This is a genomic window from Deinococcus seoulensis (genome assembly GCF_014648115.1).
Classification (GTDB): Bacteria; Deinococcota; Deinococci; order Deinococcales; family Deinococcaceae; genus Deinococcus; species Deinococcus seoulensis.
In genome coordinates, this window is the sequence record NZ_BMQM01000022.1 from 1 (window position 1) to 54,951 (window position 54,951).

Below are 54,951 nucleotides of genomic sequence, written 5' to 3' on the forward strand. Positions count from 1 at the left end.
GGTCCTGACCGGCCTGATGCGCTGACCCGGTACTCGGCCCTTCGGTCGACCGCTAATCACAGACATCCTCAAATACCAGCCGCCCCACCCTCCCGTTGGAGAAGTGGGACGGCTTCCCTCTTGCACCCGCTCCAAATGCGGGCAGTGCAGATGGCAATCGCCAGCTCGTGATCCTCAGCCGTAGTTGGGTCCTCATTGAGCTACTGGAACGCCTTTTCCGGTATGGCAGGTGTCAGGCAACTGGCCCGGCCACTGGCGCAAATCCTGCGCCAGCCAGCAATGCTGCACCCGCCATAGCCACGCCCACAGATCGGGTACGCTGTCCCACCTTCTACCGCTCCGGGCGGGCGACGACTCGCCATCTCCCCCGTCCCCTCGCTCCTCCTTTCGGGTCAATCTTTCTTAGGCTGGGGGGGGTATTCTGGGGGGCGTGAAGCTGTCTTCGTCCACCCCCATACCCTCCTGAAGCCCACCGCCACCCGCGCGGACATCGTGAACTTGTGCGCCGAGGCGAGTGAAAACTCGTTCTTCGCGGTGTGTCTGAATCCGGTGTTCATTCCGCTGGCGAAGGCGGAGTTGGCGGGGTCGGACGTGAAGGTGGCGACCGTGTGTGGGTTCCCGCTGGGTGCGGTCAGCAGCGAGCAGAAGGCCGTGGAGGCGCGTCTGAGTGTGGAGGCGGGTACGGACGAGGTGGAGAGGGTGGTTCACATCGGCGCGGCGCTTGAGCGGGACTGGGAGGCGGTGGAGGCAGATGTGCGTGCGGTGCGCCGTGCGATTCCGGACGCCGCGCTGAAGGTGATTACCCTGACGTGCTTCCTGTTGGGTGGGCAGAAGCGGGAGGCGACGGCGGCATCGGTGCGGGCCGGGGCGGAGTTCATGAAGACAAGTACGGGCTTCGGCACGGGCGGCGCGACGCTGGACGACGTGCGCCGTCTCCGTGGCACTGAAGTCTGTTTCATGAATGGCCTGTCTGCGCGCTGGGTTGTTGTTGGGAGTCTCCGGGTCAGGGGAATGCTGTCTGCTGTCTTCCGGTATGGTGCCCTGCCCGACAGCGGTGGCGCTGGCCTCTGCACTAGCATGGGGGGGTGAACGTGATCAAAACCGCTCTCTCGCTCATTGCGGGCCTCTCGGCTGCCCTGATCGCCTACAGCGCCTTTTTCGTGCGGGGTGATCTGGGTGGTGTCATGGCGTACCTGCGGGCGCGTGGGGCGCTGCGCCGCCTGCGTGAAAGCGGCACGCCCGAGCAGGTCGCGCAGGGGCAGGCGCAGTTGCAGGCGCTGGGGCAGCAGGTGGGCGACCCGGCCCTGGCCGCGCAACTGATCCCGGTCGCCCTGCTGATCGGGTTGCTGGTGGGTGCGCTGGTGTGGTGGGCGTTCTCGCGCCGTCAGTCGGGCACGCCCCGCACGGACATTCAGGAGCGCATGGTGTACCGTCTCGCGCACCGCAAGGGTGGGCGGTTCACGCTGGATGACCTGCGCGCCGCCAGTCCCCTGACCGATGAGCAGGCCCGCGCTGTCACGGCCCGCCTGCTGGACCTGGGCCGCCTGACCCGTGACGGCGACACTTTCCGTCTGCCCTGAATGACCGGCACGCACCTGCCCCGAGGAACCACCCCATGACCGACACGCCCGATACCCTCGCGGACCTGCTGGACCGCGCCAACCACGACCCCGAGACTGGCCTGCGCGCCGCGCTGGACAGCGTGCAGGGTCAGCCCCACCCGCGTGTGGCGGCCATCGCCGCGCACCTGAGCGCCGCCAAACGCGACCTGTGGACGCGGATTGCCGCTGCCACGGGCACGCCCGCCCCCCCGGACGACGCGGGCCTGTCCCGCCTGGGTGACTGGGAGGTGGGCGCCGCGCAGGCCCTTCCGGTCCACACGCTGAATCTCACGGTGCCCACGGCCGACCCGGACGCGGCGGGTGGTGAGCCGCCCATGACCGTCGCCGCCCTGATCCGCCTGAATGTCAACCTGACTGGCAGCCGCGCCGCGCAGATCCGCCGGCTGGCGCAGCAGCCCCGCCTGACCTGACATGCCCGCCGACCGGCCCTTCCTGACCGACCCCACCCCGGACGGCACGCACGGGAACGGCGCCGTGCCGCCTGCCCTGTTCGATCTGGCGGTCAACCGCGCCGCCGCTGCCCTGCGCGGCCTGCGACCCGCCCAGCCGGACGCCGCGCTGGCTGCGTGGCATGCCCGCACCCGTTTTGCCCGGCGCGTGCCGCTGGACGCCGTGAAGGTCGCCCTGGCCGCGAAACCTGCCGGAGAGTGCCACTGGGCGGGCGGTGAGGCGGGCGGCTGGCAGCCGGGCCGCGCCCCGTTCCCGTAGGTGGCAGGAGTGGCGCTCCGGCGGTCTATGCCTCGCCGCTGACCGACGCCGCCACGGTCCGGGCGGCCACCTCGACCGCGCGGGTCAGTTCCGCCTGCGGGAGGTACGGCACCGCTTTCGCCTCGGCCAGGGCGACTCCGGCGCTGGCGGGCAGGTGCAGGAACCCGCACGGCACGTCCGGGCGGCCCAGGGCGCGCAGGGTGTGCAGCGCGTGGTACATGACTGCGTTGCACACGAACGTTCCGGCCGTGTCGCTCAGCTGACCGGGAATACCCGCCGCGTGCCACGCGGCCAGCACGGCCCGCAGCGGCAGGGTGCTCAGGTACGCGTCCGGGCCGCCTGCCTGGACCGGGGCGTCCCGGTGCTGCTGCCCGGCATTGTCGGGAATGCGGAAATCCATCACGTTCACGGCCACGCGTTCCAGCGTCACCTGCGGGCGCCCGCTCGCCAGTCCGGTCAGCAGGACGGCCGCCGGGCGCCGGGTATCCAGCAGTTCGGTCAGGTGCGCGCAGGCGGCGTGCGGTTCGACCGGCAGCAGCGCCGACACGACCCGCAGGTTGCCCGCCTGCGTGCCGTCCAGCGCCTGGGCCGCCTCGGCACTCGGGTTGACGGGATGCGTGTGGAACGGCTCGAAGCCGGTCAGGAGCAGCGTATTCACGCCCCGCAGGGTAGCGCGGCGGCCGTCCCTGGACGGGGTACGCTGGCGGTATGCGCCTGCTGCCTGCCCTGCCGCTCCTGGCGGCCCTGCTGACCCCGTCCGCCCTGGCCGCCACGACCACGCAGTACGCCGTGCTGCGGGGCGTGCAGGTGCAGGGCCGCGTCGCCACCCTGACCCTGGATTACGTGGACGTGTTCTCGGACACCGACGCCGACGCCCGCCGCGTCGTGGCGCTCGGTGACTACCCGTCCGCGCAGGCGTACTTCGAGGCGAACCCGAGTGGGATGTACTTCCGGAACGTGAACCCCCTGCTGCGGACCCTGAAGACCGACGCCCGCACCGTGTTCGCCCTCTCGTGCCTGGACCGCCCGGACGGCGTGCAGACTGTGCCGCTGGAGACGTTCGTGTCCGCCTGGAAGGGCTTTGCGCCGCAGGGCTGCTGGCCGTTCAGCGAGCGGGTCGTGGCGCTGCACCTGAACGGCACCCGCGTCCTGCGGGCCGAGCAGGTGTACTTCCCGTGACGCCGTCCTGAAACGAACACCGCAGTTCCGCCGGGCCGCGCGGCCTATGCTCGGGCGTATGCCTGAACTGCCGGAAGTGGAAACCACGCGCCGCAAGATCGAGCCGCTGCTGCGCGGCCGGACGATCCTGCACGTCGAGCACGACGCGCCGCACAAGTACCGCGACACGCACCTCGCCGTCGGGCGCCGCGTGACGGGCCTGTCACGGCGCGGGAAGTACCTGATGCTGAACCTCGCCCCGCACGACGGTGACGGGCCGCACGACCTGGAGTTCATCGTGCACCTGGGCATGACCGGCGGGTTCCGGCTGGAGGGCGGGCGGCACACGCGCGTGACGATCCGCACGGACGGCGGCGACCTGTTCTTCGACGATCCCCGGCGCTTCGGGAAGATGGCGGTCGTGCGGCCCGGCGAGTACGCGGGCATGCCGACCCTGGCCGCCATGGGGCCGGAGCCGCTCTCGGAGGACTTCCGCGAGGAAGGGTTCGCGGCGCTGGCCGCGCAGGCGGGAGCCGTGAAACCCTGGTTGCTGTCGCAGAAACCCGTGAGTGGCGTGGGGAACATCTACGCCGACGAGAGCCTGTGGCAGGCGGGCCTCCACCCGGCCCAGACGCACCTGACGCGCGAGGAGGCCGGGCGGCTATACGCGGCGGTCCGGGACGTGATGGGCCGCGCGGTCGAGGCGGGCGGCAGCAGCCTGGGCAGCGGCGCCGGCAACTACCGGCAGCACGACGGCCTGTCCGGGCTGTTCCAGCATTCGCACGCCGTGTACGGGCGCGGCGGCGAGCCCTGCCCGCGCTGCGGGACCACCATCGAGAAGACCGTGCTGGCCCAGCGGGGCACGCACCACTGCCCGCAGTGCCAGCCGCTGCGCCGCCCGGAAGACCGGGCAGAGGGAGGCCGCGCATGACCGACCTGACCGGACTGAGCCTGACCGGACTGAGACTGTCGTACACCCGCGCCGAACTGCGCCGCGCCGACCTGCACCCCGCTCCCCTGGAGCAGTTCCGGGGCTGGCTACAGGAGGCCATCGACGCGGGCCTGCGCGAACCGTACGCGCTGAGCCTCGCCACCGCCGACGCGGCCGGGCGGCCGGGCGTGCGCACCGTGCTGCTGCGTGGTGCGGACGAACGCGGCCTGACCTTCTACACCAACTACGAATCCCACAAGGGCCGCGATCTGGGTGCCAACCCGCAGGCGGAACTGCTGTTCCACTGGGCCGAACACGAACGACAGGTGCGCGCCTACGGCCCCGTGACCCGCGTGCCGGACGCCGAGAGCGACGCGTACTTTCACGCCCGCCCGCGCGAGTCGCAGCTGGCCGCGCACGCCAGCGACCCGCAGAGCGCGCCCATCCGGGACCGCGCCGCACTCGACGCGACCTTCGCGGCGCTGCATGCCCGTTACCCGGACGGCACCGTGATTCCCCGCCCCACCTTCTGGGGAGGCTACCGGGTGCAGGTGCAGGAGTGGGAGTTCTGGCAGGGCCGCGAGAGCCGCCTGCACGACCGCTTCCGGTACGCCCACCGGGACGGCGACTGGCAGATCGACCGGCTCGCACCCTGAACCCCGGTCCGTATGATTACGGACTCCGATTGAATGGACTGCAAAGGCCATTCAATCCGAGCGGATGCGAGTAGGAGCAAATCGGGTTCCGGACGTGGAGTTGACAGATCGGTGGTGTCCCGATCTGTTAACGAAATAAACGGAATCCGTATGACTGGCCCGCGCGCGCCCCTGCCGCTGGGCCGCAGGCCGGACACGCCCGCTGGGGGCATCCGCACGGAGGGGGAAAAATTCACATCCAGTCTCATAAAATGACCGCATGGCCCTGAGCGTCGTGGAATCCAGTGTGCGCTCCCGCGTGGGGCCGCCGGAACACGGCGCGGACCTGCTGCTGGCCTCCGCGCACCACGTCGCCCTGATCGCCGGGTTCAGTTTCGGCACGAGCGCCGGGGCCACCCAGCCGCGCGGCATGCCGCCCGCCCGTTTCGCCGCGACGGTCGGCATGGCGGGCCTGCGCGACCTGCCGCCCGACGCCACGCTGCGCGAGGCCACCGACCACCTGAGCGCCTCGCTGAGCAGCGCCCTGCGGCACGCCGTGATGGGCGGCGAACGCCTGCAGGTGGGCTTCGCATTCGCGGCGATCAGCAACGCCCGCCGCGAGGTCTGGCAGGTCGGGCCAGTCGCCGCGCTGTGGGACGACCCCGGCCTGGACGGCGCGCAGGGCGGCCTGAGCGCTGCCCTGCCGTCCCTGGTGGCGGCCGGGCAGGCCCGCGCGCTGGTCATTCAGGCGCTGCTGGCGCAGGGGTCCGGGCAGCTCACGCAGGGGCAGTTGCAGGCCAGCGACCCGGCGCAGGCGATCATCGCGCCGCTGCTGGTCGCGCACGCCTCGCTGGCCAACTCGACCGGCCCGCTCGGGTACGGCCTGATCAACGGCGATTCCGTCCCGGACGAGCACCTGCGCGTGCACCGCCTGCCGCCCGGCCCGCGCGAGATCAGTCTCGCCACCGCCGGGTACCCGGCCATCCTGAACACCCTGGCCGCCACGGAACGCCGCCTTCAGGACCTGCTGCGCAGCGACCCCCTGCTGATCACCCGTTTCCCGTACGTGCGCCCCCACCGCCCGGACCACGAGGGGTACGCCGACCGCGCCTACGCCCGCGTGCGCGTCTGGTGATCCCGCGCGGGTGCCGGTGCCGGACCGCACTCTGTAGCCAGCCTCGCCATCTTCATGAGACGGGCGGTGCATGCTGACCCGCGTGAGCAACCTTTACACCGCAGAAGCAACCGCCACCGGAGGCCGCGCCGGCACCACCAAGAGCAGCGACGGCCGCCTGGACCTGAACCTCAGCGTGCCCGCCGGCATCGGCGGCGACGACGGCCCCGGCACGAACCCCGAGCAGCTGTTCGCCGCCGGGTACGCCGCGTGCTTCCAGGGTGCCCTGGGTGTCGCCGCGCGCCGCGCCAAGATCGAACTGAGTGACGACAGCACCGTCACCGCCCGCGTGGGCCTCCAGAAGTCCGGGCTGGCCTTCGCGCTCGACGTGGAACTCGAGGGGCACTTCCCGAACCTGAGTGACGAGCAGGCCCTGGCCCTCATGAAGGCCGCGCACGAGGTCTGCCCGTACAGCGTCGCCACGCGCGGCAACGTGGACGTCCGCATCAGCGTCCGCTGACCCGCACCCCCCCCCACCACGCCTGCGCTCCGCTCCGTCCAGCCCGGACGGCGGCGGGGCGCAGGTCCGTTCGGGCCATGCACGTGAAACCAGTGCAGGTGGGGTCGGTTCAGGCGGGGCTGGTGCTGGTCTGCTCGCGGTTTTCCAGGTAGGTGTCGTCGGCGTCCTCGCCCAGCAGGTCGCGGCGTTCCTCGGGGGTCAGGGCGACCATCACGCGGCGCAGCACCACGTCCACGGCCTGCTCGGCACTCTCGTCGAGGGTCAGCCCGTCGAGCAGCGGCACGTCATACGCGGCGGCCAGTGTCTCCAGTTCGTCCTGCATGGCCCGGATCTCATGGAAGTACCGCATGTACCGGTGCAGGGGGCGGCTGGCGCCGGTCTCGTCGTTGCGGCTCTCGAAGTGCCGCTGGTGCTCCTCGGCGTCGGGCAGCGTGACCAGCATCGGCACGACCAGCGCCCCGCTGAACGACCCGGCTTGCAGGTACCCCGGCACCAGATGCACGCCCTCCAGCACCAGACTGGTGCCCTCCTGCACGCTGCGCTGCACGACGGCGCTCAGGCCCACGCTGACCTGCTGCACCTGATCCCGGAACCCGGCGATCAGCGTCTCGCGGCTGGGATGATCGGGGCGCGGCGCGCCGGGCGGCAGCAGGGCCTCCCAGGCGCTGAAGGTGCTGGCGTGCAGCGTGGGAATCAGGGCGGGGGAGACCATGGCCCGCATGACCTCCCGGATGGAATCGGTACTGACCACGCGGGTGATGCCCAGCCGGTACGCGATCTCGGCCGCCAGGAAGCTCTTGCCGGTGCCGCTCACGCCGCCCAGCAGCACGATCACCGGGCGCGGCGGCCGCCGGATCACGCGCAGCAGGCGGTAGCGGGCGCTGACGTCCGGGCCGACCTCGTCCCGCAGCAGCGCCTCGACCTTCTCGCGGATCGCGGCGCGGCGCACCACGCGGTCCTCGCTGCCCCGCAGGTCCCGCTGCGTGACGCGCGCCACCTTGCGCGCCACGTCCGGCGGCACGCCCGCCGCCAGCATGGACTGCACCAGAATCCCCTTACTGAACGGCCCCGGCACCTCGCTGCCGCCGCTGATGACGCCCAGCTTGCCCCGGTTGTGTTGCAGGTAGCGGTAGGTGAGGCGCAGGTGCTCGCCGTAGTGTTCGGCCAGGGCGTCCTCGGTCAGGCGGTCGATGGCCTCGGCACTCAGGGTCCGCACGCCCTGGCGGCGCAGGTTCACGTCCACGCTGCTGGCGGTCGCGTAGGCGTCCTTGCCGGACAGCCCGGCGTCTTCCAGGGTGCGGGCCAGCACGCCCCGGCTGAACGGCAGGTCGCCCTTGCGGGCCGTGACGATGATGTCCACGAACGCCGGGGTCTGCCGCGCCGCCTCCTGCGCCGTTTCGGGTCCGGCCAGATCATGGGCGACCTCGACCATCAGCGCCTGCAATTCGGCGGGACTGACCAGCGTGCGCCGCGCCAGCCGCAGTTGCTGCTCGATGCGGCGCGCGGCGGCGGCCGCCACGCCCGCGTCGGCCCCGGCGTTCACCAGCGACTCGACCAGCAGGCCCCGGCTGAACGGGAAGGCGTGCCGGGCCGTGCCGATCCGCAGTTCCGGCTGACTCACACGGGCTCCGGCCGGGCGGACGCCAGTGGCGGCGGGGCGGATGCCGGGCGGGCAGTGGACACCCCGGTGCCTGGGCGGGGCGTGAACGAAACCGACGGCGTCCGTATCACGCGCCCCCCCGGTCAGGTGAGGCCCGGTCGGGTGGGGGGTCGCCGCGCAGGGAAGGGTGAAGACGGGTCATGCGCCGCAGTGTAACGTTCCGCCCCGGCCGGCGCGGCGCGTCTTCCGTGCGGGCGGTCAGTGGCGGGGCGGGTCGCGTTTGACGGCTCCTTCCAGCAGCAGGCTCAGGGCCAGCCGCATCTCCTCCTGCAGGGGGCGCTCGGTGCCGTAGGCGCTCCAGCGCAGCGCGACCATCAGGTACGTGTCGGCGATCAGGTTGCTGATGCGTTGCAGGCTCAGGTCGGTGCGCATCATGCCCGCTTGGTGCATGGGCCGCAGGATCAGCTCGATCACCTTGCTCAGCGGCAGCGCCTGGTACGCCGTGCGGGCGCGTTCCGGGTTGGGGTTCATGACCTCGTAGGCCAGCGGGGGGAACAGGTCGCGTTCGCGGGTGTTCTCGTCGGCCAGGCGGTCCCAGATCTCGTACAGCACCGTCAGGGGGGCGGCGCCGTCGTGCAGGCGGGCCTCGGCGTGGTCGCGCAGGCGGTTCATGACCTCGCTGCCGTAATCGAGCAGCACCGCTTCCTTGTACGGGTAGTAGTTGAAGAACGTGCCGCGCGACACGTTACTGGCCTTGGCGATGTCGGTGGCGGTGGTCGTCTGGAAGCCACCCCGCTTGAACAGGTCAATAGCGACGGTATAGATGCGGGCGCGGCGGCGCTCCTTCTGGCGTTCGCGCAGCGAGGTTGAATCCATGATCCGCACAGGATACTGCCACGGGTTCAAAATTACACCCCGTCCAATCTGATGCTGCCAATCTGGTGCAGCCGGACCCGGTGCCCGCCGCGCCCGGCAGAACGCGTCCGCCGGGGGGAGGCCCGGCACCCGCCCCCCACGTGCGGTACGCTGGGCCGCATGAGCGTGATCCTCGGCATCGACATCGGCGGCAGCGGCATCAAGGGCGCGCCAGTGGACACCCGCACCGGCAAACTCGCCGGAGAACGCTGGCGCATCCCCACCCCCGAGGGCGCCGCGCCGGACGACGTGAAGAAGGTCGTGGCCGAACTTGTCGTGCACTTCGGGCTGCCGGGCGCGGTCGGCGTGACCTTCCCCGGCATCGTGCAGCGCGGCCGCACCCTGTCCGCCGCGAACGTTCACCCGGACTGGGTTGGCCTGGACGCCGACGCCCTGTTCAGCGAGGCGACCGGCCACGAGGTCCACCTGATCAACGACGCCGACGCCGCCGGACTGGCCGAGGCGCGCTTCGGGGCCGGGCAGGGCGTGCAGGGCACCGTGATGGTCCTGACCTTCGGCACCGGCATCGGCAGCGCCCTGATCCACAACGGCGTGCTGATCCCCAACACCGAACTCGGGCACCTGTGGCTGCGCGACAAGCACGCCGAGAGCTGGGCGTCCGACCGCGCCCGCGAACTGGACGACCTGAACTGGAAACAGTGGAGCAAACGCGCCAGCACCTACCTGCAACACCTGGAACTGCTGTTCAGCCCGGACCTGTTCATCATCGGCGGCGGCGTCAGCAAGAAAGCCGACAAGTGGCAGGACCACCTGAACGTCGAACGCAGCCGCGTCGTGCCCGCCACCCTCCTGAACGAGGCCGGGATCATCGGGGCCGCCATGATGGCCGCCCGTCACGCAGAACCGGCCGCCGGGACGCCCGCCTCACCGGCACCGGCCCCTGAAGGCCAGCCCACCCCCCGCCAGACCTCGACCCGCAAGACTTCGGCCCGCAAGGCCCCTGCCCGCAAGAAAGCCTGAACCGTCCAGGGGCGTCAGCCGGGAACCCGCAGTGGCGTGCCCCCGTACCGGGCAGCATGGGATTCCTGAAAAAGATGATGGCCGCCATCGGTGTGGGCGGCGCGAAGGTCGACGCCCGCGTGAACAACCCCAGCCTGCGGGCCGGGGACACCCTGACCGGCGTGCTGGCCGTGCAGGGCGGCAGCGTCGAGCAGCGCATCGAACGCATCAACCTGGGGCTCGCCACCCGCTACCGGCACGACGACACCCACGTCACGCACCAGCTGACCCGGCAGGCGGTCGTGCCGGCCTTCGACCTGCGGGCCGGCGAGACCCGCGAGTTCCCGTTCAGCCTGCCCGTCCCGCTCGACACGCCGCTGTCGCTGCCCGGCACGCAGGTGTGGCTCGCCACGGACGCCGACATCGCCGGGGCGGCCGACCCTGGCGATCAGGATCACCTGCAGATCCTGCCCAGCCGCGAGGCGGAAACGCTGATCCTGGCCGCGCAGCGCCTGGGCTTCAGTCTGAGCGGCAGCGAGATCGAACACCACCATGGCCGTATCGCGCAGGAACTCGCCTTCCGCCCGCCGCACGGGCAGTACCGCATCGCCGAGGTCGAGATGATGCTGTTCCACACGGGCGGCGGCCTGGACGTGATCCTGGAGGTGGACCGCCGCGCGACCGGCGTGGCCAGCCTGTTCACCAGCGAGTTCGAGCAGCGCGGCCGCTGGAACCTGGGCGCGCATACGCTGGCGCAGGGACCGGACGCCGTGGCCCGCGAACTGGAGGCCCGCATCCGCGCCCTGCTGTGATGGCCCTGCTGTAACGGCCCTGCTGTAACGGCCCTGTTGTACCCCCCTTGATGGCAGCCCCCGCGCCGCGCGGCGTAGCATGCCGCCCATGACCGACCACGCCGACCCGCTCGCTCCCCGCCTGCTCACCTGCGACGTGCTGTTCACCGGCATGGGGGGCGCGCAGTCGCCGGGCGGCGTGGTCGTGGTGGGCGGCACGGTCGCCGCGACGGGTGACCCGGCCGCGCTGCGCGCCTCGTACCCGCACGCGCGTGAGGAAGCGGTGGGCGGTGTGATCGCGCCGCCGCCCGTGAACGCCCACACGCACCTGGACATGAGCCGCTACGAGTTCACGGCCCTGCCGTACTTCCGCTGGATTCCGGAGGTGGTCGTCCCGCAACGCGAGAAACGCAGCGTGGAGGCCGCCCTGCACGGCGCGGACACGCTGCGCGACCTGGGGACGGGCGGCGTGGGCGACATCGTGTACATGCACGCCCCGGAGGTCATGGACGCCCTGCTGGCCCGCGAGGACCTGAGCGGCGTCCTGTACTACGAGGCGCTGGGCACCTTCCCCGACAGGGCGGACGACATCTTCCGCACCATCCGCGAGCGCCTTGAACGCTGGCGCCGCCTGGAACGCCCCGGCGGGCCGCGCGTGGGCCTGTCCCCTCACACGCCGCACACCGTCAGCCACCGCCTGATGCGGCTGCTGTGCGAGTACGCCGCCGGCGAGGGCCTGCCCATTCAGATCCACGTGGCCGAGCACCCCGCCGAGCACGACCTGTACACGCGCGGCGGTGGCCCCATCTGGGACAACCGGCTGGCACCCTTCTACCCCGACACCTTCGCGGAGGTGATCGGGCGGGAACCGGAACCCGGCCTGACACCCGTGCGCTACCTGGACGAACTGGGCGTGCTGAACGCGAAACCCACCCTGATCCACATGGTGAACGTCACCCCGGACGACATCGCCCGCGTGGCCCGCGCGGGCAGCGCCGTCGTCACCTGCCCGCGCAGCAACCACCACCTGGAATGCGGCGTGTTCCCCTGGGCGGCCTTCGCGGCGGCCGGGGTGGAGATCGCGCTGGGCACCGACTCCGTCGCCAGTGGCGGCTCGCTGGACGTGCGCGAGGACGTGGCGTTCGCCCGCACGCTGTACCCCACCCTGGACCCGCGAGTGATCGTGCGCGCCGCCGTGAAAGGCGGCCACCGCGTGCTGGGCAGCCGCGCGCCGTTCATCCGCCGGGGCGAGGCCTGGAACGAGGCGTATCTCTGGCGCTGACGGGCGCACCCGGAGCGCAACGGAAACGGCCCGGACTCGCGCTGAATCCGGGCCGTTCCTAGCAGCCGAGCCCTGTACGGATTCCGTCTGTTTCGTTGACAGATCGGAACACCACCGATCTGCCAACTCCACGTCCGGAACCCGTTTTACTCCTACTCGCTCCGCTCGGATTGAATAGCTTTACAAGCCATTCAATCCGAGTCCGTATTACTGGCTGACGTTCGCCTCGCAGGTGCCGTTCACGACGGTCTTTCCGCCGCGCTGCATGGTCAGGCGACCCTGGAACGGCAGGGCCAGCGGTGTGCTCACGTCGCAGATGTAGGTGTTGGTGTCCTCGGCGATCCAGGTGAAGCTCAGGGTGCGGGCGTCCGGGCGGTACAGCGCCATGCCGAACCCTGCGCGGGCGTCCTGCTGGGCGCTCAGGCGGTCGCGTTCGCTGACGCTGGCCTTGCCTGCCGGGACGGTCACGAGGTCCGGAATGCCGATGGTGGCCGTCACGGTGCGCCCGTCGATGGGACCGCTGACCGTCCAGGTCTGCCCGACGACCAGTGGCCCGGCACTCAGGGGTGCGGGGCCGTCCTGGTCGCGGGCGGCCAGCATGGCGGACACCGGAGCGCAGGAGGCCAGCAGGGAGGACAGGATCAGGACGGCGGGCAGCAGGACGCGGGAGTTCATGCTGCGAGCATACGGGTCTGGTCCGGGCGGCAGTTGAATGGTTTGTGAACACCGTTCACGCCGGGCGTCCCGGTGTGTCCGTCCAGGCCGCCGGGGCGACAGGCCCCATGACCGGAGTCCGTGGCAGCCGCGCCTGAAGCGGACATTCATGGTGTCTGAGCGTTTGCGGCTCAAGTTGCTTATGCGCGCCTCACTGAAATCCGAACGTGTGCGGGGCGCGCCGCGCGTTATACTCGCTTGTCATGTTCCGTGTCCTGAACAAATTATTCGATAACAACCAGCGCGACGTGGCGCAGATCGTGAAGACGGTCGTGCAACCCGTGAACGCCCTGGAAGAAGAAACCATGAAAGTGGAAGATCTCGCCGCAGCCTTCATGGACCTGCGCCGCCGCGTTCAGGAGGGCGGCGAGACCCTCGATGACGTGGTCGTTCCCGCCTTCGCGCTGATCCGCGAGGCGGGCCGCCGCTCCATCGGCAAACGCCACTACGACGTGCAGCTGATCGGCGGGTACGCCCTGCACAAGGGCCGCATCGCGGAGATGCGCACCGGCGAGGGCAAGACCCTGGTCGCCACGCTGGCCCTCGCCCTGAACGCGCTGGAAGGACGCGGCGCGCACCTCGTGACCTCCAACGACTACCTCGCGCGGGTCGGCATGGAAGAAATGAGCCTGCTGTACCGCACGCTGGGCCTGACCGTCGGCCTTGCCAGCCGCGAACTGCAACCCGCGCAGAAGCAGGCCGCGTACGCCTGCGACATCACGTACGTCACGAACAGCGAACTGGGCTTCGACTACCTGCGCGACAACATGGCCCAGAGCCGCGAGGCCCTCGCCCTGCGCGCCGAGCACCCCCTGAACTTCGCCATCGTGGACGAGGTGGACTCCATCCTGATCGACGAGGCCCGCACGCCCCTGATCATCAGCGGACAGGCCGAGAAGGCCACCGACCTGTACTACGTGTACGCCAAACTGATCCGCCGCCTCCAGAAAGGCGAACCCGCCGAACCCGGCGTACGCACCGAACCGACCGGCGACTACACCATCGACGAGAAGAGCAAACAGGTGCACCTGACCGAGGGCGGCATCAGCAAGATCGAGCGCCTGCTGAGCCTCGGGGACCTGTACAGCCCCGAGAACATGGACAAGGCCCACATGATCACCCAGGCCATCCGCGCCCGCGAACTGTACCAGCGCGAGAAGGACTACATCGTGAACGCCGAGGGCGAGGTCGTCATCGTCGACGAGTTCACGGGCCGCTCCATGCCCGGCCGCCGCTACGGCGAGGGCCTGCACCAGGCCATCGAGGCCAAGGAAGGCGTGAAGATCGAGAACGAGAACCAGACGCTCGCGACCATCACGTACCAGAACTTCTTCCGCCTGTACAACAAATTCTCCGGCATGACCGGCACCGCCAAGACCGAGGAGAAGGAATTCCTCGACATCTACGGCAGCGACGTGCTGGTCATCCCCACCAACAAGGCCATCCTGCGTAAGGACGCCGAGGACCTCGTGTACCGCACCCGCCTGGGCAAGTACAACGCCGTCGTGCAGGAAGTCGTGGAACTCCACGCGACCGGCCGCCCCGTCCTGATCGGCACGGCCAGCATCGTCACCAGCGAACAGCTCAGCGGCCTCCTCACGCAGGCCGGCGTGAAACACAGCGTCCTGAACGCCAAGTTCGAGGCGCAGGAAGCCAGCATCATCGCGCAGGCCGGCCGCTCGGGCACCGTCACCATCGCCACCAACATGGCCGGGCGCGGCACCGACATCATGCTCGGCGGGAACGCCGAATTCATCCTGGGTGAAGCCATCGAGCAGAACTTCGGCATCAGCCGCTTCACCCCCGAAGCCGAAGCCTTCATCAAGGCCGTCAGCCGCCAGGACGAGAACGCCGTGCAGGCCGGCATGCTGATCCCCGGCATGACTGAGGAGTTCGCCCGGCAGGCCCTGCAGGTGCAGGCCGACATTCTCGCCGACCGGCAGAAGGTCAAGGACATCGGCGGGCTGCACATCATCGGCACGGAACGCCACGAGAGCCGCCGCATCGACAACCAGCTGCGCGGCCGCGCCGGACGCCAGGGCGACCCCGGCAGCAGCCGCTTCTACGTGTCGTTCGAGGACGACCTGATGCGCCTGTTCGCCAACGACCGCGTGATCGCCATGATGGACCGCCTCGGCATGGACGACAGCCAGCCCATCGAGGCGAAAATGGTCACCGGCGCCATCGAGAAAGCGCAGGCGCGCGTCGAGGACCGCAACTTCAGCACCCGTAAACAACTGCTGGAATTCGACAACGTTATGAGCAAGCAGCGCGACACCATCTACGCCCAGCGCCGCGAGGTGCTGCTCGGGCCGGACAGCGACGTCGAGGAAAGCACCGAGGGCATGATCGCCGACTACGTCGACATGCAACTCGCCACGCACCTGCCCGCCGAGGCCAGCCACGACGAATGGGACACCGAAGCCCTGAAAGCCGCCATGCTGGACGCCATTCCGCAACTGGAAACCTTCGACTTCGAGGCGCTGCGCAGCATGAGCCCGGCCGACGCGCAGGACACCATGCTCAAGGCCGTCGCCGACGCGCACGACGCCCGCCGCGACGAACTGGGCAACACCATGCTCATCAGCCTCGCCCGCTACGTGCTGCTCCAGACCGTCGACCAGCACTGGAAAGAGCACCTGCACAACATGGACGTCCTGCGCCAGGGCATCGGCCTGCGCGGCTACGGACAGCGCGACCCGTTCACCGAATACAAGTTCGAAGCGACCAACATGTTCAACGAGATGATCGACAACCTGAAAACGGACGTCACCAAGTTCATCTTCCGAATGCAGTTCGGTCAGACCGGGTAATCCGGGCTCGGTACCCGCAGGCATACAGAGCAGAGGCAGGGGCAGAGGCGGCACGCTCCTGCCTCTGCCCCTGCCTCTGTCCTTCATGGCGCACTTCATGGCTCATACGGACTCCGATTGAATGGCTTATAAAGCTGTTCAATCCGAGCGGAGCGAGTGAGAGTCGAAGCGGGTTCCGGACGTGGAGTTGACAACCCGGCGCCCTTCCGGGGTGTCAACGAAATAAACGGAATCCGTATCACTTCAGGGTGGGGGCCACGCGCACTGGCGGGGTCGTTCGAGGTCGTTCAAGGTGTGTCCATGAACGGTGCAGGGGTTCCTCATGCACGGGTTCTAGCCTGTCCTTACCCACAATTCAGACCGACCGGGTGAAGTCGGTGAGGGACCACCCCGCCTCCGTGCGGGGTTTTGACTGTGCCCCCACAGCGTCAGGGTGGGCCGGGCGCCGGGCCGGTCGGGCGCAGATGGACGTTCGCTCAGGGTTCCCTGTAGTGGCGCTGAAGATTAACTTCAGCTGCTTTTAGAGGTCCGTCATGCCGTTGTATGAGTGCGCGGCGCACACTACCCGTATGAACCTGCTCCTGATCATGGCGGCCCTGACACTCCTGATCATGCTGGGTGCTTTCGTTGCGCTCACGCGTGACGACCGCGCCCTGCTGACCGAGCAGGACGACCTGCCCGAGGACCTGCGGCCGCTGCCGCGCGCCTACAACCGACGCGTGGCCGCCCCGGCTGCTGCTGAGCACGAGCAGCATTACCCGCAGGCTGCCGACTGATACGGATTCCGTCTGTTTTGCTGACGATACGGATTCGCTGGTAACCCGGAACATCGCCGGGTTGTCATCCCCACGTCCGGAACCCGTTTTTCTCCTCCTCCAACCCGCCCCGCTGCCTGCCCGAAGGCACCGGAGGGCACGGCGTGCTGACGGCTCGCGGCGAGTGCCTGTGCGGCGCCTCCCGGCATTACGCCCACAGTAGAATGCGGGCTATGACCTCCGTTTCTCCCGACACCCTGGTGCTGATCGACGGGCACGCCCTGGCGTTCCGGTCGTACTTCGCCCTGCCGCCCCTCACCAACCGGCAGGGCGAGAGCACGCACGCCATCCTGGGCTTCCTGCGCCTGACGCTGCGCCTGGCACGGCAGCGCAGCAACCAGGTGATCGTGGTGTTCGACCCGCCCGTCAAGACGTTCCGGCACGAGCAGTTCGAGGGGTACAAGGCCGGGCGCGCCGAGATGCCCGCCGACCTGCCCGGCCAGATCAACCGCATCCGCGAGATCGTGGACGCCATCGGCCTGCCCCGACTGGAGGAACCCGGGTACGAGGCCGACGACGTGATCGCCAGCCTGACACGCAAGGCCGAGGGCACCGGCATGCAGGTGCGGATCGTGACCAGTGACCGCGACGCATACCAGCTGCTGGACGACCACGTGCGCGTCATCACGAACGACTTCCGCCTGATCGGCCCGGACGAGGTGCTGGAAAAGTACGGCGTGACCGTCCGGCAGTGGGTGGATTACCGCGCGCTGACCGGCGACGCCAGCGACAACATCCCCGGCGCGAAGGGCATCGGCCCGAAAACCGCGTCGAAGCTCCTTCAGGAGTACGGCACGCTGGAGGGTATCTACGCCGCCGCGAAGGCCGGAACCCTGAAACCCGACGGGACGCGCCAGAAACTGCTGGACTCAGAGGAGAACGTGCAGTTCAGCCACGGACTGTCATGCATGGTCACGGACCTGCCGCTGGACGTGGAACTGGGCACCGGGCGACTGCCGGGCGACCCGGCCCGCCTGGAAGTGCTGCTGGATGAACTGAACCTGATGAGCGTCAAGCGTGACGTGGCCGCCCTGGACGCCGCCGACGCCGCGACGGACCTGCCGGACAGCGTGCACGACGCCGCCCACCAGACCGCGCCGCACGACGAACCCACCGCCGACCCCCTCCCGGACCTGAGTACCGAGACGGCCCCCTGGCAGGCGCCCACCGGGACGGTCATCTGGGGCTACGCCCTGTCCCGCGAGGACGACCTGACCGCCGCCCTGACCGACGCCGCCACCTTCGAGGCGACCGGCGACCCCGCCGCCGGGGAGTACAGCGGTCTGCTGCGCACCGCGCCCACCCACGAACCCCCCCAGTGGAAGAAAGCCGAGGTGTACGCCCCGCCCGGCAGCCTGTTCGACAACCCCGACACGCCCGCCGCGCCCCTGACGAAGACGCAGCAGAAAGCCGCCGAGAAAGCCCTGAAAGACCAGGAGAAAGCGGCCGCGAAACTCCGCGCGCAGTACCCCGCCACCGTCAGCGAGACCGAATTCGCCGCCCAGCCGACCGTGACGGCTGCCGCCGCCAAGGCCCTCGCCACGCACCTGCGCGTGCGGGGCCTGAATACCGAACCCGGCGACGACCCCCTGCTCATGGCGTACCTGCTCGACCCCGCCAACACCACCATGCACGCCGTCGCGCAGCGGTACCTGAACACCCCGTGGCCCGACGACGCTGCCGGTCGCGCCGCCGCCACCGCCCAGCTGCTGCACCTGCTGCCGCCCCTGCTCGACGACACCCGCCGCGCCCTGTACGACGACATGGAAAAACCCCTGTCCGGCGTGCTGACCCGCATGGAAGTCCGGGGCGTGCAACTGGACAGCGAGTACCTGCGCGGCCTGTCCGCCGCCACCGCCGCCCGCCTCCAGATCCTCGAAACGCAGATCCACTCGCTCGCCGGCCGCGAATTCCAGATCCGCAGCCGCGACCAGCTCGAAGCGGTCCTGTACGACGAACTCGGCCTCGCCAGCGGCAAGAAAACCAAACTGACCGGCAAACGCAGCACCGCCGTCGCCGCCCTCGAACCCCTCCGGGACGAGCACCCCATCATCCCCGCCCTGCTGGAATACCGCGAACTGGAAAAACTACGCGGCACGTACCTCGAACCCCTCCCCAACCTCGTGAACCCCACCACCGGCCGCCTGCACACCACCTTCGCGCAGGCCGCCGTCGCCACCGGGCGCCTGAGCAGCCTCAACCCCAACCTCCAGAACATCCCCATCCGCAGCGACGCCGGCCGCGAGATCCGCAAGGGCTTCATCGCCGCGCCCGGCATGTGCCTGATCAGCGCCGACTACTCACAGATCGAACTGCGCCTCCTGGCACACATCGCCGACGACCCCCTGATGCAGCAGGCCTTCCAGGAGGGCGCCGACATTCACCGCCGCACCGCCGCGCAGGTCCTCGGGCTCGACGAGGCCACCATCACCCCCAACCAGCGCCGCGCCGCCAAGACCGTGAACTTTGGTGTGCTGTACGGCATGAGCGCGCACCGCCTCAGCGGCGACCTCGGCATTCCCTACGCCGACGCCGCCGGATTCATCGAAACTTACTTCAACACCTACCCCGGCATCCGCGGGTACATCGACCACACCCTCGAATTCGGCCGCCAGAACGGGTACGTTGAAACCCTGTACGGCCGCCGCCGCTACGTCCCGGAACTCGTCGCCACCAACCGCACCCTGCGCGAGGCCGGTGAACGCCTCGCGTACAACATGCCCATCCAGGGTACCGCCGCCGACATCATCAAACTCGCCATGATCAGACTCGACCGGGAACTCCAGGGCACCGGCGCGCACCTCCTGCTGCAAGTGCACGACGAACTGCTGATCGAAGCGCCCGAAGAGAAAGCCGAAGAGATCAGCCGCCTCGTGAAAACCATCATGGAAGGCGCCGCCAGCCTCAAGGTGCCACTGGCCGTCGAGGCTGGCACCGGCCCCAACTGGTACGACACGAAGTAAGGGGTTTGGGTTGCCCTCCGACCCCAGAGCAGGGATGCTGTCGGATAGGATGGACAACCTCACGGAAGATGTACTTCAGGCACTGAACGCCCGTCACGCGAAGTTCGAGGATTGCCTGATCAGACGCGTCACACTTGCCTTCACCGCAACCCCGCAGTGGAGGCAGGTCACCGTGGAGATCGAAGCGAAGGACAACCGTGCAGCAGACGGCTGGGGTCAGGTGCTGTTCGAATTTCATGGAGTGGAACTGTTCCACCTTCTTGAAGACCGAACGACGAATGTCGTGCTTGGCGGAATCGAATGGACGCTCACCGCACTGGGCTGGAAGGCGGACTTCAGCCCCGTTCATTCCGAGGGGAGCCTTTCGACCTTCATCATCGAAGCACAGGAGGTCTGGTTCAGGAGCACACCCGACGGTGAACCTGTTCAAATAGCTCCATGACCATCAAGGCTGTCTTCTGGGATATCGGCGGGGTGCTCCTCACGAACGGCTGGGACCGCGAGCAACGCGCGGACGTTCTCTCACGCTTCGGGCTGGACCTGACCGAATTTACCGAGCGGCACAAACTGGCCGCGCCGGAACTCGAACTGGGCCGCATGACCCTCGACGAGTACCTGTCGCAGACGGTGTTCTACGCCCCGCGTGACTTTACCCGCGAGGATTTCCGCGCCGCCATGGAAGCCGAGAGCCGCCCCCACGACGACGCGCTGGCCCTCGCCCGCGACCTGAGCGGCCGGTACCGCATGTACGCCCTGAACAACGAAGGGCACGACCTGAACGAGTGCCGCATCCGCAATTTTGGCCTGCACGAGTTCCTGCTGGCCTTCTTCAGTTCCTGCTACCTGGGCGTCATGAAACCCAACCCCGCCATCTACCGCCTGGGATTGAACCTCGCCAGCCTCAGGCCTGAGGAGACCGTCATGATCGACGACCGCGCCCAGAACGCCGAGGCGGCCCGCTCGGTCGGCATGCACGCCGTGCGGTACGAGAACGCCGCGCAGCTCCGGGAGGAACTGGCGGCGCTCGGTGTGAAGTAGGGGAGGGTGTGACCCCAGCCCTTACTGCGTCAGGAAGGCCTTGACGGCGCCGAGGCTGCCGGTGTCGAGCAGGACCTTGCCGCTGGGGCGGTGCAGCAGGGCGGGCGTGCGGGCCAGGACGTGTGCTTCGGCGAGCTGCGCGAAGGCGTCGGGTTGTTCCTGACGGTGCAGGACCTCGATGCGGTCGTCGAAGGCGCCGCGCAGGGGAAGGGCCAGCATGCGCTTCAGGGTCTCGCACTGCGGACACTGGTCCTGTGTGAACAGCACGAACGGCCGGGTCTGATCGGTGTCAGTCATGCGCGACCGCCGTGCGTTCGGGCCAGAGTTCCGCGAAGTCCTCGTCGGCCAGGGGTTCCACGTTCAGTTTGGCGTAACTGCTGCCCTTGGCGCTGAAGAAGTCGTGCGTGGTCCCGCGTGTGCGGATGCCGTTCAGGACGACCGGGTTGATGTCCTCGTCCGGGAAGCGGCGTTCCAGGGCAAGGTTATCGGCCAGCACGTTGAAGTTGAAGCGGATGAAGCGCCCCACGTCCTCGGTCAGGCCCACCCCGGCGTACAGGGTGTCGGTGTACGCCAGTTCGTTGCGGTACAGGGTGTCCAGCGCGCCGTCGAACCACGCCAGGGCCTCGGCCTGCTGCGCGTCGCTCAGGGCCTCGAAGCGTTCCTGGGCCAGCAGCGCCACGTACACGCCGTGCACGGCCTCGTCGAGGATGATCAGGTTGAAGATCTCACCGGCCGACACCATGCGGCCCTGCCCGGCCATCAACAGCGGGTAGTAGAAGCCGCTGTAGAACAACGCCGTCTCCAGCATGCACGACACGACCATCTTGCGCCACAGCCCGAAGTCGCTGGTGTCCGGGTCGGCGAACACGTCCTGAATGAACGCGATCTTGAACTGAAGCTGCGGCTGTGATTCCACCCACGCGAACACGGCGCGTTCCTCGGTGGTGGACAGGAACGTCTTGTTCATCAGGCTGTAGGAGCGCGCGTGAATGTCTTCCATCATGCCCTGGAATTGCAGGGTCGCCTTGCGGATGTGCCCCGGCACCAGCCCCCGCAGGGCGGGCATGCCGACCTCGCCCTGCAGGGTGTCCAGGGCATTCAGGCCGGCCGAGGCGTGCATGTACGTCCAGCGTTCGGCTTCGGTCAGGGACTTCCAGACGATGGCGTCGTTCGACAGCGGAATCTCTTCCGGGAACCACAGTTGCGAGGTGTACTTCTCGTAGAACGTGACCGAGAAGCTGTCCTCGGGTTCGCTCCAGTTCGTGGCAGTAAAGGGGGTTCGGGTCATGGGAGTCTCACAGGGGGGGTGGGGGTGGGGTTCGGTGTGGGGGCGCGGCGTTCCGTTCCACGGACGGGAGGACGGCACTCCCGTCCATTCCACTGCACGCCGCTGCCGGGTCGGTCTCTCGCTCCGCTCGGGGCCTGCGGCCCGCCGTCAGACAGCGCAGCTGAGGCACTCGTCGATGCTGACCTTACGCAGCCGGGTGTAGTACAGCGTTTTCAGCCCCTTGGCGTAGGCGTACAGGTAGTAGCGTTGCAGGGTGCGGGTGGTGGCGCTGCTGGGAATGAACAGCGTGCAGCTGATGCCCTGGTCCACGTGCTTCTGCGCGGCGGCGACCGTGTCGATCACGCGGCGCTGGTCCATGTCGTACGCTTCCTCGTAGAACCACTCGGTCAGTTCGCTTAAGTGCGGCATGGGGTAGATGGTGCGGGCCTTGTTGCTGGTGCGGGTCTCGACGCGCTCCGTGATGGGCATGATGCTGGCCGACGCGTTGCTGACGTAACTGATGCTGCCGGTCGGGGCGATCGCCATGACGAACGAGTGCGCCAGCCCGTGCGTCCGGATGTCGGCTACGAGCTGCGCCCAGTCCTCGCGGGTGGGCAGCTTGTGACCCTCGAACAGTGCGGCGACCTCGGGGGTGCGGGGCGCGAAGTCCTGCGCGAGGTACTGCGCGAAATGCTCGCCGCTCTGGTAGCGGCTGCCCTCGAAGCCCCGGAACACGAAGCCCGTGTCGCGCGCGATCTCCATGCTGGCGCGCCGGGCGTGGTAGTGGACGGCCGCGAAGTACACGTCCACGAACTCCAGCGCCTCGGGGCTGCCGTACGCGATCTCGTTCTTCGCCAGGAACGAGTGCAGGCCCATGGCGCCCAGGCCGATGCTGCGCATCTCCTCGTTCGCGCGGCGCACGGCGGGCACCTCCGTGATGCTGGTGGAGCGGGCCACGTCGTCCAGCATGCGCACGGCGGCGCGTACCACGCGGCCCAGGTCGCCACTGGCGACGCTCTGCTCGATCACCAGCGACGCGAGGTTGCAGCTCACGTCCAGCCCCACCTGATCCTTCCCCTCCTGCCCGTAGGCGTGGAAGGTGCTGGGCAGCGTGGGTTGCAGGATCTCGCTGCACAGGTTGCTCATCTTGATCGTCCCGACGTTCGGGATGGGGTTCACGGCGTTCGCGTTGCCCTCGAACAGCAGGTACGGGTACCCGCTCTCGCCCTGCGTGACCGCGATCTCCTCCATGACACGCCGCGCCGACACGCGCTTCTTGCGGATGTCCGGGTTCGCGACCAGCGCGTCGTACTCGCGGGTCCAGTCGATGCTCGTGAACTCGCGCCCCGTCGCCTGGAACAGCGAGTGCGGGTAGAACTGGTAGATGTCCTCACCGGCCCGGACCTTCTGCATGAACACGTCCGGCACGGTCGCCCCGACCGACAGGGTCTTCAGGCGCGCGTCCTCGTCCGTGGCGATCTTCTTGGCGCTCAGGGTATCCAGGAAGTCGGCGTGCATGACGCTCAGGTAGATCGCCCCCGCGCCCGGACGCTGCCCGGCCTGATCGGCGTACCGCAGCATGTTGTCCAGCATCTTCGCCACGCCCATCACGCCCTTCGTGACGTTCTGAATGCCGCGCAGGCTCTCGCCGCGCGCGCGCAGGTTACTGACCTCCACGCCAATCCCGCCGCCGCCCTTGCTGAGTTCCGCCACGAACGACAGCGTCTTCGTGATGGAATCCAGGTTGTCCGTGCAGTCCTGCAAGAGGAAGCAGCTGACCAGCCGCCCCGTGTTCGCCTTCCCGGAGTTCATCAGGGTGGGCGTGGCAGGCGTGAACGTCTGGTTCACCAGATGATGCACGAGTTCCAGCGCCTCCTCGACGCTGCTGCTGCGCGCCAGGGCCGTCACGCTCAGGCGGTCCTCGAAACGCTCCAGCCACTGCTTGCGGTCCGGGGTCATGGTCGCGTACTCGCTGTAGAACTTGAACGCCCCCATGAACGACCGGAACCGGAAGTCGTAACTGTACGCCCGCTGGAACACGGCCTTCACGTCACGCGGGTGGTACCGCGCGAACACCGCCGGGTCCCACACGCCCTTCTCGGTCATGTACGCGACCTTCTCGGCCAGCGTCGGGAACGTCACGGTATTCGGGTTCACCTTCTCCGTGAAGTACGCCCGCAGCGCCTGCGCGTCATGGCTCGTATCGATGTGCGTGCCCGAAAGCACCCGGTTGTTCAGTTCAATCCAGCGTTCCATACGTTTCCCCTTTCCCTCCGGCCAGCAGGTGCGAGCGCACCCAGCGCGTGACCTGCTCACGGTCCGAGACCGTGCCACCCTTGTTCAGACGCGCCACCAGCGGCACCCGGAACTCAGAGGCGATCCGGTCACCCGCCCGCCCGAAATTCTCTCCCCAGTGGTAACTGCCGCTGGACACCACGCCCCGCAGCCCCCCCGCGTGCGACCGCAGGAACGCCGCCGTGCTGGCCGGAACCTCGCCCTGCCCGAACGTGTACGTCAGCAGCAGGAACGGTTCACCCGGCGCGGGCGGCGCGTCCCGCACGGACCCCACCGGCACACCCCCCGCCTCCCGCGACACCGCCAGCGCAAAGCGGCGCACGTTCCCGGTCAGGGAATCGAACACCAGCCTCACGTCGCGCCGCCCACCAGCGGCGGCACCGGCACCGGCCGCCCATCCTCACCCAGCGCCACCAGCGTGAACGTCCCCGCGCACGCCAGTTCCCGCTCCTCGGAATACATGTCCTCACGGAACACGTCCACCTGCACCGTCATGCTCGTCCGCCCCGCCCGCACGACCCGCGCCACGAGTTCCACCAGCGACCCCTGCGGAATCGGGTTACGGAACTCCATGGCATTCAGGTGCCGGGTCACGACCTTCCGGCGGCAGTGCCGGGTCGCGGCAATGAACGCCGCCGAATCCATCAGCGACAACGCCTCGCCACCGAACAGCGTTCCGTGATGGTTCGTCAGGCCAGGAAAGACGACGTGCGTCACGCGCGTCTCACGCGGCGGCACGGGCGGAACGGCACCCAGCGCGGCCAGGGTCACGCCCGGCCCCCACGGAGCACGACCGACCGGGAAGACCAGCAGAACGACAGCGGACCAGTCCGCAGGAATGAAACCCATGTACGCATAAGAGACCGCCTTGTTCCCCTGCCGCGGGGGACCGTGAGATGGGCGTTTCTTCGCTGGGCGAGCGTTCGGACTGAGGACCGTGGCGCGACCGTACCGGACTGAACCCCCGCTGTGGGAGGCGTGACCGGATTTCCCTCTGTTCCCGCGAAGTGCTGCTAGGTGGTAGTGCTGCCGGGTGGCAACGACAGCGCGGAGTCTACATGTAGTACGTGGTCAGGTCAAACGCACCTGCACATGCAAGATCTTGACTCTGCCCGCCTCGCGTGTCCCGCACTGAAAGACCCCCGTGACGACCCGCGCGGCATGATGCCCCGGTGACGTTCCCCGCCCGCCCACTGCTGACCCTCCTGTGCGCCGCCCTGTTGCCAGCCGGTCTGGCCGCGTCACCGGCCGCGCAACCCCCGGCGCGGCCCTCCGCTCAGGCCGCCGCGACGGTGCCCGGCTACGTGCTTCAGGGCATGCCGCTCGTCCGGCAGACGTACAACGCCTGCGGCCCCGCCAGCATCACGCAGGTCCTCGCGTACTTCGGCGTGCAGGTCAGCATGGCCGACGTGAGCCGCCAGACCCGCCCCAGCGAACGCTCGTACATGACGGCGCAGGCCATCGTGAACTACGCCCCCAGGGTCGGCATGCAGGCCCGGCTGTTCACGGGCGGGAACCTGAACACCGTCCGGAACGCCATCCGCGCCGGGCTGCCCATCATCGCGCTGCAATCGCACATCACGGACTCCGGCACCGTCATCCCGCACTGGCGGGTACTGGTCGGGTACAACGACGCGACCGGGCAGGTGTACATCATGGACCCGCTGCTGGGGTACGTCGCCATGCGCTACAGCGACATGGACCGCGTCTGGGCCGACCAGCGCGGCCAGTTCGCGGTGATGTACCCGCCCACGCTGGCCGGGACGGTCCGGAAGGTCATCGGGTAACGGGGCGGCTCATCTGCGCCGCGCGAGGGGCCGCGCCGTCCATACACTGACGGCATGCCTATCCGCCGCCTGACCGCGCCGCTCCTGCCCGCCCTGTTCGTGCCCGCCCTGCTGGGCAGCTGCGCGCTGCTGAACGACCCGCGCAGCAGTTTCAACGCCGGTCAGACCTGGATCGTCACGGGACAGGACGGCCCGGTGCCCCTGCGAACCGTGGCCCGCACCGGCCTGTTCAGCGATGAGATCGCCAGCGACCGCACGCAGCTGTTCTGGCGGGACCGACCCGTGCCGAAGCTCACGACCAACCAGACGGGCCTGTTCGCCGCGCGAATCCTGTTCCCGAACACCGCGCCGGTCATCACCCGCGAACCGCAGAGCGGTGAAACCATGATCGTCTGGAATGCCGGGCAGCCGGGCGTGCTGTACGGCTGCCTGATCCGCGACGGCGGCCCGCCCCGCACGCACGTGTACGGCGACCTGACCCGCTCGTACCTGCAACAGGACACCCCGCTCGGTCAGTGCGAGGCTGTGCTTCAGGACTGACCGAATTCAGACCTGGCGGGCCACGTCAGGGCCAGCAGGGCGTCCACGGTCGCCTCCAGACTCAGGGCGCTGCTGTCCACGACTGCCCAGCCAGCCTCGCGGAACAGTTCGGGCGGCATCTGCCCGTACAGTCCGTCGATCAGTGGAACGAGCACGGACGTGTCGTACGTCTTGTTCGTGCGGGTCCGGTTGCGTTCATGCGCGACCTCCAGGGTGGTGTACAGCCGCACCGGGCGCACGTCCAGACCCTCCCAGTGGCGCGCCATGAACGCCAGATCGTCCGGCCACAGCACATCCTCGACGGCCACCGCGAAGCCCTCCTGCGCGTACAGGCGGGCCGTCTGCGCCGCCGACGTGCGGGCCAGCGCGAACTGCCGCACGGCTTCCGGCGGGTGATCCAGCGCCGGCTGCGCCAGCCCGGAGACCACCTGCTCACGCAGATCGTCGATGGACAGGTGCAGCCCGAACGGAAAGCGGCCCAGCAGCGCCGCCGACACCGTACTCTTGCCCGCGCCCGGACTGCCGCTGAACACCCAGATCACGCCACTCATGCCGGGCAGCGTAGCGCAGCCCCTGCCCACGCCTCAGGTGCGGCATGAATGGCGGGCGGCTTTTCTGCGGAGTCCGGGTCAGATCAGGAACACGCCGTCTTCCTGCACGATCTCGCCGTCCAGGCTCAGGCGGCCGCCCTTGCGCAGGTCGGTGATCAGGTCCCAGTGGACGGCGCTGGCGTTCATGCCGCCCGTTTCCGGGTAGCTCTTGCCGATGGCGAGGTGTACGGTTCCGCCGATCTTCTCGTCGAACAGGATGTTCCCGGTGGGCACCTGAATGCCGGTGTTCGTGCCGATGCCCAGTTCGCCCAGGCGGCGCGCGCCGGGGTCGGTGTTCAGCGCGGCGTGCAGGGCGCTCTCGCCCTCGTCGGCGCTGGCGTTCACGACCTGCCCGGCGCGGAATTCCAGGCGGGCGCCGCGCACCATCTGCCCCTGGTACTCGGCGGGCACGGTGAAGGTCACGACGCCTTCGGCGCTGTCCTCGTGCGGGCCGGTGAAGACCTCGCCGCTGGGCATGTTGCGCCGCCCGTCGCTGTTCGCCCAGGTGCGGCCGCCCACGCGCAGGGTCAGGTCGGTGCCGGGCGCCTCGATGCGGACCACGTCGGCGCGGGTCAGGCGTTCGATCAGGCGGGCCTGGGTGGCGCGCACTTCGGCCCACGCGGCGACCGGGTCGGGCCGGTCGAGGAACATGGCGCGCATCACGAACTCCCCGAACTGCGCTTCATTCATGCCTGCCTGCGCGGCGGCGTGCGCGGTTGGGTACAGCGTCAGGCTCCACTTGCGGCGGGCGCGGGCGGAGGCGACGGGGGCGTTCGCGGCGAGCAGGCGGGCGCGGCGGGCGGCGTCCACGGGATGGGCGGGGGCGGGCGTCAGGACGCGCAGGCTGCCGTCCAGGGCTTCCACGTCGCCCAGATCGGCGGGGTGAATGGCGTCCAGCACGGCGTCACTGGCGAGTTCCGCGAAGTCCTCCTGCTGGCCGGGGTAATCCACGCGCACCACGGGCCGCGCGCCGCGCGTGAGCAGGGCGCGGGTCACGGCGCGGATCAGGGGCGTGGCCGCCTGCCCGCCCGCGACCAGCAGGCGCTCGCCGGGCGCGGCCGACAGGCAGTAGTCGGCCAGCAGGGCCGCGTGAAGGTCCGGGTCGTACGCCACGTAAGAGGTGTTTGTTTGCACGTCCGCGAGGCTACCACCCGCCGCGCGGGGTATCCTCGCCGGATATGACGGCCCCCGCTTCAACCGCGCCCGACCCCCTGAACACTGCCGTACTGACGATCACCTGCCCGGACCGGGGCGGGATCGTCGCGGCCGTCTCGCAGTTCCTGCACAACCACGGCGCGAACATCATCCACAGTGACCAGCACAGCACCGACCCGCAGGGCGGGACGTTCTTCATGCGCATGGAATTCCACCTCGCGGGACTGGACCTGGCGCGCGAGCCGTTCGAGCGGGCGTTCGCGAACGTGGTCGCCACGCCGTTCGAGATGGACTGGAGCGTGCATTACACCACGCAGCCCAAACGCATGGCCGTGCTGGTCAGCCGCTACGACCACTGCTTCCTGGACCTGATGTGGCGCAAACGCCGGGGCGAACTGAACGTGGAGATCCCGCTGATCATCAGCAACCACGAGGACCTGCGCCGCGACGCGGAGATGTTCGGCATTCCCTTCCACGTCGTGAAGGTCACCAAGGAGAACAAGGCCGAGGCCGAGGCCGAGCAGGTGCGCCTGATGCACGAGGCGAACGTGGATTTCGCCGTGCTGGCCCGCTACATGCAGATCCTGAGTGGCGAGCTGCTGCGTGACTTCGGGCGGCCCGTGATCAATATTCACCACTCGTTCCTGCCCGCGTTCATCGGGGCGAACCCGTACCGCGCGGCGTTCAACCGGGGCGTGAAACTGATCGGCGCGACCAGCCACTACGTCACCGAGGAACTCGACGCCGGGCCGATCATCGCGCAGGACGTGATTCCCGTCACGCACCGTGAGACGCCGGACACCCTGATGCGCCTGGGCCGCGACGTGGAACGGCAGGTGCTGGCCCGCGCCGTGAAGGCGCATGTGGAAGACCGCGTGCTGGTGCACGGCAACAAGACCGTCGTGTTCTGATCCGGACTCCGATTGAATGGGCTGCAAAGCCCGTTCAATCCGAGCGGAGCGAGAAGGAGAGAAGCGGGTTCCGGGCGTGGAGTTGGCAATCCGGTGAAGTTCCGGATTGTCAGCGAAACAGACGGAATCCGTATGAGATGGCGTGGGCAGGGGAGTGGCCGTGAGGTCTGCCCCACGCCCTGCCACCCCCATGTCCCTTGAGCTTACCGATCGGTCAGGTTAGGCTGGTTCTCATGGCGACCCTGTACCTCGTGCTGCTGACCCTTCACAACCTCAACCGCTGGGTGATCCTGCTGACCGGCCTGTGGGCACTGGTGCAGACCGTCCCCGGCCTGAGCAGCGGGCGGCCCTTCACGCCCGCCGACCGCCGCCCCGTCGCCGCGTTCATGGGCAGCCTGCACCTTCAGGTGGTGCTGGGCCTGCTGCTGTTCGCGTTCATGGGCATGCAGAACATCCCGGTGTTCGCCGGAGCGCCCCGCCCCAGCTTCCAGTGGGAGCACCTGGGCCTGGGCGTCCTGGCCGCCGTGTTCGCCACGCTGGGCAGCATTCAGAGCCGCAAGGCCGCCACCGATCCCCTGAAATTCCGCGCGGCTGCCCTGTGGACCGGCCTATCGATGATCGTCATCCTGGCGGGCATTCCCTGGTGGCGGCCCCTGCTGCGCTTCTTTAACCAGTAACCGCGCCCTGCGGCGCCCGGCCCCCTTCCCGCGTGGCTCTTGCCTCGTGGGTGGGGGCCGGGTCATACCGGGGTGGCCCGGTCCGTGGTTCGCGCCCTGGCCGGGGTGTCCTGCCCGGCGCGGGTCACGGGGCGCAGCAGGGCCAGCGCCACGCGCACACGGTCGGCGGGCGCGGCGGATGCCAGCAGCAGCGCCCGCAGCAGCCAGCCGGGCCGTCCCCCGACGGTCAGTCCCGCGCCGGGACCGCGCAGGAGCGTCACGGCGTTCCAGTGGCCCAGGCGCACGCTGCGGGCCGTCCACTGCGGGGCTTCCGGGACGGGCCGCGCCTCGCGGCGGCGCAGGGCGCGGGCCACGTTCTGCCCGGCGTGCCTGCCCTGCGCCGCCGTGCGGGCCGCCCACACGTTCAGGGTGTCCGGGACGCGCAGTGCCCGGTCGGTCAGCAGCGAGCCGCGCCCGTCGCGGGACAGGTGCTCTGTGCCGGGCGTGACGGCAGGTCTGGGGTCGGCGGTCACGGTCAGGTGCGCCGGGTGCAGCCGCCCGTGCCGGTCGCGCGCTCCGCCACGCTCGACGCCGATCACGCGGGTCCGTTCGTGGACCGTCACCCCGGCGCCGTGCAGGGCGGCCCGCACGGGCGCGGTCAGGTCGGGGTGAAGGCTGGGCAGGTCACCGCTGCACAGTTCACCGCTGCACAGCAGGGTCACGCTGCCGCCCAGGTCACGTGCGCCACGTGCCCGCTGCCGTTCGCACGCGGCCAGGGCCAGTTCCACCCCGGTCACGCCGTCACCCAGCACGTTCACGCTGATCGGCAGGTGTGGGGAGTGCCGTTCGGGCAGCGGGCCGGTCTGCGCGTCCGGGCGGACCTCGGCCAGGATCAGGTGATCGAACCCCAGCCAGCACGGGTCGTGGTCCGCGCGGCTCACCTGAAGGCGCTGCATGGTCAGGTCCGCCTGCACGACCCGGCCCACCAGCAGGGTCGCGCGGGGCAGCAGCGTCCGCAGGGGCGTGCGGGCGGACGCTGCTGGCAGGTGCCCGGCCAGCACGTCGGCGTTCAGGTCGGGCGTATGGAGGTCCGGCGTGCCGCTGATCACGCTCAGGTGCACGTCACCACTCCGCACGGCCCTTCCGCAGGCGCGCAGGATCGCCCGGTACGCGGCCAGTCCGGCCGGGCCGCCTCCCACGATCACCACCCGCGTCACCAGGGAACGGCCGGGCGGCCGGGACGACAGGCAGGCGGGCTGGGTGGGGGGAGTAGCAGGCATGACAGGAACCTCCAGGGAAGTCGTGCGGCAGGTGGGAAAGGCAGGTCGGGGCATGGAACAGAGCAGGGCGGACGGACGCCGCGAGTATGCCCGCCGGGGCGTTAAGGCGCCGTTACCGCACGCTCCTGCCTGTTCATGCTGCCGTGTCCACCATGACCGGACCGTGATCAGCTGGCGGTCAGGTCTGCTGCCGGGCCGCGCGGCACGCGAAAGACCGCCACCGGCCGCGTGGGCGGGGTGGCGGTCGGCAGGGGAGGGTCGGGTCAGCGGGCGGGTTCGATAATGACCTTGCCGGTCGTCTTGCGGTCCAGCAGGTCCTGGAAGGCGCGGGCGCTGTCGGCCAGGGCGTAGGTGGGGCCGACCTGCGGCGTGACCTTCCCGCTCCCGACCAGTCCGGCGAGGGCCTGCGCGGCCTGCATGGTCGCGGCGCGGTCGTTCATCAGGCTGGTCAGCCACAGGCCCGTGACGGTCAGGTTGCGTTTCATGAGTTCCACGGGGCGCAGGTTCGCCTGCTCGCGACTGGCGTTCCCGATCACGATGATCCGGCCCTGCGGGGCGGCCATGTCCAGGCTCTCCTGGAAGCGTTTGCCGCCCACGACTTCCAGGATCAGGGGCACGCCCTTCCCGCCCGCCGCGTCACGGACTTTCTGCACGCGGTCCGGGTCGTCCTGGAGGATGGTCACGTCGGCGCCCAGGTCGCGGGCCAGCGCGAGTTTCTCGTCGGTGCTGGCCAGCGCGATCACGTGCATGCCCATCGCCCTGGCCAGCTGGATGCTGGCGGTGCCGAGCGCCCCGGCGGCGGCCTGCACGAGCACCCACTCTCCTTCCACGCCGCGCCCCAGGGTTTTCAGGCCGTGGTAGGCGGTGAAGTACGACACGGGGAACGCGGCGGCCTGCGCGCCGCTCAGGTTCTCCGGGACGGGGATCAGCCCGGCGGCGTTCACGACCGAGTAGCGGGCCAGGGCGCCGCTGCCGCCCAGCGCGGCCACCCGCTGCCCGACCTGCACGCCCGTGACGCCCTCGCCGAGGGATTCGACGATCCCGGCGAATTCCATGCCCGGCGTGTACGGCACGCGGGTGCGGGTCAGGTACTCCCCGGCGACGCTCAGGACGTCCGCGAAGTTGATGCCGACGGCCTCGACCTCGATGCGGACCTCGCCGGGGCCGGGGGTGGGGGCGGGAACGTCCTGGAGTTCCATCACGTCTGGGGGGCCGAGTCGTTCGACCCGGATGGCCTTCATGGATTCACTCATGACCCGCAGCATACCCGACTGTCACCCCGAAAGTGAACGTTGACGTACATCTTGAACGTGAACGTGTTTGACCGGGTTCAGAAATCGTGAAAAGCTAGGGACCGAACCACAACCACACCACCCACCCATCAGGAGGCCCTACCGTGAGCACCCCCGAGTCCAGCAGCCAGCCCAGCCTCGTGCAGCAGTCCCGCGACGGCGACATTCTCGTCCTGACCATCAACAACCCGCCCGTGAACGCCTTCTCGCCCGGCGTGCCCGAAGGCCTGAAAGCCGGACTGGACGCCGCCGCCGCCGACGACAGCGTGAAGGCCGTCGTCATCATCGGCGGGGGTCGCACCTTCGTCGCCGGGGCCGACATCCGCACCTTCGACATGCCCCGCGAGCAGTCCCCGGACCTGCGCGGCACCATCGAGAAACTCGACGCGTTCACCAAACCCACCGTCGCCGCCATTCACGGCACCGCGCTGGGCGGCGGTCTGGAACTCGCCATGGGCTGCACGTACCGCGTGGCCGTGCCCGGCGCGCAGGTCGGTCTGCCCGAGGTGAAACTGGGCGTCCTGCCCGGCGCTGGCGGCACGCAGCGTCTGCCCCGCGTGGTCGGCGCGGCCAAGGCGCTGGACATGATGCTGAGCGGCAACCCCATCAAGGCGACGGAAGCCGGGCAACTGGGCCTGATCGACCGCATCATCGACGGCGACCTGCTGGCCGGAGCGGTCGAGTTCGCCCGCGAGATGGCCGACGCCCGCCCCCTGCCGCGCATCAGCGAACGCAGCGTGCCCGGCGCCACCCCCGAAGTGTTCGCCGCTGCCCGCCAGGGCATCAAGAAAACGCACCGTGGGCAGCTCTCGCCGTCGCTGATCGTGGACCTCGCCGAGATGGCCGCCGCCGTTCCCTTCCAGGAAGGCTGGGACGCCGAGGCGACCAAATTCATGGAAGCCAAGGACAGCCCCCAGAGCCGTGGCCTGCGCCACATCTTCTTCGCCGAGCGGGAAAGCGCGAAGATTCCCGGCATCACCAGGGACACCCCCACCACCGAGATCCGGTCGGCCGGGATCATCGGGGCGGGCACCATGGGCGGCGGCATCGCCATGAACTTCCTGAACGTCGGCATTCCCGTCACCATCGTCGAAACGCAGCAGGAAGCCCTGGACCGCGGCCTGAGCGTCATCCGCCGCAACTACGAGAACACCGCCAAAAAAGGCCGCATGAGCATGGAGGACGTCGAGGCCCGCATGGCCCTCCTGACCCCCACCCTGGACATGGGCGACCTGAAAGACGCCGACATCATCATCGAGGCCGTGTTCGAGAACATGGACGTGAAGAAGGACATCTTCACGCGACTCGACGGCATCGCCAAACCCGGCGCGATCCTGGCCAGCAACACCAGCACCCTGGACGTGAACGAGATCGCCAGCGTCACCAGCCGCCCCGAAAGCGTGATCGGCCTGCACTTCTTCAGCCCCGCCAACGTCATGAAACTGCTGGAGATCGTGCGCGCCGAGAAGACCAGCGACACCGTCCTGGCGACCAGCATGGCCCTCGCCAAGAAGATCAAGAAAGTCGGCGTGGTCGTCGGCGTCTGCGACGGCTTCGTCGGCAACCGCATGGTCCACCGCTACGGCGACGAGGCCCGCCAGATCGTCGAGGAAGGTGCGCGCCCCGAGGACGTGGACGCCAGCATGAACGCCCTGGGCCTCCCCATGGGTCCCTTCCAGATGAGCGACATGGCCGGACTGGACATCGGGCACGCCATCCGCCAGCACCAGGCCAAAGTCGCCGGGCAACCCAAACCCGACGGCTGGCTCGACCGCATCGTCGAAACCGGCCGCAAGGGCCAGAAGACGCAGGGCGGCATCTACGACTACGACGAGACCCGCCGGCCCATCCCCAACGCCGACATGCAGAAACTCATCGAGGACTACCGCGCCGAGAAAGGCATCACGCCCCGCGAGATCACCCAGGAGGAAAGCACGAAGCGCCTCGCGTACTCCCTGGTGAACGAGGGCGCCAAAATCCTGGAGGAAGGCATCGCGCAGCGCGCCGGGGACATCGACGTGATCTACATCTACGGGTACGGCTTCCCCGCGTACCGTGGCGGCCCCATGCAGTACGCCAGCGAACAGGGCCTGAAGAACGTGGTCGCCGACCTGGAGAAGTACGGCCAGACGCCCGCCCCCCTCCTGAAACGACTGGCCGAGGAAGGCAAGACCTTTGCCCAGTACGACGCCGAGAAGGGCCGGGCCTGACCCACGTGGACGTCCCGGACGCCCTGCTGCTGCTTCCGGCCGGGTCGGACGTACCGGGACTGACCGCGCTGATCCGCCCGCCGTTCACCCTGCGGGCCATGCCGACCGACCCGCAGGCCCTGAGCGACATGGTGCGCCGCATCGGCACCCGCGAGGAACAGGCAAAGTCGTACACCCACCTGTTCGCGCTGCACGGGCCGTCCGCGCCGCCCGAAACCTACCGGGACGCGTTCTTCACGCTGACGGACCAGATCGAGCAGCACAGCCCGCACGCTATTCTCTGCACGCTCAGCGGCGAACGCACCCTGCGATAACCCCACCCGCCCCCTCACCGACACAGGAGTTCCAACCATGAAAGACGCTGTTATTGTTTCCACTGCCCGCACCCCCATCGGCAAGGCCTACCGGGGTTTCCTGAACGACACGCACGGCTCCGATATCGGCGCGCACGCTGTTCTGCACGCCGTGCAGCGCGCCGGGATCGACCCGTCCGAGATCGAGGACGTGATCATGGGCGCCGGGAACCCGGAAGGCGCGACTGGCAGCAACATCGCCCGGCAGATCGCGCTGCGCGCCGGTTTCCCGGTCAGTGTGTCGGGCGTGACCGTGAACCGCTTCTGCTCCAGCGGCCTGAACACCATCGCGCTGGCCGCGAACCACGTGATGGCCGGGCAGGGCGACGCGTTCGTGGCGGGCGGCCTGGAAAGCATCAGCCTGACGCAGAACGAGCACGCCAACCAGTACCGCCTGCGCGGCGAGTGGCTCATGGAGCACAAGCCCGACATCTACATGCCCATGCTTCAGACGGCCGAGATCGTCGCCAAGCGCTACGGCATCAGCCGCGAGGCGCAGGACGAGTACGCGCTGCAAAGCCAGCAGCGGACGGCGGCGGCGCAGCAGGCCGGGCTGTTCGAGCATGAGATCGTGCCCATGACGGCCCGCATGAAAGTGCAGGACAAGGCCACGGGCGAGATCAGCACCCGCGAGGTCACGCTGAGCCTGGACGAGGGGAACCGTGCCGACACCACCCTGGAAGGCCTGAGCAAACTGAAACCCGTCATCGAGGGTGGCGTGATCACGGCCGGGAACGCCTCGCAACTGTCGGACGGGGCGGCGGCCGTGGTCGTCATGAGCGGCGACATGGCCCGCGAGCGCGGACTGGCCCCGCTGGGCCTGTTCAAGGGCTTCGCCGTGGCGGGCCTGGAACCCGACGAGATGGGCATCGGCCCGGTGCTGGCCGTGCCGAAACTCCTGAAACGCCACGGCCTGAGCGTGGACGACATCGACCTGTGGGAGCTGAACGAGGCGTTCGCTGTGCAGGCCCTGTACTGCCGGGACACGCTGGGCATCGACCCCGCCAAGTACAACGTGAACGGCGGCGCGATCAGCGTCGGGCACCCGTACGGCATGAGCGGCGCGCGCCTGACCGGGCACGCCCTGCTGGAAGGCAAACGCCGTGGCGCGAAGCATGTGGTCGTGACCATGTGCGTGGGCGGCGGCATGGGCGCAGCCGGTCTGTTTGAAGTGCTGTAAGCGTTGCAGGCAGGCGGGAGTGGGCTGTGGGGGTGACCCTGCGGCCCGCTCTCCTGTTGTGGGTGAGCGCTCGCCCGTCCCTTTCCACGGGGGAGGGTCGGGGGCTGTGGCTCCTGCTGTCGGCTCGTCACAATCGCTTAACGTCAAACGAATTAGAGTGTGGGCATGACCACCACGCCCCTCACCCCGCACGGCCTGCACCACGTCACCGCCGTCACCGCCGACGCCCGCGCCAACCTCCAGTTCTACACCGGCGTTCTCGGCATGCGACTCGTCAAGAAAACCGTCAACCAGGACGACGTCACCGCCTACCACCTCTTCTTCGCCGACAAGAGCGGCACCCCCGGCAGCGACCTCACCTTCTTCCAGTGGCCCGTCCCACCCGAACAACCCGGCAACAACAGCGTCACCCGCACCAGCCTCCGCATCCCCGACGGCACCCTCGACTGGTGGCACGCCCACCTCAGCGCCCACGGCCTGACCGTCACACCCACCACCCGCCACGGCCGCCCCCACCTGGACTTCAGCGACCCCGAAGGCCAGCGCCTCAGCCTCGTGCAGGGCGGCCCGCACGGCACCCCCTGGGAAGGCAGCACCATCCCCACCGACAGACAGATTCACGGCCTCGGCCCCAGCGAACTGACCCTCCCGAACCTGTTCCCCACCACCCGCGTCCTCGAACGCGCCTACCACATGACCCCCGCCGGAACGTACCCCGACCCCGAACAACCCACGCGCACCATCCACGTCTACGCCATGCACGAAGGCGGCCCGCACGCCGAACTGCACCTGCGCATCGACCCCGCCATGCCCCCCGCCCGCCCTGGCGCCGGCGGCGTCCACCACATCGCCCTGCGCGTCCAGGACGACCAGTACCACGACTGGAACACCCACCTGAACAGCCTGGGCCTGCGCACCAGCGGCGAAGTGGACCGCCACTGGTTCCACAGCATCTACTACCGCGAACCGCAGGGAGTCCTGATCGAACTCGCCACCGACGGCCCCGGCTTCGCCGTCGACGAACACCCCGACCACTTAGGCGAAACGCTGATCCTCGCGCCGTTCCTCGAACCCCGCCGCGCCCAGATCGAAGCGGGCCTCACCCCCCTCAGCTGAGAGCCCACACGTAAAGCCGCCCCCACCAATTGACGGTGGGGGCGGCTTCGCGTGCCGTCAGAATTACTGGCAGTCCACCACAGGGAACGCCTGCGCCGACTCCTTGATATTGCTGTACTGCCCGTTCTGATCCACGCCCTGCACCCGCACGAACGTGTTCCCCTTCACCCGCACGATCACTGGGTTCACCACGATCGCCTGAGCCGACAGCTTGTTCTGAGTCAGCACCCGCAGAGGCGCCGTGTTCGGAGCCAGGGTACTCGTCGCCCGGCCCGAACCGCTGTAATCCACCTGCCCGTAACTGAAGAACTGCTGATCCTTGGTTGCGCCCGTGTTCAGCCCCTCGAACTGCACGTACAGCTTGCTCAGGCCGCCCTGCCACGTCAGGTCCACGTACATCTCCGTGTTCAGGTTGTCGCAGATCACGTACGACCCTGCCGCCACGGTATTCCCGTTCTGATCCGTGAACGCCGTCGTCGTCCGGTACTGCGTGCTGTAAGCGAAATCTTTCAGTCGAAGCGAGTTCGACGCACCCGTTCCAGGCGTGAACCCACCCGTGACCGTCACGGTCGCTCCGCAACTCGCCAGGATGCCCGTCAACCCGATTGCCGCCAACGCCAGTTTCTTCATGCCTCTCACTGTGCCCGCTGAACCTGACTGGGACGTGATGAACACTTCAGCAAACCTGAGAAAACAAACAAGCCCCCGCCAGAAGCAGGGGCTGAACATGTGAAGCTGGGAATTACTGACTGAGCGGCTGAGCGGTGTTGGCAAGGGTGCACTTGCGGTAGACGGGCGTCACACCGAGGTTCTTGCTGGTGATGGTGAAGCTGGAACCCGTCGAGGTCTTGAGGGTCAGGTCGGCGTAGAAGCCGCCGGGCACCTTGTCACCCGTGTTGACGTTGACTTTCTTGACGGGCAGTTCTTTCGGGCTGACCACGATGCTGTTGGGCAGCAGTTGGCCGGTGGCGGAGTTGAAGTCGAAGATGGCCTTGTAGTTGCCGTCAGCATCCTTGGTGGGTTTTCCGATGCTCTGCGTCTGGTCGTACTGGCTGGAATTGAGACCCCTGACCTTGACGGTCACATCGGTGATTTCACCGGCCGTGGCGAATTTCACGATCACCTGGGTCGAGCGGGCACGAGTGGCAGTGGTGGGGTTGGTAATCTCGTCACACCCAACGAAAGCCGTCTGTCCGTCAATGGCGTATTCCGTCGTCACACCGATCACGCGGGCACTGCCGCTCCCATCGGGGGCGACTCCGGCGCTTCCGCACGCTGCGAGGATTCCGGTCAGGCCGACTGCTGCGAACATGAGTTTCTTCATGCCTCTTACTCTGCGCTGCCGCCCCCACCCGGCGGGTGATACCAACCTGACTGAAACTTGAGACTCAGGTCACACTCCCTTGACACTGAAGTTCGCAGGGGTAAAAGGACAGCCCACCGCCGGGCGTGCCAGGGTGGGCCGTGTGGTCCGGGCGGATCAGGCCATGCTGAGGGGGGCGCTGAGGGCGGCGGCCTGCGGGTCCAGGCGCGGCACCTGCGGCAGCGGTTGCCCGTCCGGGCCGAGGACCGTGCCGTACATCATGTGCGGCGTGGCGTGATCGATGCGTACGCGGTACACGCCGGGGCCGGTCGCGCCGATGGCGGCTGGGACGATGGTGGGGTGGTTGCCGCGCGTGTGCCCTTCGAGGAAGCCGTCGCTGTGCGCGTCGCCGCGAATCAGGACTTCCTGCGTGGTGCCGACCTTGGCGGCGTTCTTGCGGGCGCTCCAGTCTTTCTGCCGCGCGATCAGGCGTTCCAGGCGTTCGGTTTTCACTTCGCGGGGCAGGTCGTCGAAGTGCTTGTAGCTGGGCGTGCCGGGGCGGGCGCTGTACGCGAACATGTACGCGCTGTCGTACCCGACCTCGTCGTACAGGCTGAGGGTCTGCGCGAAGTCGTCCTCGGTCTCCCCGGGGAACCCGACGATGATGTCGGTGGCAAGGACGACGTGCGGGAGGTGTTTCTTGATGTCCGCGACGTGCGCGAGGTACTGCTCGCGGGTGTACTCGCGGGCCATGCGGCGCAGGACGCTGTTACTGCCGCTCTGGACGGGCAGGTGCACGTACTCGCAGATGGCGGGCGTGTCCGCCATGGCGGCGGCGACGTCCTCGGTGAAGTTCATGGGGTGGCTGGTCGTGAATTTCACGCGGCGCACCCCGCTGCGGCCCACGAGTCGCAGGAGGTTCGCGAAGGTGGGGTACCCGCCCAGCCGGGCGCCCTGGTCCACGCCGTACGCGTTGACGTTCTGGCCCAGCAGCGTGACTTCCTGCACGCCCGCCGCGAGTTGCAGGTCCAGTTCCCGCAGGATGTCGTCCGGGTGGCGGCTGACCTGCGGGCCGCGCGTGGTGGGCACGATGCAGTACGTGCAGTGGTGATCGCAGCCGCGCATGATCGTCAGGTGCGCCTGCAACTGCCCGGCCGGGGCGGGCGGAACGTGGTCGTGCAGTTCATCCCGGAACGCCAGTCCCCAGAACCGCTCGTTGCTTTCCAGTGCCTTGCCGATGTCCAGCAGGCTGCCCGGCCCGAGCAGGATGTCCACGCCGAACTTGCGGGCCATCTGCTGCCCTTCTTCCAGTTGCGCGAGGCAGCCCATCATGCCGATCACCAGGGGGCGGCGGGCCTTGATCTTGCGCAGGTCGCCCAGCAGACTGCGGACCTTCTCGACGGGTTTCCCGCGAATGGCGCAGGTGTTCAGCAGCACGAAATCGGCCACGTCCACGCTGTCCACGATGTCCGCCCCGAAACTCACGAGTTGCGACTGGACCAGGTGCGTGTCGTACTCGTTCATCTGACACCCGTAGGTGACGATCATTGCCTTCATGTGTGTCTCTCCTCTCAGCCGGTCGGATGGATTCCGGGGCCTTTGCCTGCCCGCTGTGTCGCGCTGGGCGGTCGGAGGGCAGTCTAGCGCAGCGTTACGGGCGCGCTGGGGGTGCGGCAGGTGCGGTCACGCGGGGAACCGGGCGTTGCTACGATGCCCGGCGATGATGCGTTCTGCCCTGATGACCCTGAGTCTCACGTTGACTGCTGCCCCTGCGCTGGCGGTCATGCCTGCCGGTCCTGACCGTGACGCGATCGAACTGCTGGCTGCCTGCGCACTGGAAATTGAAAAACAGATTGCTTCGACCTTCACGAACCCCACCGTGAAGTCCTGCCAGGATCCCAAGCTGGAACTGGCGAAAAACGCCCGCGTCATGTATGAGGGCGTGGTCGTGAATACCAAACTCAAGACCTCTGTCAAGGGCAACTGGCTTGATGGGAATGGTCAGATCAAGGTGACCAGTGCGGCCGGTCGGGGGTTTACCTATCACCGCCTGAACCTCAGGGCCGGTCTCGTGTATTACATCCTGCCGGATGATCTGACGCTTGCCAAGCAGGACGACCGGGCGGTGCAGGTGCTGTTCAGTTGCAGGGCCGCTCTTTCCAGGCGTGTCGACCAGACATTCGACCCTGATAGTCTCGCGCCCATCAAGTCCTGCGCGGATTCCAGATTGAAGCTCATGTCCGATTACGGGTTCGGAAAGACACCGTTGAACGCAGTGCCAGCCGGAACCGTCGTGCGGTACACGCCGGAGCAGGGGCTTGTGTTGATGGAGCTGGAGGTGGCGGTCAATACCCGTGGGGGCCAGCGGTTGACGCTGAATAACTGGGTGCGGGGTGGTCTGACCGTGCCGGCCTACCTGAGCCTTGAGGGGAAGGGGCGCTGACGGCGTTCACGGGACGGGTTTCAGGCTGAGGGTGTACGCGAGGGCTTCGCGGCCCAGGAGGACGGTGCGCAGGTGGCCGTCCAGGGTGACGGTGCCGCCCGTGTCGTGCCGGACGAGGTAGAGGTTGGCGCGGTGGGTGCCGTTCTCGTAGAGCTTCAGGGTGAGTTCGGTGCCGTCGGCGAGGCGTTTGAAGGTGCCGCTTCCGGCGTACACGCGGCGGCTTTCGAGGTTCACGAGGCTGCCGCTGGTGCGTGCGTCGCGTTCCACGAGGCCGAGGGTCAGGCGGTACGGGACGCGTCCGGTGGGGCCGATGCCGACGCCCTCGTACACGCCGCTGATCTGCCGTTCGAGGGTGGTGGTGGGCGGGAAGTACGCGCCGAACGCGCAACTGCTCAGGGCCAGGGGGAGCAGCAGGGCGGCGGTCAGGGTGAGGGGAGCGGGGTGGCGGCGCATGGGCCGCAGCGTACGCACCCCTCATGAAGCGGGCCTGATGCCGTGCGCCTGATGGGCTGGGGTGCGCTCAGCGTTCGGCGCGGAGGGTCAGGTTGTGCTTCACGCCGCTCACGGTCAGGGTGCCGCTCAGGATGGTGTCCGTGACGGTGGCGCCCAGCAGCCCGCTGGCCCTGAGGGGCACGTTGCTGACGCCGAAGCCCAGCAGGCTGGCGTTCAGTCGGGGCGTGTCGCCGGGGTCGATGGTGGCGGTCAGGGTCGCGCCGCCGGGTCTGGGCAGTTGCGTGCCGCGCAGGGTGAAGGTGCCGCCGCTGGTCAGGTTGCGGTACTCGCCGCGTGCCTCGTGCGTGACGGGGTCCACGGTGTACGTCACGCGGATCTTCTGCGGGATCAGCAGGAACCGCGCCTCGCCCGCGTACGAGTACACGGGGTGCGCGGCGGGTTGCGTGGCGGGCGCGCAGGCGGCCAGCAGGTAGGTCAGGGCCGCCAGGGGGAGGGCCGCGCGGTTCACGTGTGCTCCGGGGTGCGGATGTGGGGCGCGGTGTCCAGCGCGTGGGCCAGGGCCAGCAGCGTGTCGTCCTGCCCGTGCCGCCCGACGAGTTGCGCGCCCACGAACGGCTGGCCGCCCGCGTGGTGCGCGGTGGGCAGCGCGGCGGTCGGGGCGCCCAGCAGACTGAACGGCGCGGTCAGGCGCAGCACGGCGCGGCGTAGCGGGACCGGGCCGTCCGGCAGGTCTACCTCGTCCTGCCCGGTCAGGGGTGGTGGGGTGGGCACGGCGGGGGCCAGCAGGACGTCGAAGGTGTCCAGCAGGGCGTCCAGCCCTTCGCGGTACGCGGCGCGGCGTGCGAAGGCCGCCTGCACCTCGTCGGCACTCAGGGCCGCGCCCTGCCGCAGGGCGGCCAGCGTGAACGGCAGGAAGCCCGGTTCGGGCAGGTTCAGGGCGTCCCGGTGAACGGCGGCCGCCTCGCTCAGCACGATGGGCGAGTACGCGTCCAGCACCTCCGGGAAGTCCACGGGTGTCACGGTCGCGCCCAGGCCCTCCAGGGTGCCCGCCACGCCCTGCACGGCGGCGTGCACGTCCGGCGTGACCCAGCCGTCCGGCAGCCACAGGCCCACGCGCCGCCCCGCCCAGTCCTGCGGGGGAACGGACTGCCCGGTCAGGGCTTCATGAACGCGGATGATGGTGTGCAGGTCGGCGGCCAGCGGCCCGGTGTGATCGCAGGTGCCCGACAGGGGCAGCACGCCCGCCTCGCTCCAGTCGGCGTGCCCCTTGGTGGGCTTGAAGCCCCGCACGCCACACCACGCGGCGGGCACGCGGATGCTGCCGCCGGTATCGGTGCCCAGCGCGAAATCCACCTGCCCCAGCGCCACGCTGACGGCCGCGCCGCTGCTGCTGCCGCCCGGCACGCACTCCGGCCGGGTGGGGTGCGCGGTCCCGCCGAAGCCGTTGGCGCCCGTGATGCCCAGCGCGATCTCGTGCAGGTGCGTCTTGCCGGTCGCGCTGGCCCCCAGGTCCAGCAGGCGGCGCACCAGCACGCTCTCGCCGGGGTCCGGGACGGGCGCACGGGTGCTGGCCCGCAGCGGCCAGCCGGGCACGCCGAACAGGTCCTTCACGCTGAAGGTCAGGCCCGACAGCAGCCCGCCGGGCACGCCGGGCAGGGGAGACGCGGGCCGGAACGCCCAGGCGCGCTGCGGGTCGCTGGCGTCTGATCTGACGGCCTCCGGTCTGATGGCCTCCGGCGTCGTGGGGGTGCGGTGATCGGGGTGGGCGGGATCGGTCACCCGCACAGCGTAGCGTCCCGGCGCGGTCCTGCCCAGGCGTTCAGAACGGCAGGATGGGTTCCTGCTTCCACTGCCCCTGCGCCAGCGTGAACGGCCCGAACTGCTGCAGGCCCAGCGGCCCGAAGTTCGCGGTGAAGCCCCCGTCCACCCGGTACGTGACCAGTTGCCCGCGCGCGACCTTCAGGAACGACGCGGCGGTGTTCAGCGTGACCGGAATGGACACGTCGGCCCGCTGGGTGGTCACGCCACTGGCGGGAATGTCGACGTTCGGGAAGGACACGTCGCCCACGGCGGCCCCGTCGATGATCAGCGTGCCCGCGATGTTCGCCATGCGCAGCGGCACCGGGTTGGGGTTGGTGACCTGCAGGTTCATGGTCAGGTTCGCCACGGGCGCGCGGCCGAACCCGCCGGGCAGGGTCAGGCTGCTCAGGTAGACGCTCTGCACCTTCACCTGCGGCACCTGCACGATCTGTTGCAGCGGCGCGCAGGCACTCAGGGACAGGGCGGCGGTACTCAGGGCGGCGACAGGCAGCAGGCGCATGAGCCCAGGCTACCCCGCCCCGCACGCGGGAACCTGACCGGGCGCGTCAGCTTCGGCGCGGGGGTTCGGCGCGGGGGTGAAGGTGCCCGTCGTGAAGGGATCTGGACTGGAGGCCGCCGGGCCGCTGCGCTACGCTGCCCGCATGCGACCCCCCCTCCGCTCCGGCCGTTTCCGTTCGCTGCCCGTCACGCTCGGCGCGGCGCTGCTCGTGACGTCCGCGCAGGCCGCCACGCTGGACTTCGGGGTGTCGTACCGCGCCCCGGACGCCGGACTGTGGGGGCGCGTGGGCGTGTCGGACCTGGACCTGCTGGGCGGGCAGGTGTCGGCCGCCCTGAGCAGCCGCGCGGCGCAGGTCGGGTACGCCCGCAGCCTCAGCCTGCCGCCGCTGGGCGCCGCGACCGCCCGCACGGACCTCGCCGTGACGTGGCAGGGCGGCGTGCGGGTGGACAGCCGCGCCAGCGCCGGGGTGGGGCCGGTCGCCCTGAACCTCGCGGGCGCGTACTTCACGGCGCCCGTCACGGACGTGGACCCGCTCGCGCCGTTCGCGCAGGCCCCGGCAGACCTGCGTGGGCGCGGCTGGAACGCCTCGCTGATCGCCCGTTACCGGGTGAACCGCACGTTGATTGCCGTGCTGGGCGGCGAACTGGGCGCGCAACCGCAGCTGAGCGTGGGCGTGGAGGGCCGCCGCGTCCTGACGCGGCCCGTCACGGTGGAACCCGAACCGGCGGAACCCGACCTGACCGCCGCTACCGAACCCGCCGCTCCGGAGGCTGCCGCCGATCCTGCCGACGCTGCGGCCGACACCCCGGATACCGGTCCTCTGGGCATGGACGACACCCTGCCGGACACCGAGCCGGTCGGCACGCTGACGTGGCGGGCGGGCGCGCTGGCCGGGCGGGACGTGCTGGGCCTGACCGGCGGTGTCAGTTACGCCACCGAGAACGGCCTGAGCGTGGGCGTGGACGCCCTGGCGGGCCTGAACAGCTTCGGAGTGACCGGCAGTCTGTCCGCGCCGGACCTGCTGGGCGACGGCAGCAGCGTGCGCCTGTACGCCGCGTACGAGCCGTGGCGGACGGTCAGCGCGCCCCTGCGGACCGGCGTGAACGCCAGCCTCCCGGCAGGCAGCGGCACCCTGACCCTGGACGCCAGCGCCGGGCGCACGCTCCAGGGCCAGGCGGGCTTCGGCGTGCGTGTCGGTTACACCCTGCCGCTACCCTGACCCCCGCCGGGGGAGAGGCTGGCCGCTGCTGGCCCGCTCGACTGTGTCCAGCAGCGCATTTTTCGCTCCGAGCATGAACTTCCCATCAGCCGCGCGGCCCCCTTCTCATGAGGACGGACGGGATACTGGCGGCATGAAGAAGCTCTCCCTGACCCTCCTCGCTCCCGCCCTGCTGGCCCTCGGTTCGGTCGCCGGGGCGCAGACCGCGCAGGACATCATCAGCCGTGTGGACGCCACCCAGAAGGCCGCGCGGGACGTATCGTTCCGCCTCAGCGGGAACGCCACCCTGGACACCAGCAGCCAGAAGATCGACCTGACCATCAAGGCCATTCCCGCGCAGAACGTCGCCCGCGTGCAGTTCGCCGCGCCGGACGCGCTGGCCGACAACGTGGTCGTGGCCGACAGGAACGAGATCCGTCAGTACATGTTCCTGACCAACCAGATCACCGTCACCAGCGCCCAGAAGGCCGCCAGCAGCGCGGGCCTGAGCCTGGACTTCACGCAGCTGAGCAACACCGCCAGCATGCTCGCCAGTTACAACGTCAAACTGCTGGGCACCAGCGGCAGCGCCGGGAAACGCCTGTTCCAGCTGGAAGCCACCCCCAGGTCGGGCGGTACCGACCGCACCCGCGTGTGGATCACCGAGGCCGGCTGGCGCCCCACCCGCATTCAGATCCTGAACAGCGGCGGCAAGACCCTGGCCGACCTGAACGTCTCGAACTACCGCGTGAACGCCGGTCTGAGTGCCGCCAGCATCAAGGCGCTGCCGAAAGACGCGCAGATCATCCGTCAGTAATACCGACTCCGATTGAATGGCTTATAAAGCCGCTGGGTCCGAGCGGAGCGAGTAGGAGTTGAAGCGGGTTCCGGACGTGAAGTTAACAGATCGGCGGTGTTCCGATCTGTTAACGAAATAAACGGAATCCGTATAGCCCCTCCCAGCTTCCACGCCCGGCGTGGCGCGGCCCGGTGTCCCTGTGATGCCGGGCCGCGCCACGTCGGGGTGCGCCATGAAAAAACCCCGCCGGTATGGGCGGGGGGTGTCGGTGAAACTCGGTCGCTGCGTTCAGTTCAGGACGCGGCGGGCGCCGTCGTAACGGCTGGCCCAGTACGAGTTGCTGAACAGCGGCTCGATCATGCTCTTGCCGTAGTAGGAGTTGGCGTTGGCCATCATGCCGTCGCCCATGTAGATGCCGACGTGGCTGGCGGTGCGGCCCATGGTGTTGAAGAACACTAGGTCGCCGGGGCGCAGGTCGCGGCGGCTGACGGGGCTGCCCACGCGCCACTGGGCGGCGGCCGTGCGGGGCAGGTTCACGCCCATCTGGCGGAACACGTTCATGGTGTAGCTGCTGCAGTCGATGCCGCCGTTGCCGCTGCCGCCCAGCACGTAGCGGATGCCCAGGTAGCGGGTGGCGGCGGCGCGCACGAAGCCGTTGCCGCGCGGGGCGGGGGAGGCGGCGGTGGTGGCGCGGGGCGCGGCGGCGGTGGCCGGGGCGCTGCCGCCGGTGCTGAGTTTCTGGCCCACGTTGATGGTGGTGCTGCTGAGTTTGTTCAGCTTCATCAGGGTGCTGGCGTCCACGCCGGTGGCCCTGGCGATCGAGTACAGCGTGTCACCGGGTTTGACGGTGTACGTGGCTGCGCTGGCGGCGCCGCTGAGGGCGAGGGCGGTCAGAAGTACGTGGGAGAGTTTCATCGACCCCTGAAGTTTAGCGTGTCTTTATTTATTTGTCCTTCATTCATGTCAGAACCGGCACCCAGTATGCGCCTATACGGCGTTTATGCGGTCCTTGGGTGGGCTTGACGTGGCCGGAAGTGCCTCCCGGTCTTAGGTTTCTCAGATTGGGGCTCATACGACTTTAGGTGGACGCGGCCCCCCCGTAGTGGGGGTTGAACGGCAATGCGGACTTTTCCGCACTCTCATCTTACGCTCATTATGAGACTGGTCACTGAAAACTCCATTTTCCCCGGGCGCGGCCAGCCCTCTCGCCACCCTCCCCACCCCGACGGCACCCACCGGCGCACGCCCCCACCGGGTCACTCTCGCCGCGCCGCGCCCCGCAGTCTTATACTCGGCGGCAGCGCACTCACCACCACCCGGCCCACCGCGGCCACCAGCCACCCCCCGGTGCATTGGAGGACAGCATGAAGGAAACCATGACCACCGAACAGATCCAGACCGGCCTGAAACACTACCGCCGCATCGCCCGCCAGGACATGCTGCGCGCCGCCGAAACACCCCACCCGGACGCCTTCCTGAAACACGCCGAGTGCCGCCGCGAGATCTACGCGCAACTCGGCACGCACGCCGAAACGCACGCGCCCGACGAGGTCATCGCCCTGGCACTCGACCTGTACCGCGCGCTGCCCTTCGCCACCGGCACCCCGGAACACGAACACCCGGACATCAAGGGCCACGAGAACGCCCTGGAGAACTTCTTCCTGCTGGTCGGCCTGGACCCCAAAACCCGCCGCGAGGCCCGCAGCAAACGCCCCAAACTGGGCACCCTGAACGCCCCGGCCGCCCCCACCCCCTGAACCGCACCCCCCAAGGCCCCCACCCCCAGCCCACCCCACCTGCGCCCCTCCACCTGGAGGGGTGTTCTGCTGCCCCCGCCCACGGTTGCACGGTCCGGCCCGCCGTATCCTGCGGGCGTGACCGACGCCGGGCCACCTCACCCCACAGCCAACCCCGTCAGCGCCGCCCAGCGCCACGCGGACCTGCTGAACCTGGAAGGCCGCAACCGCGCCTGCCGCGCCTGTGACCTGCGCCCCGGCTGCACGCAGGTCGTGGTCGCCGAGGGCCGCGCCGACGCCCCGCTGCTGATCGTCGGCGAGGGCCCCGGCGGGCAGGAGGACCGGACGGGACGGCCCTTCGTGGGGCGCGGCGGGCAACTGCTCGACCAGATTCTGCGCGCCGCCGGGATCGACCGGGCCGACGCGTACATCACGAACATCGTCAAGTGCCGCCCCCCCGGCAACCGCGACCCGCACCCGCCCGAAACGCAGACCTGCACCGCCCACTGGCTGGAACCGCAACTGACCCTGCTGCGCCCCCGCGTGATCCTGGCCGTCGGGCACACGGCCACCGCGTACCTGCTGGGCACCCGCGCCCGCATCACGGACCTGCGCGGCCAGTGGTTCCTGTACCGGCACGCCGACGGGCAGGGCGGCACGTACGACGCCCCGCTGATGCCGCTGCTGCACCCCGCGTACCTGCTGCGGCACGACACCCGCGCGCCCGGCGGCCCGAAAAGCCTGACGTGGCGCGACATCCGCGAGGCGGCGGCCGTCCTGCGCGGCGACCACGAACCCGCCGCGCTGTCCACGCTGACCCCGCCGGACATGCAGGGCCAGCCCGGCCTGTTCTGATACGGACTCCGATTGAATGGGTTGCAAAACCCGTTCAATCCGAGCGGATGCGAGTGGGAGCAGGGCGGGTTCCGGACGTGGAGCTGGCAATCCGGTGAAGTTCCGGATTGTCAGCGAAACAAACGGAGCCCGTATGATTCCGGCCCTCACCCCCTCCCTGCTCCCACCGTCACCGGGCGGACACCCGCCCCCGCCGCCGCCCGCTATGCTCGGCGCATGCCTCACCCGGAATTCGTTGGACTTGTCAACTCATTGCAGGCGACCGCCGAGGCGGCCCTGGGCGACCTGAACGCCGCCACCGCAAGCGCCGCCCGCGACGGCCTGCTGGAGGAACGCCGCGCCCGCCAGACGGCCGAACGCAGCCTGAAACTGCTGACTATGCTGGCCGAGAAGACCCGCGGGAACCTCGACTTCACCGAGGCGGACCTGCTGACGGACGCCATCGGCAGTGTCCGCGAACGCCTGAACGCTGCCCCGCAGGGCGGCGCGGCGCAGAACTGACGTGCGCGCCACCCTGCAACGCGTGACCCGCGCCACCTGCACGGTCGAGGGCGAGGTGACAGGGCAGACCGGCCCGGGCCTGCTGGTCCTGCTGGGCGTCGCGCCCGGCGACACCGAAGAGACGGCCCGCGCCCTGGCCGCCAAGATCGCCAAACTGCGGATCTTCAACGACGGGAACGGCAAGATGAACCGCAGCGTGCTGGACATCGGCGGCGGGGTCCTCAGCGTCAGTCAGTTCACGCTGTACGCCGACACCCGCAGCGGCAACCGCCCCAGCTTCACGGGGGCCGCCCCGCCCGAACAGGCCCGCGCGCTGTACGGCACCTTCAACGCCGCGCTGCGAGGGCTGGGCCTCCCGGTCGGCGAGGGTGTGTTCGGGGCGCACATGGTCCTCGACCTGACGAACGACGGCCCCGTCACCCTCACCCTCGACCTGTAGACCGGCCGGTCAGGTGTGCCTCTCACGCTCGGCCCCTATCCTGCGGGGCATGAACCGCCGCTCCCTGCTGCTGGCCGCGCTGCTCCTGGTGGGCGGCGCGGCGGCCTACACCGTCAAACCCGGCGACACGCTGTACTCGATTTCCCGCGCCAACGGCACCACGCCCGAGGCACTCATGAAACTGAACAACCTGAGCGGCACGACCCTGGAAGTCGGGCAGGAACTCCGCCTGCCCGGTCAGGCCGCCGCGCCCGCCCGGCCCGGCCTGCCCGCCCCGCTGCCAGCCGAGCAACTGACGCCCACGCCACCCACCGCGCGTATCGCGGGCGTGAACGTCACGGTGCCCGCCAGCCTGCGCATGGGCGAGGCCTTTACCGTGCAGCTCAGCGGCGCGCGGGCCGCGCAGGCCACCGTGCGTTTCCCCAGCGAGATCGGCGAGGACGTCCGGCAACCCAACGAGGTCCTGAAACCCATCGGGGCGGCCGGGGCGTACTCCGTGCCGGGCCGCGTGGTCCTGGGCAAGACCACCCCGGTCGTGTTCGAGGTCAGCGTGGGCGGCGAACTCGTGCGCGGCCGCATTCCGGTCGTGGGTCTCGACCAGCCCATCCAGCACCTGAACCTGCCCCCGCAGGTCAGCGGCGTGCTGGTCGATCCGGGCCGCAAGGCCGAGGACGCCCTGGTCGAGAAGGCCTACGCCCGGCGCACCCCGCAGGCCTGGACGCGGCCCTTCGCGCCGGCCCTGAAGGGCGCCTCGCCGACCAGCAGTTCCTTCGGGCAGCCGCGCACGTACACGGCGGGCGGCCCGGTCGCGTACCACTTCGGCACCGACTACCCCGCCAGGACCGGAACGCCCGTGCTGGCCGTGAACGACGGCACGGTCGTGATCGCCGGACGCTACCCGGTGCGCGGCGGGCTGGTCGTCATCGACCACGGGGCGGGCGTGACCAGCCTGTACTTCCACCAGAGCCGCGTGACCGCGAAGGTCGGGCAGAAGGTCACGCGCGGCCAGAAGATCGGCGAGGTCGGCAGCACCGGCCTGAGCGCCGGGCCGCACCTGCACCTCGAGATCCGCGTGCGCGGCGAGGGCACCAACCCGGCCGGGTGGATGAACCGCCTGTGGCCCCGCTGAGCCTGCCTGCGGCCGGGCCGGGCGGCGCTATGCTCCGCGCATGACCTCCGCGCCCGGCCACCCCACAGGCGACCCGTCCCGCACAGACCGGCTGCTGATCGTCACGCCGCACCCCTCCGGGCAACTCCCGGCCGACGTGCTGCGCGACATGCTGGGCGACGACGCCTTCGACACGCCCCGCCGCGAGGCGTTCCTGCGCCGCATCTTCCTGGACGGCGACCCGTACACGGACCTGCTGTTCAGCGTGCCCGGCGCACGCCACGCCCAGGCCCCCTGGAGCCGCTTCGCCGCCGACCTGAACCGCGAACGCGACGACCGCGACGACAACGGCGTCCTGAAACTCATGGGCTTCGACCGCGCGCCCCTGTACCCGGCCGGGTGGACGCCCGGTGACGACACGCGCGAAACGCGGCTGCGGCGCATCTGGGACCCCTTCGACGCCCAGCTGACCGCCGAACTGCGCGGCGCGGCCCTGATGATCGTGGGGCACTCCATGGCCCCCACCGGCCCCGCCCTGGGCAATGACACCGGCGTGCCCCGCCCCGCCATCTGCCTGATGCCCGGCACGCCCGCGCAGCCCACCTTCCCGCACGCCCTGTGGAGTGAACTGCAACGCGCCTGCCAGGACGCCTTCGCGCCCATCATCGCCGCCAGCCCCGACCCGCGCGTCACGATCGGGGAACCCTGGGCGACCGACACCCTCAGCCGCGCGCACAGCGAACGCAGCGGCGTGCCCGCCTTCGGCATCGAATTCAACGCCGGACTGTACCTGCAGGGCGGTCAACCCATCGACCCGGCCATCCGCGCCCTGAACGCCGCGTTCGGCGTGTTCGCGCACGCCGCACTGGACCTGCTGCCCTGACCCTACTGCGCTGACCCTGCTGGCGCCGCTGAAGTCGCCCGGGAGTGGGGGAGTAGGCAGTGGGAAGGAGGATGTGCGAACCCCCACTCCCCACTGACGGCCGTGCGGTGTTCAGGCCTCCCTGGTCGCCAGTTCCCGGATGACGCCCAGCAGTTCCTGCGCCGCCGCCGGGTCCGGCACGCCGCTCAGTGCGTCTTCCAGCAGGCTCAGGCCCTCGCGGGCCAGGGCGTCGGCGGTGGCCTGCGCGTGGGCCACGCTGCCGCTCTCCAGCAGCCACCCGTGAATCTGCGCGATCACGGCCGGGTCCTTGGCGGGCCGGTCGCGGCGCATCTGCTCCAGGAACACCTCGCGCTGATCCTGCGGCGCGCGCGCCAGCCAGTGCAGCACGATCAGGGTGCGTTTGCCTTCCAGCAGGTCGCCGCCGATCTCCTTGCCGTACTTCACGGGGTCGCCGTTCAGGTTCAGCACGTCGTCCCGGATCTGGAAGGCCGCGCCCAGCGCCAGTCCCGCCGCGTGGAACCCGGCGTGCGGCTGCGCTCCCGCCGCCAGCGCCCCCAGTTGCAGCGGCACGACCACCGTGTAGTACGCGGTCTTCAGGCGCACCATCTCCAGGTAGTCCTCCTCGCGCAGGTCCCAGCGGCGGCCTTCCACCCAGCACAGGTCCAGGTGCTGCCCCTCCGCCGTGCGGTGAATCATGTCCAGGAACGCCTGCATGCCGCCCGGCACGCCCGCGCGGTGAACGGCGGCCCACATGTACGCGTGCAGGGCGTCCCCGGCATTGATGGCCAGCGGCACGCCGTGCAGGCGGTGCAGCGCGGGGCGGCCCCGGCGTTCCTCGCTGTCGTCCTCGATGTCGTCGTGGATCAGCACCCAGTTCTGGAACATCTCCAGGCCCGTGGCCAGCCACAGCGCCGCGTCCCACGGCGTGCCCGGCGCGGGGTCGGCCTCCGGCTGCGCGCCGTGCACGCGGGCGCTGGCCAGCAGCAGTTCGCTGCGGATGCCCTTGCCGCCGCGCGCCGGGTAGTCGCGCAGCATTCCGTAATACCCGGTCAGTTCCGGACGGCCGGACCGTTCGGGCAGCAGCGAAAACACACGGGACAGCAGATCGGCACGCATCGCCGCGCAGTCTAGAGCAGCCGCGCCACTGCGGGTGGTCGTCAGGGGCCGCGGCGCACGCGGGCAGGGTGTTCAGGGTCCATGAAGCCCCCCCGGCGCAGAGCGTACCCGACAGGACAGTTCCGCCCGTAACGGTGGGCGAGCATACAGGAATGAAGCTCAAGCGCACCCCCTCTGACCAGACCGGGCGACCCGCCCGCCGCAGCCTGCGCCCCCTGACGACCGCCCTGCTGATCGGCGGACTGGCCCTGGGAGCCGCCGCGCTGGCCCAGACGACCACCCCCGCACCCGCCCAGCCCGTGAGCGCGCAGCTCAACCGGCCCGCGGACCTGCGCCCCGCCCTGAGCGGCGAGCGGCGCTACCTGACCATCCCGGACTTCGGGCGGGTCGCGTACTACGCCGACGACCGCGGCCAGGGCCGCCCCCTGGTCCTGACCAGCAGCGTGAACGCCGCCGCCAGCGCATACGAGATGAAACCCATCTGGGACGCCTACGTGGGCACCCGCCCGGTGTACGCGCTGGAATGGCCCGGATTCGGCAGCAGCGACCGCCCCGACGTCACGTACACCAAAGAACTCATGACGGCCGCCCTGAACGCCTTGGTCAGGGAACTGAACACCGACGTGGACGTGGTCGGCCTGAGCCTCGGCAGCGAGTTCGTGGCCCGCGCCGCGCTGCTCGACCGCCGCGTTCACAGCCTCGCCCTGATCAGCCCCAGCGGCCTGGGCAACCCGCGCGGCGGCACCCAGGAAGCCACCGCCGACGACGGCGGCCAGCAACTCTACGACCGCCTGAACACCTTCAGCACCCCGCTGTACGCGGTCATCCGCACGCGCCCCAGCATCCAGTACTTCCTGAGCCGCTCGTTCCGGGGCCCCGTGGACGGCGGCCTGATCGACTACTCGCTGGACACCACCCGTCAGCCCGGCGCGAAGTACGCCCCGATCTACTTCATCAGCGGCCGCCTGTTCACGCCCGACGCGTACGCCGACCTGTACGCCCGCCTGAACACACCCACGCTGGTCCTGTACGACCAGGACGGCTTCGTGTCCTTCGACCGCCTGCAGGAATTCACGCAGAAGAGCGGCGTGCAGGCCGTGCGTATCGAGGGTACCGACGGCCTGCCGCACTTCGAGAAGCTGCCGGAGGTCAGGGCCGCGCTGGACGCCTTCTGGGCCGCGCACCCCTGACCGCCCGCCCCACGTCCGGAACCCGTTCTGCTCCTTCTCGCTTCGCTCGGATGGAACGGCTTTGTAAGCCATGCCATCGGAGTCCGTCTGATCCTGCCCGGAGGATGACCGCAGCGGCCGGTGTGGGCCATCCCCCCCAGCCGGGGGAGGGGGGCAGACCCCCGATCATGAAGGGTCTTTGCCCCGACTTCTGAAGTGAGTTCAACTATCGTGGAGCCAGGAACCGCATGACCCACCCGACCTCCCCACCTGCCTGCGCCCCCGCTGGCCACGACGCCATGCAGGCCGCGTGGCAGGCCCGCGACGAGCAACCGGAACGCGCCCGGCAACTCGCAGACGCCGAACTGGGCGGCCCGCTCGACGCGCAGGCCGGGATCATCGCCGGGTACCTGCTGTGGCGCGGCGGTGACCTGCCACAGGCAGCCGAACGCATCAGCCGCAGCCTGCTGCGCCTGCGTCAGCCGCCACCCAGCGTGTGGCTCGGGCGCGGCCTGAACATCCTCGCCGCCCTGCAGAGCCAGCTGAACCGCCCCGACCTGGCCGTGACCCTCTACGAGGAACAGCTGGCCCTGGCCCGCAGCATTCACGACCCGGAACTGCTCGCCACGGCCCTGCACGACCTGGGCGTCGAACTGCGCTTCAGCGACCCGGACCGCGCCCGGCAGCACATCACCGAGGCCATCAGCACCTTCGACAGCCTCGGGTACGACTTCGGCGTGGCCGTCGCACACCTGAACCTCGCCGAATCCGAACAGCACCGCGGCAACCCGCACGCCGCGCTGTTCCACGCCCAGGCGGCCCTGGCGTACCCCGGCGTGCACCGCCACCCCCTGATGGCCGCCGAACTGCACGCCACGCTGCTCGCCACGTACCACGCACTGGGCGACCCGCGCGCCCACCACAGCGCCGACAGTCTGCGCACCCTGACCGAACAGCACGCCCACCCGGAAGTGCACCTGAGTGCCGCCCTGGCCCTGGCCACCCACGCCCCCCCGCCGCAGGCCGCCGACCTGCTGGAAGCCGCGCTGCAACGCGCGCAGGAACTGGGCAGCCACACCCTCCTCCCCGCCGTGCACGAGCAGCTCAGCGCCGCGCACGCAGCGCTCGGCAACCACGAACGCGCCCTGCACCACCTGCACGAGACGCTGCGCCTGACCCGCGAACGCCACGCCGCCGAACGCCACCAGTCCTTCCAGAGCTTCGAAGTCCTGCAACGCATCCAGGCCCTCCAGGAACTCGCCGAGCAGGAACGCACCCGCAACACCGAACTCAGCGCCCACCTCCAGGAACTCCGCGCCCTGAACAGCCGCATCCGCGAACTGGGCCGCACCGACCACCTGACCCAGCTGTTCAACCGCGAACACCTGTTCCGCGAGGGCGAACGCCTCGCCGCCGC

At 69.4% G+C, this 54,951-nt stretch carries 58 protein-coding genes (1 of these 58 only partly in view); 36 read left to right on the forward strand and 22 right to left on the reverse strand.

Features of this window, described 5'->3' with window-relative positions:
• Positions 1–492 precede the first annotated feature (492 nt).
• From deoC to IEY70_RS14510, 4 genes are read left to right on the forward strand one after another with little or no spacing between them, the layout of a single operon-like run.
• Positions 493–1,089 carry a deoxyribose-phosphate aldolase gene (deoC, locus tag IEY70_RS14495; protein ID WP_229777955.1) on the forward strand — a complete coding sequence of 199 codons (597 nt, stop codon included), beginning with the start codon at positions 493–495 and terminating at the stop codon, positions 1,087–1,089.
• Positions 1,086–1,580 carry a hypothetical protein gene (locus IEY70_RS14500; protein ID WP_189065750.1) on the forward strand — a complete coding sequence of 165 codons (495 nt, stop codon included), beginning with the start codon at positions 1,086–1,088 and terminating at the stop codon, positions 1,578–1,580. Before deoC ends, IEY70_RS14500 begins: the two co-directional genes overlap by 4 nt.
• A 35-nt stretch (positions 1,581–1,615) precedes the next feature.
• Positions 1,616–2,032, forward strand: coding sequence for a hypothetical protein (locus tag IEY70_RS14505; protein WP_189065751.1), 417 nt, complete (start codon positions 1,616–1,618; stop codon positions 2,030–2,032).
• A gap of 1 nt (position 2,033) precedes the next feature.
• A complete protein-coding gene (locus IEY70_RS14510; protein WP_189065752.1) occupies positions 2,034–2,330 on the forward strand; it encodes a hypothetical protein in 297 nt (98 codons plus the stop codon).
• Positions 2,331–2,355: 25 nt separating this feature from the next.
• Here the strand turns inward: IEY70_RS14510 and IEY70_RS14515 are convergent, their stop codons facing one another.
• Positions 2,356–2,988, reverse strand: coding sequence for a pyroglutamyl-peptidase I (locus IEY70_RS14515; protein WP_189065753.1), 633 nt, complete (start codon positions 2,986–2,988; stop codon positions 2,356–2,358).
• A 50-nt stretch (positions 2,989–3,038) separates the two neighbouring features.
• Between IEY70_RS14515 and IEY70_RS14520 the strand changes: the two genes are divergently transcribed.
• The 5 genes from IEY70_RS14520 (at position 3,039) to IEY70_RS14540 (ending at position 6,688) form a co-directional block, all read left to right on the forward strand.
• Positions 3,039–3,509 carry a hypothetical protein gene (locus IEY70_RS14520; RefSeq protein WP_189065754.1) on the forward strand — a complete coding sequence of 157 codons (471 nt, stop codon included), beginning with the start codon at positions 3,039–3,041 and terminating at the stop codon, positions 3,507–3,509.
• Positions 3,510–3,567: 58 nt separating this feature from the next.
• Positions 3,568–4,419: a DNA-formamidopyrimidine glycosylase gene (locus IEY70_RS14525; protein ID WP_189065755.1), complete on the forward strand. Its 852-nt coding sequence runs from the start codon at positions 3,568–3,570 to the stop codon at positions 4,417–4,419.
• A complete protein-coding gene (gene pdxH / locus IEY70_RS14530) occupies positions 4,416–5,075 on the forward strand; it encodes a pyridoxamine 5'-phosphate oxidase (RefSeq protein WP_189065756.1) in 660 nt (219 codons plus the stop codon). The genes IEY70_RS14525 and pdxH overlap by 4 nt, the downstream gene beginning before the upstream one ends.
• A gap of 259 nt (positions 5,076–5,334) precedes the next feature.
• A complete protein-coding gene (locus IEY70_RS14535; RefSeq protein WP_189065757.1) occupies positions 5,335–6,189 on the forward strand; it encodes a hypothetical protein in 855 nt (284 codons plus the stop codon).
• An 82-nt stretch (positions 6,190–6,271) separates the two neighbouring features.
• Positions 6,272–6,688, forward strand: coding sequence for an organic hydroperoxide resistance protein (locus IEY70_RS14540; protein ID WP_189065758.1), 417 nt, complete (start codon positions 6,272–6,274; stop codon positions 6,686–6,688).
• 109 nt (positions 6,689–6,797) lie between these two features.
• On the opposite strand, the gene IEY70_RS14545 is transcribed toward IEY70_RS14540, so the two are convergent.
• Together IEY70_RS14545 and IEY70_RS14550 are read right to left on the reverse strand one after the other, a co-directional pair.
• Positions 6,798–8,309, reverse strand: a complete 1,512-nt coding sequence (locus IEY70_RS14545) for a 2-phosphoglycerate kinase (protein ID WP_189065759.1) — start codon at positions 8,307–8,309, stop codon at positions 6,798–6,800.
• 237 nt (positions 8,310–8,546) lie between these two features.
• The gene (locus tag IEY70_RS14550) at positions 8,547–9,164 is read right to left on the reverse strand and encodes a TetR/AcrR family transcriptional regulator (protein WP_189065760.1); all 618 of its coding nucleotides are present in this window, start codon (positions 9,162–9,164) and stop codon (positions 8,547–8,549) included.
• Between the two features lie 159 nt (positions 9,165–9,323).
• On the opposite strand from IEY70_RS14550, the gene ppgK reads away from it, so the two are divergent.
• From ppgK to IEY70_RS14565, 3 genes are all read left to right on the forward strand, one after another.
• A complete protein-coding gene (ppgK, locus tag IEY70_RS14555; protein WP_189065761.1) occupies positions 9,324–10,184 on the forward strand; it encodes a polyphosphate--glucose phosphotransferase in 861 nt (286 codons plus the stop codon).
• 56 nt (positions 10,185–10,240) lie between these two features.
• The gene (locus tag IEY70_RS14560; protein ID WP_189065762.1) at positions 10,241–10,975 is read left to right on the forward strand and encodes a sporulation protein; all 735 of its coding nucleotides are present in this window, start codon (positions 10,241–10,243) and stop codon (positions 10,973–10,975) included.
• Positions 10,976–11,063: 88 nt separating this feature from the next.
• Positions 11,064–12,236 (forward strand): amidohydrolase family protein, encoded by a 1,173-nt coding sequence (locus IEY70_RS14565; protein ID WP_189065763.1) that lies wholly within the window; start codon positions 11,064–11,066, stop codon positions 12,234–12,236.
• A 207-nt stretch (positions 12,237–12,443) separates the two neighbouring features.
• Here the strand turns inward: IEY70_RS14565 and IEY70_RS14570 are convergent, their stop codons facing one another.
• Positions 12,444–12,911: a hypothetical protein gene (locus IEY70_RS14570; RefSeq protein WP_189065764.1), complete on the reverse strand. Its 468-nt coding sequence runs from the start codon at positions 12,909–12,911 to the stop codon at positions 12,444–12,446.
• 242 nt (positions 12,912–13,153) lie between these two features.
• Here IEY70_RS14570 and secA point away from each other — a divergent pair, with 242 nt between their 5' ends.
• The 5 genes from secA to IEY70_RS14595 all read left to right on the forward strand — a co-directional run bounded on the left by secA (position 13,154) and on the right by IEY70_RS14595 (position 20,579).
• Entirely contained in the window at positions 13,154–15,763 is a 2,610-nt protein-coding gene (gene secA, locus IEY70_RS14575) for a preprotein translocase subunit SecA (RefSeq protein ID WP_189065765.1), read from the forward strand.
• Between the two features lie 569 nt (positions 15,764–16,332).
• Complete coding sequence (locus IEY70_RS14580) at positions 16,333–16,539, forward strand: hypothetical protein (RefSeq protein WP_189065766.1); 207 nt, start codon at positions 16,333–16,335, stop codon at positions 16,537–16,539.
• 212 nt (positions 16,540–16,751) lie between these two features.
• The gene (gene polA / locus IEY70_RS14585) at positions 16,752–19,541 is read left to right on the forward strand and encodes a DNA polymerase I (protein WP_189065767.1); all 2,790 of its coding nucleotides are present in this window, start codon (positions 16,752–16,754) and stop codon (positions 19,539–19,541) included.
• 49 nt (positions 19,542–19,590) lie between these two features.
• A complete protein-coding gene (locus tag IEY70_RS14590; protein ID WP_189065768.1) occupies positions 19,591–19,983 on the forward strand; it encodes a hypothetical protein in 393 nt (130 codons plus the stop codon).
• Positions 19,980–20,579 carry an HAD family hydrolase gene (locus IEY70_RS14595; RefSeq protein ID WP_189065769.1) on the forward strand — a complete coding sequence of 200 codons (600 nt, stop codon included), beginning with the start codon at positions 19,980–19,982 and terminating at the stop codon, positions 20,577–20,579. Before IEY70_RS14590 ends, IEY70_RS14595 begins: the two co-directional genes overlap by 4 nt.
• A gap of 21 nt (positions 20,580–20,600) precedes the next feature.
• Here the strand turns inward: IEY70_RS14595 and IEY70_RS14600 are convergent, their stop codons facing one another.
• The 5 genes from IEY70_RS14600 to IEY70_RS14620 all read right to left on the reverse strand — a co-directional run bounded on the left by IEY70_RS14600 (position 20,601) and on the right by IEY70_RS14620 (position 24,990).
• Positions 20,601–20,876, reverse strand: coding sequence for a thioredoxin (locus IEY70_RS14600; RefSeq protein ID WP_189065770.1), 276 nt, complete (start codon positions 20,874–20,876; stop codon positions 20,601–20,603).
• Positions 20,869–21,867, reverse strand: coding sequence for a ribonucleotide-diphosphate reductase subunit beta (locus tag IEY70_RS14605; protein ID WP_189065771.1), 999 nt, complete (start codon positions 21,865–21,867; stop codon positions 20,869–20,871). The genes IEY70_RS14600 and IEY70_RS14605 overlap by 8 nt, the downstream gene beginning before the upstream one ends.
• Positions 21,868–22,014: 147 nt before the next feature.
• Complete coding sequence (gene nrdE / locus IEY70_RS14610; protein WP_189065772.1) at positions 22,015–24,102, reverse strand: class 1b ribonucleoside-diphosphate reductase subunit alpha; 2,088 nt, start codon at positions 24,100–24,102, stop codon at positions 22,015–22,017.
• Entirely contained in the window at positions 24,086–24,496 is a 411-nt protein-coding gene (nrdI, locus tag IEY70_RS14615; RefSeq protein WP_189065773.1) for a class Ib ribonucleoside-diphosphate reductase assembly flavoprotein NrdI, read from the reverse strand. Before nrdI ends, nrdE begins: the two co-directional genes overlap by 17 nt.
• Positions 24,493–24,990 carry an acyl-CoA thioesterase gene (locus IEY70_RS14620; protein WP_189065774.1) on the reverse strand — a complete coding sequence of 166 codons (498 nt, stop codon included), beginning with the start codon at positions 24,988–24,990 and terminating at the stop codon, positions 24,493–24,495. Before IEY70_RS14620 ends, nrdI begins: the two co-directional genes overlap by 4 nt.
• 323 nt (positions 24,991–25,313) lie before the next feature.
• On the opposite strand from IEY70_RS14620, the gene IEY70_RS14625 reads away from it, so the two are divergent.
• Entirely contained in the window at positions 25,314–25,928 is a 615-nt protein-coding gene (locus IEY70_RS14625; RefSeq protein WP_229777956.1) for a C39 family peptidase, read from the forward strand.
• A 54-nt stretch (positions 25,929–25,982) separates the two neighbouring features.
• Positions 25,983–26,468 (forward strand): hypothetical protein, encoded by a 486-nt coding sequence (locus IEY70_RS14630; protein WP_189065775.1) that lies wholly within the window; start codon positions 25,983–25,985, stop codon positions 26,466–26,468.
• Here IEY70_RS14630 and IEY70_RS14635 read toward each other — a convergent pair.
• Entirely contained in the window at positions 26,459–27,019 is a 561-nt protein-coding gene (locus IEY70_RS14635) for a P-loop nucleotide/nucleoside kinase family protein (RefSeq protein WP_189065776.1), read from the reverse strand. The genes IEY70_RS14630 and IEY70_RS14635 overlap by 10 nt on opposite strands.
• Before the next feature lie 78 nt (positions 27,020–27,097).
• Entirely contained in the window at positions 27,098–28,192 is a 1,095-nt protein-coding gene (locus tag IEY70_RS14640) for an aminopeptidase (RefSeq protein WP_189065777.1), read from the reverse strand.
• 44 nt (positions 28,193–28,236) lie between these two features.
• Here IEY70_RS14640 and purU point away from each other — a divergent pair, with 44 nt between their 5' ends.
• Positions 28,237–29,124 carry a formyltetrahydrofolate deformylase gene (gene purU / locus IEY70_RS14645; protein WP_189065778.1) on the forward strand — a complete coding sequence of 296 codons (888 nt, stop codon included), beginning with the start codon at positions 28,237–28,239 and terminating at the stop codon, positions 29,122–29,124.
• A 233-nt stretch (positions 29,125–29,357) separates the two neighbouring features.
• Positions 29,358–29,801: a hypothetical protein gene (locus tag IEY70_RS14650; RefSeq protein ID WP_189065779.1), complete on the forward strand. Its 444-nt coding sequence runs from the start codon at positions 29,358–29,360 to the stop codon at positions 29,799–29,801.
• A 62-nt stretch (positions 29,802–29,863) separates the two neighbouring features.
• On the opposite strand, the gene IEY70_RS14655 is transcribed toward IEY70_RS14650, so the two are convergent.
• On the reverse strand, positions 29,864–31,060 hold the full coding sequence (locus IEY70_RS14655) for an NAD(P)/FAD-dependent oxidoreductase (RefSeq protein WP_189065780.1): 1,197 nt from the start codon (positions 31,058–31,060) through the stop codon (positions 29,864–29,866).
• A gap of 263 nt (positions 31,061–31,323) precedes the next feature.
• Positions 31,324–32,313: an NADPH:quinone oxidoreductase family protein gene (locus IEY70_RS14660; RefSeq protein WP_078304996.1), complete on the reverse strand. Its 990-nt coding sequence runs from the start codon at positions 32,311–32,313 to the stop codon at positions 31,324–31,326.
• Positions 32,314–32,456: 143 nt separating this feature from the next.
• Between IEY70_RS14660 and IEY70_RS14665 the strand changes: the two genes are divergently transcribed.
• The 4 genes from IEY70_RS14665 (at position 32,457) to IEY70_RS14680 (ending at position 37,211) form a co-directional block, all read left to right on the forward strand.
• On the forward strand, positions 32,457–34,562 hold the full coding sequence (locus tag IEY70_RS14665; protein WP_189065781.1) for a 3-hydroxyacyl-CoA dehydrogenase NAD-binding domain-containing protein: 2,106 nt from the start codon (positions 32,457–32,459) through the stop codon (positions 34,560–34,562).
• Between the two features lie 5 nt (positions 34,563–34,567).
• Positions 34,568–34,876, forward strand: coding sequence for a hypothetical protein (locus IEY70_RS14670; RefSeq protein ID WP_189065782.1), 309 nt, complete (start codon positions 34,568–34,570; stop codon positions 34,874–34,876).
• Between the two features lie 37 nt (positions 34,877–34,913).
• Positions 34,914–36,095, forward strand: a complete 1,182-nt coding sequence (locus tag IEY70_RS14675) for an acetyl-CoA C-acyltransferase (RefSeq protein WP_189065783.1) — start codon at positions 34,914–34,916, stop codon at positions 36,093–36,095.
• Positions 36,096–36,260: 165 nt separating this feature from the next.
• Positions 36,261–37,211 (forward strand): ring-cleaving dioxygenase, encoded by a 951-nt coding sequence (locus IEY70_RS14680; RefSeq protein ID WP_189065784.1) that lies wholly within the window; start codon positions 36,261–36,263, stop codon positions 37,209–37,211.
• A 63-nt stretch (positions 37,212–37,274) separates the two neighbouring features.
• Here IEY70_RS14680 and IEY70_RS14685 read toward each other — a convergent pair whose 3' ends face one another.
• The 3 genes from IEY70_RS14685 to miaB form a co-directional block, all read right to left on the reverse strand.
• Positions 37,275–37,841 carry a hypothetical protein gene (locus IEY70_RS14685; protein ID WP_229777957.1) on the reverse strand — a complete coding sequence of 189 codons (567 nt, stop codon included), beginning with the start codon at positions 37,839–37,841 and terminating at the stop codon, positions 37,275–37,277.
• A gap of 112 nt (positions 37,842–37,953) precedes the next feature.
• Positions 37,954–38,535: a hypothetical protein gene (locus IEY70_RS14690; protein ID WP_189065786.1), complete on the reverse strand. Its 582-nt coding sequence runs from the start codon at positions 38,533–38,535 to the stop codon at positions 37,954–37,956.
• Between the two features lie 156 nt (positions 38,536–38,691).
• Entirely contained in the window at positions 38,692–40,071 is a 1,380-nt protein-coding gene (miaB, locus tag IEY70_RS14695) for a tRNA (N6-isopentenyl adenosine(37)-C2)-methylthiotransferase MiaB (protein WP_189065787.1), read from the reverse strand.
• 163 nt (positions 40,072–40,234) lie between these two features.
• On the opposite strand from miaB, the gene IEY70_RS14700 reads away from it, so the two are divergent.
• On the forward strand, positions 40,235–40,957 hold the full coding sequence (locus IEY70_RS14700; protein ID WP_189065788.1) for a hypothetical protein: 723 nt from the start codon (positions 40,235–40,237) through the stop codon (positions 40,955–40,957).
• Positions 40,958–40,963: 6 nt separating this feature from the next.
• Here IEY70_RS14700 and IEY70_RS14705 read toward each other — a convergent pair whose 3' ends face one another.
• The 4 genes from IEY70_RS14705 to IEY70_RS14720 all read right to left on the reverse strand — a co-directional run bounded on the left by IEY70_RS14705 (position 40,964) and on the right by IEY70_RS14720 (position 43,730).
• Positions 40,964–41,410: a hypothetical protein gene (locus IEY70_RS14705; protein WP_189065789.1), complete on the reverse strand. Its 447-nt coding sequence runs from the start codon at positions 41,408–41,410 to the stop codon at positions 40,964–40,966.
• A 67-nt stretch (positions 41,411–41,477) separates the two neighbouring features.
• The gene (locus IEY70_RS14710; RefSeq protein ID WP_189065790.1) at positions 41,478–41,918 is read right to left on the reverse strand and encodes a hypothetical protein; all 441 of its coding nucleotides are present in this window, start codon (positions 41,916–41,918) and stop codon (positions 41,478–41,480) included.
• Positions 41,915–43,138 carry an amidase gene (locus tag IEY70_RS14715; protein ID WP_189065826.1) on the reverse strand — a complete coding sequence of 408 codons (1,224 nt, stop codon included), beginning with the start codon at positions 43,136–43,138 and terminating at the stop codon, positions 41,915–41,917. The genes IEY70_RS14710 and IEY70_RS14715 overlap by 4 nt, the downstream gene beginning before the upstream one ends.
• A 91-nt stretch (positions 43,139–43,229) precedes the next feature.
• Positions 43,230–43,730: an LEA/WHy family protein gene (locus tag IEY70_RS14720; protein ID WP_189065791.1), complete on the reverse strand. Its 501-nt coding sequence runs from the start codon at positions 43,728–43,730 to the stop codon at positions 43,230–43,232.
• Between the two features lie 142 nt (positions 43,731–43,872).
• Between IEY70_RS14720 and IEY70_RS14725 the strand changes: the two genes are divergently transcribed.
• The gene (locus IEY70_RS14725; protein WP_189065792.1) at positions 43,873–44,949 is read left to right on the forward strand and encodes a hypothetical protein; all 1,077 of its coding nucleotides are present in this window, start codon (positions 43,873–43,875) and stop codon (positions 44,947–44,949) included.
• Between the two features lie 133 nt (positions 44,950–45,082).
• Positions 45,083–45,745, forward strand: coding sequence for an outer membrane lipoprotein carrier protein LolA (locus IEY70_RS14730; RefSeq protein WP_189065793.1), 663 nt, complete (start codon positions 45,083–45,085; stop codon positions 45,743–45,745).
• Positions 45,746–46,015: 270 nt separating this feature from the next.
• Here the strand turns inward: IEY70_RS14730 and IEY70_RS14735 are convergent, their stop codons facing one another.
• Positions 46,016–46,642 (reverse strand): C40 family peptidase, encoded by a 627-nt coding sequence (locus tag IEY70_RS14735; protein ID WP_189065794.1) that lies wholly within the window; start codon positions 46,640–46,642, stop codon positions 46,016–46,018.
• Between the two features lie 449 nt (positions 46,643–47,091).
• Here IEY70_RS14735 and IEY70_RS14740 point away from each other — a divergent pair, with 449 nt between their 5' ends.
• The 6 genes from IEY70_RS14740 (at position 47,092) to IEY70_RS14765 (ending at position 51,249) form a co-directional block, all read left to right on the forward strand.
• The gene (locus IEY70_RS14740; protein ID WP_189065795.1) at positions 47,092–47,484 is read left to right on the forward strand and encodes a hypothetical protein; all 393 of its coding nucleotides are present in this window, start codon (positions 47,092–47,094) and stop codon (positions 47,482–47,484) included.
• A gap of 117 nt (positions 47,485–47,601) precedes the next feature.
• Entirely contained in the window at positions 47,602–48,318 is a 717-nt protein-coding gene (locus tag IEY70_RS14745; RefSeq protein WP_373290796.1) for a uracil-DNA glycosylase, read from the forward strand.
• A gap of 216 nt (positions 48,319–48,534) precedes the next feature.
• Positions 48,535–48,819 carry a DUF1844 domain-containing protein gene (locus IEY70_RS14750; RefSeq protein ID WP_189065796.1) on the forward strand — a complete coding sequence of 95 codons (285 nt, stop codon included), beginning with the start codon at positions 48,535–48,537 and terminating at the stop codon, positions 48,817–48,819.
• Between the two features lies 1 nt (position 48,820).
• Positions 48,821–49,258, forward strand: a complete 438-nt coding sequence (gene dtd / locus IEY70_RS14755) for a D-aminoacyl-tRNA deacylase (RefSeq protein WP_189065797.1) — start codon at positions 48,821–48,823, stop codon at positions 49,256–49,258.
• Between the two features lie 49 nt (positions 49,259–49,307).
• Positions 49,308–50,387 carry a M23 family metallopeptidase gene (locus IEY70_RS14760; RefSeq protein ID WP_189065798.1) on the forward strand — a complete coding sequence of 360 codons (1,080 nt, stop codon included), beginning with the start codon at positions 49,308–49,310 and terminating at the stop codon, positions 50,385–50,387.
• A 40-nt stretch (positions 50,388–50,427) separates the two neighbouring features.
• Positions 50,428–51,249, forward strand: a complete 822-nt coding sequence (locus IEY70_RS14765) for an N-formylglutamate amidohydrolase (RefSeq protein WP_189065799.1) — start codon at positions 50,428–50,430, stop codon at positions 51,247–51,249.
• Between the two features lie 111 nt (positions 51,250–51,360).
• Here the strand turns inward: IEY70_RS14765 and IEY70_RS14770 are convergent, their stop codons facing one another.
• Positions 51,361–52,365 carry a polyprenyl synthetase family protein gene (locus tag IEY70_RS14770; RefSeq protein WP_189065800.1) on the reverse strand — a complete coding sequence of 335 codons (1,005 nt, stop codon included), beginning with the start codon at positions 52,363–52,365 and terminating at the stop codon, positions 51,361–51,363.
• A 152-nt stretch (positions 52,366–52,517) separates the two neighbouring features.
• Here IEY70_RS14770 and IEY70_RS14775 point away from each other — a divergent pair, with 152 nt between their 5' ends.
• Entirely contained in the window at positions 52,518–53,555 is a 1,038-nt protein-coding gene (locus IEY70_RS14775) for an alpha/beta fold hydrolase (protein WP_189065801.1), read from the forward strand.
• A gap of 227 nt (positions 53,556–53,782) precedes the next feature.
• Positions 53,783–54,951, forward strand: the 5' portion of a protein-coding gene (locus tag IEY70_RS14780; RefSeq protein WP_189065802.1) for a tetratricopeptide repeat-containing diguanylate cyclase. It continues 409 nt past the right edge of the window; the window shows 1,169 of its 1,578 coding nt (coding positions 1–1,169); its start codon is at positions 53,783–53,785; its stop codon lies off the right edge, out of view.

What these genes read in the sequence shown, in the direction of transcription:
- IEY70_RS14505 (WP_189065751.1), top strand. Translation starts at nt 1,616, where the DNA reads ATGACCGACACGCCCGATACCCTCGCGGACCTGCTGGACCGCGCCAAC.
- IEY70_RS14510 (WP_189065752.1), top strand. Translation starts at nt 2,034, where the DNA reads ATGCCCGCCGACCGGCCCTTCCTGACCGACCCCACCCCGGACGGCACG.
- IEY70_RS14520 (WP_189065754.1), top strand. Translation starts at nt 3,039, where the DNA reads ATGCGCCTGCTGCCTGCCCTGCCGCTCCTGGCGGCCCTGCTGACCCCG.
- IEY70_RS14525 (WP_189065755.1), top strand. Translation starts at nt 3,568, where the DNA reads ATGCCTGAACTGCCGGAAGTGGAAACCACGCGCCGCAAGATCGAGCCG.
- pdxH (WP_189065756.1), top strand. Translation starts at nt 4,416, where the DNA reads ATGACCGACCTGACCGGACTGAGCCTGACCGGACTGAGACTGTCGTAC.
- IEY70_RS14535 (WP_189065757.1), top strand. Translation starts at nt 5,335, where the DNA reads ATGGCCCTGAGCGTCGTGGAATCCAGTGTGCGCTCCCGCGTGGGGCCG.
- IEY70_RS14550 (WP_189065760.1), bottom strand. Translation starts at nt 9,164, where the DNA reads ATGGATTCAACCTCGCTGCGCGAACGCCAGAAGGAGCGCCGCCGCGCC.
- ppgK (WP_189065761.1), top strand. Translation starts at nt 9,324, where the DNA reads ATGAGCGTGATCCTCGGCATCGACATCGGCGGCAGCGGCATCAAGGGC.
- IEY70_RS14560 (WP_189065762.1), top strand. Translation starts at nt 10,241, where the DNA reads ATGGGATTCCTGAAAAAGATGATGGCCGCCATCGGTGTGGGCGGCGCG.
- IEY70_RS14565 (WP_189065763.1), top strand. Translation starts at nt 11,064, where the DNA reads ATGACCGACCACGCCGACCCGCTCGCTCCCCGCCTGCTCACCTGCGAC.
- IEY70_RS14570 (WP_189065764.1), bottom strand. Translation starts at nt 12,911, where the DNA reads ATGAACTCCCGCGTCCTGCTGCCCGCCGTCCTGATCCTGTCCTCCCTG.
- secA (WP_189065765.1), top strand. Translation starts at nt 13,154, where the DNA reads ATGTTCCGTGTCCTGAACAAATTATTCGATAACAACCAGCGCGACGTG.
- IEY70_RS14580 (WP_189065766.1), top strand. Translation starts at nt 16,333, where the DNA reads ATGAACCTGCTCCTGATCATGGCGGCCCTGACACTCCTGATCATGCTG.
- polA (WP_189065767.1), top strand. Translation starts at nt 16,752, where the DNA reads ATGACCTCCGTTTCTCCCGACACCCTGGTGCTGATCGACGGGCACGCC.
- IEY70_RS14590 (WP_189065768.1), top strand. Translation starts at nt 19,591, where the DNA reads ATGGACAACCTCACGGAAGATGTACTTCAGGCACTGAACGCCCGTCAC.
- IEY70_RS14595 (WP_189065769.1), top strand. Translation starts at nt 19,980, where the DNA reads ATGACCATCAAGGCTGTCTTCTGGGATATCGGCGGGGTGCTCCTCACG.
- IEY70_RS14600 (WP_189065770.1), bottom strand. Translation starts at nt 20,876, where the DNA reads ATGACTGACACCGATCAGACCCGGCCGTTCGTGCTGTTCACACAGGAC.
- IEY70_RS14605 (WP_189065771.1), bottom strand. Translation starts at nt 21,867, where the DNA reads ATGACCCGAACCCCCTTTACTGCCACGAACTGGAGCGAACCCGAGGAC.
- nrdE (WP_189065772.1), bottom strand. Translation starts at nt 24,102, where the DNA reads ATGGAACGCTGGATTGAACTGAACAACCGGGTGCTTTCGGGCACGCAC.
- IEY70_RS14620 (WP_189065774.1), bottom strand. Translation starts at nt 24,990, where the DNA reads ATGGGTTTCATTCCTGCGGACTGGTCCGCTGTCGTTCTGCTGGTCTTC.
- IEY70_RS14630 (WP_189065775.1), top strand. Translation starts at nt 25,983, where the DNA reads ATGCCTATCCGCCGCCTGACCGCGCCGCTCCTGCCCGCCCTGTTCGTG.
- IEY70_RS14635 (WP_189065776.1), bottom strand. Translation starts at nt 27,019, where the DNA reads ATGAGTGGCGTGATCTGGGTGTTCAGCGGCAGTCCGGGCGCGGGCAAG.
- purU (WP_189065778.1), top strand. Translation starts at nt 28,237, where the DNA reads ATGACGGCCCCCGCTTCAACCGCGCCCGACCCCCTGAACACTGCCGTA.
- IEY70_RS14650 (WP_189065779.1), top strand. Translation starts at nt 29,358, where the DNA reads ATGGCGACCCTGTACCTCGTGCTGCTGACCCTTCACAACCTCAACCGC.
- IEY70_RS14655 (WP_189065780.1), bottom strand. Translation starts at nt 31,060, where the DNA reads ATGCCTGCTACTCCCCCCACCCAGCCCGCCTGCCTGTCGTCCCGGCCG.
- IEY70_RS14660 (WP_078304996.1), bottom strand. Translation starts at nt 32,313, where the DNA reads ATGAGTGAATCCATGAAGGCCATCCGGGTCGAACGACTCGGCCCCCCA.
- IEY70_RS14675 (WP_189065783.1), top strand. Translation starts at nt 34,914, where the DNA reads ATGAAAGACGCTGTTATTGTTTCCACTGCCCGCACCCCCATCGGCAAG.
- IEY70_RS14680 (WP_189065784.1), top strand. Translation starts at nt 36,261, where the DNA reads ATGACCACCACGCCCCTCACCCCGCACGGCCTGCACCACGTCACCGCC.
- IEY70_RS14685 (WP_229777957.1), bottom strand. Translation starts at nt 37,841, where the DNA reads ATGAAGAAACTGGCGTTGGCGGCAATCGGGTTGACGGGCATCCTGGCG.
- IEY70_RS14690 (WP_189065786.1), bottom strand. Translation starts at nt 38,535, where the DNA reads ATGAAGAAACTCATGTTCGCAGCAGTCGGCCTGACCGGAATCCTCGCA.
- miaB (WP_189065787.1), bottom strand. Translation starts at nt 40,071, where the DNA reads ATGAAGGCAATGATCGTCACCTACGGGTGTCAGATGAACGAGTACGAC.
- IEY70_RS14700 (WP_189065788.1), top strand. Translation starts at nt 40,235, where the DNA reads ATGATGCGTTCTGCCCTGATGACCCTGAGTCTCACGTTGACTGCTGCC.
- IEY70_RS14705 (WP_189065789.1), bottom strand. Translation starts at nt 41,410, where the DNA reads ATGCGCCGCCACCCCGCTCCCCTCACCCTGACCGCCGCCCTGCTGCTC.
- IEY70_RS14720 (WP_189065791.1), bottom strand. Translation starts at nt 43,730, where the DNA reads ATGCGCCTGCTGCCTGTCGCCGCCCTGAGTACCGCCGCCCTGTCCCTG.
- IEY70_RS14725 (WP_189065792.1), top strand. Translation starts at nt 43,873, where the DNA reads ATGCGACCCCCCCTCCGCTCCGGCCGTTTCCGTTCGCTGCCCGTCACG.
- IEY70_RS14730 (WP_189065793.1), top strand. Translation starts at nt 45,083, where the DNA reads ATGAAGAAGCTCTCCCTGACCCTCCTCGCTCCCGCCCTGCTGGCCCTC.
- IEY70_RS14735 (WP_189065794.1), bottom strand. Translation starts at nt 46,642, where the DNA reads ATGAAACTCTCCCACGTACTTCTGACCGCCCTCGCCCTCAGCGGCGCC.
- IEY70_RS14740 (WP_189065795.1), top strand. Translation starts at nt 47,092, where the DNA reads ATGAAGGAAACCATGACCACCGAACAGATCCAGACCGGCCTGAAACAC.
- IEY70_RS14750 (WP_189065796.1), top strand. Translation starts at nt 48,535, where the DNA reads ATGCCTCACCCGGAATTCGTTGGACTTGTCAACTCATTGCAGGCGACC.
- IEY70_RS14760 (WP_189065798.1), top strand. Translation starts at nt 49,308, where the DNA reads ATGAACCGCCGCTCCCTGCTGCTGGCCGCGCTGCTCCTGGTGGGCGGC.
- IEY70_RS14765 (WP_189065799.1), top strand. Translation starts at nt 50,428, where the DNA reads ATGACCTCCGCGCCCGGCCACCCCACAGGCGACCCGTCCCGCACAGAC.
- IEY70_RS14770 (WP_189065800.1), bottom strand. Translation starts at nt 52,365, where the DNA reads ATGCGTGCCGATCTGCTGTCCCGTGTGTTTTCGCTGCTGCCCGAACGG.
- IEY70_RS14775 (WP_189065801.1), top strand. Translation starts at nt 52,518, where the DNA reads ATGAAGCTCAAGCGCACCCCCTCTGACCAGACCGGGCGACCCGCCCGC.